The 42,699-nt window shown below is 55.9% G+C and carries 57 protein-coding genes and 1 tRNA gene; 32 read left to right on the forward strand and 26 right to left on the reverse strand.

Going from position 1 to position 42,699, the window contains the following annotated elements; translation table 11 throughout:
- The 4 genes from ptsP to HBO05_RS27885 form a co-directional block, all read left to right on the forward strand.
- The coding region (gene ptsP, locus HBO05_RS27870; protein WP_172314848.1) for a phosphoenolpyruvate--protein phosphotransferase at positions 1 to 1,910 on the forward strand (1,910 nt) is incomplete at its 5' end.
- 25 nt (positions 1,911 to 1,935) lie between these two features.
- On the forward strand, positions 1,936 to 3,642 hold the full coding sequence (gene nagE / locus HBO05_RS27875; RefSeq protein ID WP_172314850.1) for an N-acetylglucosamine-specific PTS transporter subunit IIBC: 1,707 nt from the start codon (positions 1,936 to 1,938) through the stop codon (positions 3,640 to 3,642).
- A gap of 261 nt (positions 3,643 to 3,903) precedes the next feature.
- The gene (chbG, locus tag HBO05_RS27880; RefSeq protein ID WP_169957346.1) at positions 3,904 to 4,665 is read left to right on the forward strand and encodes a chitin disaccharide deacetylase; all 762 of its coding nucleotides are present in this window, start codon (positions 3,904 to 3,906) and stop codon (positions 4,663 to 4,665) included.
- A 43-nt stretch (positions 4,666 to 4,708) separates the two neighbouring features.
- On the forward strand, positions 4,709 to 6,532 hold the full coding sequence (locus HBO05_RS27885; RefSeq protein WP_178123994.1) for a hybrid-cluster NAD(P)-dependent oxidoreductase: 1,824 nt from the start codon (positions 4,709 to 4,711) through the stop codon (positions 6,530 to 6,532).
- 595 nt (positions 6,533 to 7,127) lie between these two features.
- Here HBO05_RS27885 and HBO05_RS27890 read toward each other — a convergent pair.
- The 3 genes from HBO05_RS27890 to HBO05_RS27900 form a co-directional block, all read right to left on the reverse strand.
- Positions 7,128 to 7,691 (reverse strand): isochorismatase family protein, encoded by a 564-nt coding sequence (locus HBO05_RS27890; RefSeq protein WP_172314854.1) that lies wholly within the window; start codon positions 7,689 to 7,691, stop codon positions 7,128 to 7,130.
- A complete protein-coding gene (locus tag HBO05_RS27895; RefSeq protein WP_172314844.1) occupies positions 7,651 to 7,917 on the reverse strand; it encodes a hypothetical protein in 267 nt (88 codons plus the stop codon). Before HBO05_RS27895 ends, HBO05_RS27890 begins: the two co-directional genes overlap by 41 nt.
- Positions 7,918 to 8,452: 535 nt before the next feature.
- Complete coding sequence (locus HBO05_RS27900) at positions 8,453 to 9,328, reverse strand: helix-turn-helix transcriptional regulator (protein ID WP_172314856.1); 876 nt, start codon at positions 9,326 to 9,328, stop codon at positions 8,453 to 8,455.
- 460 nt (positions 9,329 to 9,788) lie between these two features.
- Here HBO05_RS27900 and HBO05_RS27905 point away from each other — a divergent pair, with 460 nt between their 5' ends.
- The 8 genes from HBO05_RS27905 to HBO05_RS27940 all read left to right on the forward strand — a co-directional run bounded on the left by HBO05_RS27905 (position 9,789) and on the right by HBO05_RS27940 (position 18,514).
- Entirely contained in the window at positions 9,789 to 10,649 is an 861-nt protein-coding gene (locus HBO05_RS27905; RefSeq protein ID WP_172314858.1) for a hypothetical protein, read from the forward strand.
- 190 nt (positions 10,650 to 10,839) lie between these two features.
- The gene (locus tag HBO05_RS27910) at positions 10,840 to 12,102 is read left to right on the forward strand and encodes an MFS transporter (protein WP_346343168.1); all 1,263 of its coding nucleotides are present in this window, start codon (positions 10,840 to 10,842) and stop codon (positions 12,100 to 12,102) included.
- 102 nt (positions 12,103 to 12,204) lie between these two features.
- On the forward strand, positions 12,205 to 13,146 hold the full coding sequence (locus HBO05_RS27915; protein WP_262381470.1) for a dihydroorotate dehydrogenase electron transfer subunit: 942 nt from the start codon (positions 12,205 to 12,207) through the stop codon (positions 13,144 to 13,146).
- Positions 13,143 to 14,078 (forward strand): dihydroorotate dehydrogenase, encoded by a 936-nt coding sequence (locus HBO05_RS27920; protein WP_172314862.1) that lies wholly within the window; start codon positions 13,143 to 13,145, stop codon positions 14,076 to 14,078. Before HBO05_RS27915 ends, HBO05_RS27920 begins: the two co-directional genes overlap by 4 nt.
- Positions 14,075 to 15,331, forward strand: a complete 1,257-nt coding sequence (locus HBO05_RS27925; protein WP_172314864.1) for an allantoate amidohydrolase — start codon at positions 14,075 to 14,077, stop codon at positions 15,329 to 15,331. Before HBO05_RS27920 ends, HBO05_RS27925 begins: the two co-directional genes overlap by 4 nt.
- On the forward strand, positions 15,328 to 16,674 hold the full coding sequence (locus tag HBO05_RS27930; RefSeq protein ID WP_172314866.1) for a dihydroorotase: 1,347 nt from the start codon (positions 15,328 to 15,330) through the stop codon (positions 16,672 to 16,674). Before HBO05_RS27925 ends, HBO05_RS27930 begins: the two co-directional genes overlap by 4 nt.
- A 36-nt stretch (positions 16,675 to 16,710) precedes the next feature.
- Positions 16,711 to 17,040 carry a hypothetical protein gene (locus HBO05_RS27935; protein ID WP_172314868.1) on the forward strand — a complete coding sequence of 110 codons (330 nt, stop codon included), beginning with the start codon at positions 16,711 to 16,713 and terminating at the stop codon, positions 17,038 to 17,040.
- A 517-nt stretch (positions 17,041 to 17,557) separates the two neighbouring features.
- Entirely contained in the window at positions 17,558 to 18,514 is a 957-nt protein-coding gene (locus HBO05_RS27940) for a hypothetical protein (protein WP_172314870.1), read from the forward strand.
- 825 nt (positions 18,515 to 19,339) lie between these two features.
- Here HBO05_RS27940 and HBO05_RS27945 read toward each other — a convergent pair.
- The 3 genes from HBO05_RS27945 to HBO05_RS27955 are packed head-to-tail and all read right to left on the reverse strand — an operon-like array spanning position 19,340 to position 20,814.
- On the reverse strand, positions 19,340 to 20,374 hold the full coding sequence (locus HBO05_RS27945; protein WP_128593487.1) for a tyrosine-type recombinase/integrase: 1,035 nt from the start codon (positions 20,372 to 20,374) through the stop codon (positions 19,340 to 19,342).
- Complete coding sequence (locus HBO05_RS27950; protein ID WP_128593488.1) at positions 20,375 to 20,590, reverse strand: DUF4224 domain-containing protein; 216 nt, start codon at positions 20,588 to 20,590, stop codon at positions 20,375 to 20,377.
- Positions 20,591 to 20,592: 2 nt separating this feature from the next.
- Positions 20,593 to 20,814, reverse strand: a complete 222-nt coding sequence (locus HBO05_RS27955; protein ID WP_172314872.1) for a hypothetical protein — start codon at positions 20,812 to 20,814, stop codon at positions 20,593 to 20,595.
- Between the two features lie 90 nt (positions 20,815 to 20,904).
- Between HBO05_RS27955 and HBO05_RS27960 the strand changes: the two genes are divergently transcribed.
- Complete coding sequence (locus HBO05_RS27960) at positions 20,905 to 21,555, forward strand: hypothetical protein (RefSeq protein WP_172314874.1); 651 nt, start codon at positions 20,905 to 20,907, stop codon at positions 21,553 to 21,555.
- On the opposite strand, the gene HBO05_RS27965 is transcribed toward HBO05_RS27960, so the two are convergent.
- Both HBO05_RS27965 and HBO05_RS27970 read right to left on the reverse strand, forming a co-directional pair.
- On the reverse strand, positions 21,552 to 21,869 hold the full coding sequence (locus HBO05_RS27965; RefSeq protein WP_172314876.1) for a DUF4406 domain-containing protein: 318 nt from the start codon (positions 21,867 to 21,869) through the stop codon (positions 21,552 to 21,554). The genes HBO05_RS27960 and HBO05_RS27965 overlap by 4 nt on opposite strands.
- Positions 21,866 to 22,303 carry a hypothetical protein gene (locus HBO05_RS27970; RefSeq protein WP_169872529.1) on the reverse strand — a complete coding sequence of 146 codons (438 nt, stop codon included), beginning with the start codon at positions 22,301 to 22,303 and terminating at the stop codon, positions 21,866 to 21,868. Before HBO05_RS27970 ends, HBO05_RS27965 begins: the two co-directional genes overlap by 4 nt.
- Before the next feature lie 72 nt (positions 22,304 to 22,375).
- Here HBO05_RS27970 and HBO05_RS27975 point away from each other — a divergent pair, with 72 nt between their 5' ends.
- On the forward strand, positions 22,376 to 22,603 hold the full coding sequence (locus HBO05_RS27975) for a hypothetical protein (protein WP_169872528.1): 228 nt from the start codon (positions 22,376 to 22,378) through the stop codon (positions 22,601 to 22,603).
- A 10-nt stretch (positions 22,604 to 22,613) separates the two neighbouring features.
- On the opposite strand, the gene HBO05_RS27980 is transcribed toward HBO05_RS27975, so the two are convergent.
- From HBO05_RS27980 to HBO05_RS28065, 18 genes are all read right to left on the reverse strand, one after another.
- On the reverse strand, positions 22,614 to 23,774 hold the full coding sequence (locus tag HBO05_RS27980; protein ID WP_234451212.1) for an RNA-directed DNA polymerase: 1,161 nt from the start codon (positions 23,772 to 23,774) through the stop codon (positions 22,614 to 22,616).
- A 211-nt stretch (positions 23,775 to 23,985) separates the two neighbouring features.
- On the reverse strand, positions 23,986 to 24,342 hold the full coding sequence (locus HBO05_RS27985) for a four helix bundle protein (protein WP_172314878.1): 357 nt from the start codon (positions 24,340 to 24,342) through the stop codon (positions 23,986 to 23,988).
- Between the two features lie 54 nt (positions 24,343 to 24,396).
- Positions 24,397 to 25,017 carry a DUF1566 domain-containing protein gene (locus tag HBO05_RS27990; protein ID WP_172314880.1) on the reverse strand — a complete coding sequence of 207 codons (621 nt, stop codon included), beginning with the start codon at positions 25,015 to 25,017 and terminating at the stop codon, positions 24,397 to 24,399.
- 79 nt (positions 25,018 to 25,096) lie between these two features.
- A complete protein-coding gene (locus tag HBO05_RS27995; protein ID WP_172314882.1) occupies positions 25,097 to 25,690 on the reverse strand; it encodes a DUF1566 domain-containing protein in 594 nt (197 codons plus the stop codon).
- A 51-nt stretch (positions 25,691 to 25,741) separates the two neighbouring features.
- Positions 25,742 to 26,053 carry a hypothetical protein gene (locus HBO05_RS28000; protein WP_169872525.1) on the reverse strand — a complete coding sequence of 104 codons (312 nt, stop codon included), beginning with the start codon at positions 26,051 to 26,053 and terminating at the stop codon, positions 25,742 to 25,744.
- Positions 26,054 to 26,122: 69 nt separating this feature from the next.
- A complete protein-coding gene (locus tag HBO05_RS28005; RefSeq protein ID WP_038440764.1) occupies positions 26,123 to 26,593 on the reverse strand; it encodes a hypothetical protein in 471 nt (156 codons plus the stop codon).
- Positions 26,590 to 26,832 (reverse strand): hypothetical protein, encoded by a 243-nt coding sequence (locus HBO05_RS28010; RefSeq protein WP_169872539.1) that lies wholly within the window; start codon positions 26,830 to 26,832, stop codon positions 26,590 to 26,592. The genes HBO05_RS28005 and HBO05_RS28010 overlap by 4 nt, the downstream gene beginning before the upstream one ends.
- Positions 26,829 to 28,457, reverse strand: coding sequence for a YqaJ viral recombinase family protein (locus HBO05_RS28015; protein ID WP_172314884.1), 1,629 nt, complete (start codon positions 28,455 to 28,457; stop codon positions 26,829 to 26,831). Before HBO05_RS28015 ends, HBO05_RS28010 begins: the two co-directional genes overlap by 4 nt.
- On the reverse strand, positions 28,454 to 29,260 hold the full coding sequence (bet, locus tag HBO05_RS28020; protein WP_172314907.1) for a phage recombination protein Bet: 807 nt from the start codon (positions 29,258 to 29,260) through the stop codon (positions 28,454 to 28,456). Before bet ends, HBO05_RS28015 begins: the two co-directional genes overlap by 4 nt.
- Before the next feature lie 168 nt (positions 29,261 to 29,428).
- Entirely contained in the window at positions 29,429 to 29,668 is a 240-nt protein-coding gene (locus HBO05_RS28025; RefSeq protein ID WP_172314886.1) for a hypothetical protein, read from the reverse strand.
- Entirely contained in the window at positions 29,665 to 29,802 is a 138-nt protein-coding gene (locus HBO05_RS28030) for a hypothetical protein (protein WP_172314888.1), read from the reverse strand. Before HBO05_RS28030 ends, HBO05_RS28025 begins: the two co-directional genes overlap by 4 nt.
- Positions 29,799 to 30,023 (reverse strand): hypothetical protein, encoded by a 225-nt coding sequence (locus HBO05_RS28035; protein WP_172314890.1) that lies wholly within the window; start codon positions 30,021 to 30,023, stop codon positions 29,799 to 29,801. The genes HBO05_RS28030 and HBO05_RS28035 overlap by 4 nt, the downstream gene beginning before the upstream one ends.
- Positions 30,020 to 30,295 carry a hypothetical protein gene (locus tag HBO05_RS28040; RefSeq protein WP_172314891.1) on the reverse strand — a complete coding sequence of 92 codons (276 nt, stop codon included), beginning with the start codon at positions 30,293 to 30,295 and terminating at the stop codon, positions 30,020 to 30,022. Before HBO05_RS28040 ends, HBO05_RS28035 begins: the two co-directional genes overlap by 4 nt.
- Before the next feature lie 19 nt (positions 30,296 to 30,314).
- Positions 30,315 to 30,497, reverse strand: coding sequence for a hypothetical protein (locus HBO05_RS28045; protein ID WP_172314892.1), 183 nt, complete (start codon positions 30,495 to 30,497; stop codon positions 30,315 to 30,317).
- Positions 30,498 to 30,518: 21 nt separating this feature from the next.
- Entirely contained in the window at positions 30,519 to 30,725 is a 207-nt protein-coding gene (locus tag HBO05_RS28050) for a hypothetical protein (RefSeq protein ID WP_172314893.1), read from the reverse strand.
- A 574-nt stretch (positions 30,726 to 31,299) separates the two neighbouring features.
- Complete coding sequence (locus tag HBO05_RS28055; RefSeq protein WP_172314894.1) at positions 31,300 to 31,560, reverse strand: hypothetical protein; 261 nt, start codon at positions 31,558 to 31,560, stop codon at positions 31,300 to 31,302.
- An 816-nt stretch (positions 31,561 to 32,376) separates the two neighbouring features.
- The gene (locus HBO05_RS28060) at positions 32,377 to 32,952 is read right to left on the reverse strand and encodes a hypothetical protein (protein WP_160049448.1); all 576 of its coding nucleotides are present in this window, start codon (positions 32,950 to 32,952) and stop codon (positions 32,377 to 32,379) included.
- 81 nt (positions 32,953 to 33,033) lie between these two features.
- Positions 33,034 to 33,783, reverse strand: a complete 750-nt coding sequence (locus tag HBO05_RS28065) for a helix-turn-helix transcriptional regulator (RefSeq protein ID WP_122736703.1) — start codon at positions 33,781 to 33,783, stop codon at positions 33,034 to 33,036.
- Positions 33,784 to 33,874: 91 nt separating this feature from the next.
- Between HBO05_RS28065 and HBO05_RS28070 the strand changes: the two genes are divergently transcribed.
- The 18 genes from HBO05_RS28070 to HBO05_RS28155 all read left to right on the forward strand — a co-directional run bounded on the left by HBO05_RS28070 (position 33,875) and on the right by HBO05_RS28155 (position 42,662).
- A complete protein-coding gene (locus HBO05_RS28070; RefSeq protein ID WP_160049450.1) occupies positions 33,875 to 34,084 on the forward strand; it encodes a Cro/CI family transcriptional regulator in 210 nt (69 codons plus the stop codon).
- 29 nt (positions 34,085 to 34,113) lie between these two features.
- Entirely contained in the window at positions 34,114 to 34,323 is a 210-nt protein-coding gene (locus HBO05_RS28075; protein ID WP_172314895.1) for a hypothetical protein, read from the forward strand.
- A gap of 18 nt (positions 34,324 to 34,341) precedes the next feature.
- Positions 34,342 to 34,587 carry a hypothetical protein gene (locus HBO05_RS28080; RefSeq protein WP_057978879.1) on the forward strand — a complete coding sequence of 82 codons (246 nt, stop codon included), beginning with the start codon at positions 34,342 to 34,344 and terminating at the stop codon, positions 34,585 to 34,587.
- An 81-nt stretch (positions 34,588 to 34,668) separates the two neighbouring features.
- Positions 34,669 to 35,472, forward strand: a complete 804-nt coding sequence (locus HBO05_RS28085; RefSeq protein ID WP_172314896.1) for a KilA-N domain-containing protein — start codon at positions 34,669 to 34,671, stop codon at positions 35,470 to 35,472.
- Positions 35,473 to 35,474: 2 nt separating this feature from the next.
- On the forward strand, positions 35,475 to 35,783 hold the full coding sequence (locus HBO05_RS28090; RefSeq protein WP_172314897.1) for a hypothetical protein: 309 nt from the start codon (positions 35,475 to 35,477) through the stop codon (positions 35,781 to 35,783).
- The gene (locus HBO05_RS28095) at positions 35,780 to 36,538 is read left to right on the forward strand and encodes a hypothetical protein (protein ID WP_172314898.1); all 759 of its coding nucleotides are present in this window, start codon (positions 35,780 to 35,782) and stop codon (positions 36,536 to 36,538) included. The genes HBO05_RS28090 and HBO05_RS28095 overlap by 4 nt, the downstream gene beginning before the upstream one ends.
- The gene (locus HBO05_RS28100) at positions 36,535 to 37,287 is read left to right on the forward strand and encodes a replication protein P (RefSeq protein WP_172314899.1); all 753 of its coding nucleotides are present in this window, start codon (positions 36,535 to 36,537) and stop codon (positions 37,285 to 37,287) included. Before HBO05_RS28095 ends, HBO05_RS28100 begins: the two co-directional genes overlap by 4 nt.
- Entirely contained in the window at positions 37,287 to 37,595 is a 309-nt protein-coding gene (locus HBO05_RS28105; RefSeq protein WP_172314900.1) for a hypothetical protein, read from the forward strand. Before HBO05_RS28100 ends, HBO05_RS28105 begins: the two co-directional genes overlap by 1 nt.
- Positions 37,592 to 38,065 carry a hypothetical protein gene (locus HBO05_RS28110; protein ID WP_172314901.1) on the forward strand — a complete coding sequence of 158 codons (474 nt, stop codon included), beginning with the start codon at positions 37,592 to 37,594 and terminating at the stop codon, positions 38,063 to 38,065. Before HBO05_RS28105 ends, HBO05_RS28110 begins: the two co-directional genes overlap by 4 nt.
- A 232-nt stretch (positions 38,066 to 38,297) precedes the next feature.
- Positions 38,298 to 38,681 carry a hypothetical protein gene (locus tag HBO05_RS28115; RefSeq protein ID WP_172314846.1) on the forward strand — a complete coding sequence of 128 codons (384 nt, stop codon included), beginning with the start codon at positions 38,298 to 38,300 and terminating at the stop codon, positions 38,679 to 38,681.
- Positions 38,678 to 39,094: a recombination protein NinB gene (locus tag HBO05_RS28120; RefSeq protein ID WP_172314902.1), complete on the forward strand. Its 417-nt coding sequence runs from the start codon at positions 38,678 to 38,680 to the stop codon at positions 39,092 to 39,094. The genes HBO05_RS28115 and HBO05_RS28120 overlap by 4 nt, the downstream gene beginning before the upstream one ends.
- A gap of 376 nt (positions 39,095 to 39,470) precedes the next feature.
- A complete protein-coding gene (locus tag HBO05_RS28125) occupies positions 39,471 to 40,058 on the forward strand; it encodes a recombination protein NinG (RefSeq protein ID WP_172314903.1) in 588 nt (195 codons plus the stop codon).
- Entirely contained in the window at positions 40,055 to 40,726 is a 672-nt protein-coding gene (locus tag HBO05_RS28130; protein WP_172314904.1) for a hypothetical protein, read from the forward strand. The genes HBO05_RS28125 and HBO05_RS28130 overlap by 4 nt, the downstream gene beginning before the upstream one ends.
- 141 nt (positions 40,727 to 40,867) lie before the next feature.
- Positions 40,868 to 41,032, forward strand: coding sequence for a hypothetical protein (locus HBO05_RS28135; protein ID WP_156796363.1), 165 nt, complete (start codon positions 40,868 to 40,870; stop codon positions 41,030 to 41,032).
- Between the two features lie 16 nt (positions 41,033 to 41,048).
- A tRNA-Met gene (locus HBO05_RS28140) sits at positions 41,049 to 41,124 on the forward strand.
- A gap of 170 nt (positions 41,125 to 41,294) precedes the next feature.
- On the forward strand, positions 41,295 to 41,627 hold the full coding sequence (locus HBO05_RS28145) for a phage holin, lambda family (RefSeq protein WP_154906951.1): 333 nt from the start codon (positions 41,295 to 41,297) through the stop codon (positions 41,625 to 41,627).
- A 49-nt stretch (positions 41,628 to 41,676) separates the two neighbouring features.
- Positions 41,677 to 41,886 carry a hypothetical protein gene (locus HBO05_RS28150; protein ID WP_005785637.1) on the forward strand — a complete coding sequence of 70 codons (210 nt, stop codon included), beginning with the start codon at positions 41,677 to 41,679 and terminating at the stop codon, positions 41,884 to 41,886.
- A gap of 308 nt (positions 41,887 to 42,194) precedes the next feature.
- Positions 42,195 to 42,662 carry an HGGxSTG domain-containing protein gene (locus HBO05_RS28155; protein ID WP_262381474.1) on the forward strand — a complete coding sequence of 156 codons (468 nt, stop codon included), beginning with the start codon at positions 42,195 to 42,197 and terminating at the stop codon, positions 42,660 to 42,662.
- The last annotated feature ends 37 nt before the right edge of the window (positions 42,663 to 42,699 follow it).

Here is a 42,699-nt window from a genome sequence, read left to right on the forward strand (position 1 = left end):
GCCAGTCGCAGCTGCATTTCGCCGGCAAGTCGGCGTCGTGCGCCAGCCTGATCGGCCTGATGGGGCTGGGCATTGGTGAGCAGGACGAGGTACAGGTCACCTGCCTGGGCAAGGATTGCGACGCGGCGTTACAGGCATTGGTCGCGGCCTTATCCGTCGTCATTAAAGAAGAACACCACGTCCCGGCCATCGTCGTTCCACGCCGGGCAAACAGTGAAGCCGGTGTGCTGCAAGGTGTGTGTGCTGCGCCGGGACTGGTCTACGGGCCGCTGTTTCGCCTGACTGGTATCGAACTGCCGGCCGACACCGGCAACCATTCTGCCGACGAACAACTGCAACGCCTGAACGCAGCGTTGGATCAAGTGCGCAGCGAAATCCGCACGACACTGAAGCATGCCCGCCAGCGTAAGAACGTCGAGGAAGAGGAGATCTTCGCGGCGCATCTCGCCTTGCTGGAGGACCCAACACTGCTGGAGGCGGCTACCGGCGCCATCGAAAACGGCAGCGCCGCTACCCACGCCTGGCGCGATGCGATCCAGGCGCAATGCGGGGTGTTGCTGGCCTTGGGTAAACCACTGTTCGCCGAGCGTTCAAACGATCTACGGGATCTGCAACAACGCGTATTGCGAGCTTTGCTCGGTGAAGCCTGGCAATTCGGATTGCCTGCCGGCGCGATCGTCAGCGCCCACGAGTTGACGCCGTCTGACCTGCTGCAATTGAGTGCCCAGAAGGCTGCCGGCCTCTGCATGGCCGAAGGCGGTGCGACTTCCCATGTGGCGATTCTGGCTCGTGGCAAAGGCTTGCCGTGTGTGGTAGCGCTGGGCGCCGAAGTACTCGATGTTTCCCAAGGCCAACGGGTGGTGCTCGACGCCGTCAACGGGCGCCTGGAACTGGAACCCACCGAAGCACGCCGCGCCGAAGTGCACCAGATTCGCGACGCACAGAAGCTGCGTCGCCAACAGCAACAGGCCCAGGCCCAACAGCCGGCGAACACCATTGATGGCACGACCATCGAAGTGGCCGCCAACGTTGCCTCCAGCGCCGAAGCCCAGGTTGCTTTTGAGAGCGGCGCCGATGGCGTCGGCCTGCTGCGCACCGAATTTCTCTTCGTCGACCGCCGCACCGCGCCGGATGAGCAGGAACAGCGCCAGGCCTACCAAGCTGTGCTGGATGCCATGGGCGACAAGTCCGTGATCATCCGCACCATCGATGTGGGCGGCGATAAGCAGCTTGATTATCTGCCGCTGCCGGTCGAAACCAACCCGGTGTTGGGCTTGCGCGGTATTCGCCTGGCTCAGGTCCGCCCTGAGGTGCTCGACCAGCAACTGCGTGCCCTGCTGCAAGTAAGCCCGCTGGCGCGTTGCCGCATCCTGCTGCCGATGGTCAGCGAAGTCGACGAGTTGCTGCACATCCGCCAGCGCTTCGATGAGCTGTGCAAAGAGCTGGAACTGACCCAGCGCCCCGAACTAGGAGTGATGATCGAAGTGCCCGCCGCTGCGTTGATGGCCGAGCAACTGGCCAAGCACGCGGACTTCCTGTCCATTGGCACCAATGACCTGTCCCAGTACACCCTGGCCATGGACCGCGACCACGCCGGCCTCGCCGCGCGGGTCGATGCGTTGCACCCGGCGCTGCTGCGGCTGATCGCCCAGACCTGTGCCGGTGCGGCCAAGCACGGGCGTTGGGTCGGCGTGTGCGGAGCCCTCGCCTCCGACCCGCTGGCCACCCCGGTGCTGGTCGGTCTGGGCGTCAGCGAGCTGTCGGTGAGCTCGCCGCAGATCGGTGAAATCAAGGACCGCGTCCGCCACCTGGACGCGGCGCAATGCCGGCAACTGAGCCAAGGCCTGCTCGACCTGAGCAGTGCCAAAGCCGTCCGCCAAGCCTGTCAACACCACTGGCCGCTGAGCTGATAACAACAACAAAAGGAGACATGCCATGTATCAACATTTCATCGAAGGCCTGCAACGCCTGGGCCGGGCACTCATGCTGCCGATCGCGATCCTGCCGATCGCCGGCCTGCTGCTACGCCTGGGCGACACCGACCTGCTGAACATCGCGGTGATGCACGACGCCGGGCAGGCAATTTTCGCCAACCTCGCGCTGATCTTCGCCATCGGCATCGCCGTGGGGTTCGCCCGTGACAACAACGGCACGGCGGGTTTGGCCGGTGCGATTGGTTACCTGGTGATGGTCTCCACCCTCAAGGGGATGGACACCTCCATCAACATGGGCATGCTTGCGGGTATCGCCAGTGGCTTGATGGCAGGCGGACTGTATAACCGCTTCAAGGACATCAAGTTGCCGGAGTACCTGGCGTTCTTTGGCGGGCGGCGTTTTGTGCCGATTATCACGGGGTTCAGTGCGGTTGGACTGGGGGTGATCTTTGGTTTGATCTGGGCGCCGATCCAGCACGGTATTGACAGCTTCGGCGTGCTGCTGATGGAAAGCGGCAGCCTCGGCGCGTTTGTGTTTGGGGTGGTCAACCGCCTGCTGATCGTCACTGGCCTGCACCACATCCTCAACAATATGGCGTGGTTTGTGTTCGGCACCTTTACCGATCCGGTGACCGGCGCCGTGGTCACTGGCGACCTCGCCCGCTACTTCGCGGGCGACCCCAAAGGCGGCCAGTTCATGACCGGCATGTTCCCGGTGATGCTGTTCGGCCTGCCCGCTGCCTGCTTGGCGATGTACCGCAACGCCCTGCCTGAACGCCGCAAAGTCATGGGCGGGATTTTCCTGTCGATGGCGCTGACCTCGTTCTTGACCGGAGTGACTGAGCCGGTTGAATTCGCGTTCATGTTCCTCGCGCCATTCCTGTATCTGGTCCATGCGGTGCTGACGGGCCTGTCGATGGCTGTCACCAATATGCTGGATATCCACCTGGGCTTTACCTTCGCCGCAGGGGTTATCGACATGGTGCTGGGTTGGGGCAAGTCCACCAATGGCTGGTTGGTGTTTCCTGTGGGGTTGGCTTACGCGGTGATCTACTACAGCGTGTTCAACTACTGCATTCGTCGGTTCAACCTGAAGACGCCGGGGCGTGAAGATATCCAGGTGGTACAGGCCGAAGCGATGAGTGATAACCAGCGGGCCAGTGCCTATATCCGCGCCCTGGGCGGCGCCGCCAACCTGCTCAGCGTCGGCGCCTGCACCACCCGTCTGCGCCTGGACATGGTCGACCGCAACAAGGCGGTGGACGCGGAGCTGAAGGCACTCGGCGCGATAGCTGTTGTGCGGCCAGGGAGCGGCGGGAGTTTGCAGGTGGTGGTCGGGCCGATGGCGGATTGCATTGCTGATGAAATTCGGTTGGCCATGCCTTCGTTTGTTGCCAGAGCACCTGTGTCGGTCGTGCCCTTGGATAAGCAGGTGGCGGTGACTGTGCAGGAGGCCGAGAAATGGCTGAGTGCTTTGGGTGGCAGGGGGAATGTGCGGCAGTTGGAAGCGGTGGCGATGACGCGGTTGCGGGTGGAGTTGGGGGATGAATCGGGGTTGTCCGAAGCTGATCTCACTGCGCTGGGTTGCCAAGGTGTCAGCCAACTGGAAAGCGGCGTTTGGCACCTGTTGATTGGTGACAAGGCCACAGGCTTGGGTGAGGCGCTTGAGTGCTTGGTCGGTGCTCAGCAGACCGGGGCGGGCGCTTAAAGGGGTGGTATGCCCAAACCGCCGAAATTTCCGTCGGGCCTATAAATGCGTGTTTTGAGATTGGATGGCGTTGCAGCGTTTTTTTGACCTCAATCAACGACGGCATCAAAAACGCGGACTACTTCAGATCTCCCTTAGGGAGACGTTGATTTATACAAAAAATCAGTTGTTGACCCCTGATAAGTCAAGGCCTCCCTAGGCTCCGCTTCTCTGCTTTAGCCCGCTATTCAGAGGAGTATTGAAAATGACGAGAGGAGCAAAATGAAAAAAATCTTAATTGTTAATGCCGATGACTTTGGCATGAGCAAAGGCCAGAACTACGGGATAGTTGAGTCCTATAATAACGGCATCGTCACTTCGACAACCGCCATGGTTACCTCTCCTTATGCGTTACACGCAGCTGAACTGAGTCAGAAAAACCCAGGTTTAGGCGTCGGGCTTCACGTTGTTTTGACCTATGGACGTCCGTTAACGGCTATGAAAAGTCTGGTTAATGAAGCCGGGGATCTAGGTAAATGGTTGTGGGAATATGCAGAAAAGGGAATGCTGAAACCCGCAGAGATAGCAGTTGAATTAAATGCGCAATTTGAGAAGTTCATAGAGGTTTTTGGGAAGGTCCCTACACATTTGGACAGCCATCATTTTGTGCATATGCTGCCAGAAATTTATCCCGTGGTTGAGAGCTTCGCAAGCAGCAAATCATTGCCTTTGCGGATAGATCGCACTGAAGCTAAAAAATTTAATATTCAAGTAAGTACTTCCCGCTCCACCAATTATTTCGATTCCAGTTTTTATGGAGAGGCCGTTTCAGAGGCGCTTATCCTGCAAATACTAGAGAATGCCGATAAGAGAGGTGATATGAGTCTTGAGATAATGTGTCACCCCGCATTTTTAGATGAAGTCATTCTAAAGAGTTCATATTGCTACCCCCGGATTAAAGAAGTTGATGTTTTGACCTCCCTAGCGCTCAGGAAAGAAATCATATCCTGCGGATATAGCTTGGAAAACTACTCTTCGATCTGAAGATTTCAAATCGGCCTAAAAATATCCGGAGGATCAGGTGATCTTGACGAATAAACCTTATTTAACTGAGATAACATTTTATCCTGTTAAATCGACTGGTGGAATTAGCCAATCACAAGTGTGGGTTGAGAAGCAGGGGATTGCGTTCGATCGCCGCTTTATGGTGGCGCGTGAAGATGGCGAGATGATAACGGCCCGTGAGTTCCCGCAGTTACTTAATATAACCGCTACGCTATTTGCGGAGGGGTTATATTTAACCTGTGCGCAATGTAAACGTCTCGTATTAAAGTATTCAGACTTTATGATGCTTGAGGCTGGCACCAATGTGTTCAAGGATAACTTTATTGCCTTTACTACTACCGATGAGGCGAATCAATGGTTTTCGGCTATTTTGAGTGCCCCGGTGCAACTGCTTTATACCGGTGAACAATCAAATAGAACGCGTGAGGCTATTCCATTTAACATCAGTTTCGCTGACGGTTACCCTTTGCTTATCATCAGTGAGGCCTCTTTGGCCGCGCTGAATGAGCGCAGCATTGAGAATGTCTCAATGACCCATTTTAGACCTAATCTAGTGGTCAGTGGAACGAATGCTTTCGATGAAGATAGCTGGAAGCGAATTCGTATTGGTGCCGTTATCTTTGAGGGAGTTAAACCCTGCACGCGATGTATTCTCACAACGATTGATCCGAAAAGCACAACCTTCGATGCAAAAAAAGAGCCGTTAAAAACACTGTCTGAATTCATAAGCGATGAACAAGGAAATATTAAATTCGGGCATAATCTTGTTGCCCTCAACGAAGGAGTGATTAGAGTAGGAGATTTTATTGAGGTTTTAGAAGAGAAGCCCCGGGAGGTATTTAACGCCAGTACCACTAAAAGCCTAAGTCTGATTTGTGTTAAGCGGGAGAACGTCTCTCACGATATTTGTACTTTCTGGTTTGAATCTGGAAACGGCAATTTACTCCCCTCATACCTTCCAGGGCAACATCTTCCTATAACACTTAAAATAGACGGTCAGTATTTCACGCGTCGCTATACGCTATCGTCAACACCTTCACGCGCGGGACTATATGCAATATCGGTAAAACGAGCACCCGATGGGCGTGTCTCGAACTGGTTACATGACCACTTGCAGGTGGGGCACAAGTTAGCTATCGAATCACCTGCCGGTGAATTCTATCTCGATATTACTGCTGATAAGCTTTTATTGCTTGCTGCGGGCAGCGGTATCACACCAATGATTTCTATGCTGCGTTACCTCTATGATAATAAAAGGCATATTGATATTTATCTCTACTATCAATGCCGTACTCGGGAGGACATAGCTTTTAAATCAGAGATTGATTATCTTCAGAGCGTTAACCCCAATCTAAAAATTATTATCGCATTAACCCGGCCTGATGAGTTATGGGGCGGGCCAAAGCGACGCCTAGATACTCAGTTGCTCAAGGGGATTCCTAAGGTAAACGAGCGGCAGGTATTTGCCTGTGGTCCTGATGAATTCATGAAATATGCTAAGCGTGAATTATTGATACTCGGTGTGCCTAAGTCACATTATCATCAAGAAACGTTCAATATTGCTATTGTTCCTCAAGCTGAGTTTAGGTCCGTTAACCTGATGGTCAATGGAGTCGCCTTCTTAGGCGATAATCAGCAGCCTTTATTGCTTCAAGCTGAGCAAGCGGGTGTGCAATTACCTTATGGATGTCGGGCAGGGTTTTGTAGGCAATGTAAAGTTAGAGTCGTTTCTGGATTCGTTGACCAACAAAGTGCATCAGCGTTATCTGCAGAAGAACAACTGAGCAATCATGTCTTGACCTGCTGTGCGGTTCCATTAACAGACTTGGTAGTGGAATCTGCGTGACTTGAGGTATAGAAATTTCAAACTTCCAGCTTATGGAGAAAATGCTGCTCTCTGCGCATATCGAGGATCGACTGCCGGGCAACACCCCGTACGGCTCAGCAGAAAGGACGCTGTTTTTGCTGGGCGTGATGAATACCCGTAGCTACACGCGAGTCGTCTTTGTTCAGTTTGAATGAGCAGCTTACTGGACATCCATGTGATTGGTAAAACACGACTAGGGGCTGAGCTTTTACGTAGTCCTAGAAGTGCTACAGTCCCGCCAAACCATAGAGGGAACGACATGCGGATTTTTATAGCGGCGGTAGCGGTGGTGTTGCTGGCGGGGTGCGCTTCGAGTTACGTTGATATTCCAAAGCCCCACGAAACTCAAGAGTGCATGACCTACAGGTCAATGATGACCGCGCCTATGGCGCCGGATGCGATGCAACGATTGAAGGCAGCGTGCGAGCATTCGAGATATCAGTAGCTTTCGAGTTGCGCTGTGGCAGCCAACCGCCCAACTAGCGCCGGGCTTTTTGCATCTGGCGCTATCGACTGTTATCGCATCAATGGGTGCCTCATACTGAGGCTGAGTGGTTAAGGAAGCCTCTTAGCCTTACGTGAACTGTGCGATCACTTCGTCCGATGACATAACATCGGCATATTCATCACCAAGTATTGCCAAGGTTAGGTCGTAAACAGTTTTGGCGTCCCAGGTCTTTCCATTCGCCCCGACGACGGGCACAGCAGTTGTGGCGTTTGAGGGAAGAATGATGCTGTATCCGAGTGCTTTGCCCGCACGGACCGTGGCATCCATGCTGTTATGAATGACGACCCCCGTTAGCACCAACTGCTTTGCTTTCATCCCTTTGAGAGTGGCGTCCAACTCGGTGCCAATGAAGGCGCAGTTTTCGTGTTTGATGATGACGACTTCTCCCTTTATCGGGGCAACGACTTCCTTGATGCCATTCCACGGGCCATGGACGTAATAACTAGATGTAGGAGTTTGTTCATCGTGCTTCACGTGCAGAACTGGCCAGTCGTTTGATCGCCATAGATCAAGAAGGCGTTGGATTACCGCCATGTACCCAGGATTATTTTTTCCGTCCCAATTCGGGCGGTCAATGGCGTCTTGAACGTCAAGGATAACCAGGGGGATAGGGCTGGGTTGATCCTTCATGTGATTTCAGTTCCTTCAGGTGGGGCGAGCGGATTGAGCTTGCTGTAACAATCTGTTCCCAGCAACTGGTCGAACATGAATCCAACGCGTCGCGAACGTTGTCGGCTATTTCTGTGCCACCTTGCTGCTCAACCCAGTTCGTAAGCTCCATGATGGCTGCCTCAAGGGCGAGTTGGTTTTCGTTAATTTTGGACAACAGGGAAGGGAGCAGATCTGAGTTCTGCATCGGTGTTCCTCGTTGGAGTGAACAGCGTAGCAGTTGGGGATTAGCAACCTGCTCAAAGGAACGTCCCCTCCCGACCCAGAGTGTGTAAAAAAGTTTAGTCAAAAATGAGGTACGCGCGTTTACGTTAAATCTGAAATTTTTTGGTACGTCAGCAGTTGTTTGTTTTGCGCAGATGCAAGATTTCCAGTCTGCCTCTTAGTACGTCTCGCGTTCAAAAACGGTTTTACACAGCCTCAGCCAATAGCGGACATTTAAAGGACGAGTTCAACTGCCGTTTTGCAGACGTGCAGAGAGCGCAATATGCCGGCTCGATTTACGCACTTGAGTTAGAGGTGGCGGCCTAGGTGGAAGGCGTTGTAACCATGTTGAATGTGCGGGCCAGTCCGCATAAAACGTATGTGTTTGATGACTTCAAGTTGAACGCTTCCTCGCTTGGAGTCGCATGACCGTAGGGCCAAATTCCAAGCAGCAAACGTTTGAACTGGCTTACATCATTGAATTTGACACTGGATAACGGTGTAAGGCCCGTTCCTGGCTATAGTTTAGCCAACAGTTTGCTCAGCTCACGCTTTGCAGCTTCACCCGAATGTGCGCGCTCAAGCAAACGGTAGGTCATTGACTTGTACATTTCAACGGCCTCGGGAGACGAGGTTACGCTGGCGATGCCGGTGTGAATATTGGGCAGTTCGCCGAGGCGATAGGGGCTGACAGCGACATAGCTGGTGTGCGCTTGCTCGAAAATCTGGAAGGTTGCACTGGGCAGGGTTTCGTCGATCAGGTAAATATTGAATCGCGAGCCTTCGCTACCGATCTTGTCAATCAGGTGCTCGACTTCGCGTCGCGCCAGCAGTGAGCGCTCCATCCTTACGCTGGGTGGCAGATCGAGCCGACCGACGAGACCGATGTGCAAGTAACGCTCAATCTGGCGCAGACTGATGATCGACTGCACTTCAAATTTCTGTTTTGAAAAGGTCGCCTTACGTTCGTTGAGAATCTCAAGAATTTGCGCCTGCATGGCTGCCTGAGAGATGTCGAAATTCTCCGGTCTGGCTTCGTCGAGCATGGTCTTGAACAGTTCAGTGTAAGCGGGTGAGGTCAGAAGGTAGGAAAACGGGTCGAAATATGACTGAATGCGCACCGAACGCGCTTCCAGTTGGCGCATACGTTCGAAGTAACCCAGCGCATTGTCGAAGTATTCGGTGTCGGACCCCAGCAGGCTGGTCAAGGACACCTTTAGTAACTGAGCCAGTCGATCCAGGGTTTCGAGTTTGACGATTTTCCCTAACTCCAGGCGATAGACCGCCGCACGGGAAATACCGAGTTTCTCGGCTACCTGATCGGCGTTCAATTGGCGACCGATGCGGTATGCCCGAAGACGCTCACCGATGGCTTGGTAGTCGATTTGGCTCACTGCTACTCCAAAATGCTGATGCCCAGTAAGTGAAAAGCGCTGCTCCAATCACTCCTGAACTGACAATACGAGCCGTTCACGCGACCCAAATAAGGAATCTGTTGACGTTGTCACGACTTCAAAGTATCAATATTTAGACGAAAAGTAATCGCTCGTCTAAAAAATACAAAAAAGGTGCGCCCATGTCCATGAATATCCCACCCTAAGTTCCCTTGTCGAACCTATCATCCGGGATGATTTTCGGTGGCAAAACGTTTTCACCCAGATTGAAAACCATGAATTCGGTGGCTCTTCTTGAAGCGCGGCGGGGTTCGTTACGCTCGAAAAAGCTCCCGGAGAATCTCATTCACCATAATCCCTGACCTTGCTGCACCTGAAAAAAGATGTGAGGCCGTCAACAGGTAACTCTGAATGCGCGACCTTTTACGCCTCCAAATCAATAAAAATACGGAGCACTTCCATGAGTTATTCAACCGCTACTCCTTCGTTGCTGTTGTTGTCACTCGCCTTACTGGGGCCTAGCGTGCTGGCGGCGCCTGGCTTCAGCGACACGTTGATCGGCTACCGCTACAGTGAGCACTACACCGATCCCGGCAAAAGCAAAGACGTGGCAAAGAACATTCTGCAAGTGACGCATGTCAGTAGCTATCGGCGGGGACAGAACTTCATCAACCTTGATGTATTCAAGTCCGACAGCACTGACCCTGCCAAAGGCGGTGGCACCGGTGCCACCGAGTTTTACCTGACATATCGTAACCAGTTGCAATACGGCAAGGTGTTTGACAAGTCGCTGGCGTTCGGCCCGGTCAAGGACGTGGCCCTGACCACTGGTTTCGATCTAAACACCAAGAACAACGAGTTTGCTTCCGAAAAGCGCCTGCTGGTGTTTGGCCCAACGCTCAAGTTCGCCTTGCCCGCCGGTTTTCTCGATGCCAGCGTGCTTTATGCTCGGGAATGGAACCACTGCGGCTTGAATGTGTGCGGCAAACCCGGCAATCACACCGACTTGTTGTTCGACCCGTTCCTCCAATTCAATCTCACCTGGGGTGTGCCGTTCATGGCAGGCCCACTACCCCTCAAGTTCCAGGGCTTTTACACCTATAGCAGTGAAAAAGGCGACGACTATCAGAACCGCCCAACGGCCGCCGAGCAGTTGATGCGCACTTCATTGATGCTGGATGTCGGGCAGTTGGGGTGGGGCGAGAAAAATGTGCTGTGGATCGGTCCGGGCTACGAGTACTGGCGCAACAAATTTGGCAACGAGAGTGGCCCGGGTACGGATGTCGATGCGTTATCGATCAACTTGGAATGGCACCTTTAGACCGGAGGTCTTAATTTTTCGCCTAGCCAGTATCAAAAATTAGACAATGTGTCTCATTTGTTCGTAGACTCAGCGCTTCGCTCCGGCGGAATGAAGGACGGCGCTGCTTCCTTCCAGGGATGAGTCAGGTGGATGATCCGAATCACGGTTCATCTGCATCAACAAGAAATAACAATAAGAGGTAATGACTGTGAAGACTCACAACGATTCAAGCCCCGCCAAGGCGGATGCGTCACCGCGCAAGGCGTTGATTGCCAGTGTCACCGGTTATGCCATGGACGGGTTTGATTTGCTGATCCTAGGCTTCATGTTACCGGCCATCACCCTTGGCCTGGGGCTGACCACCTCCGAGGCCGGTTCGCTGGTGACCTGGACCTTGCTCGGCGCCGTGGCCGGCGGCCTAATATTCGGCCAACTCAGTGACCGTTACGGCCGAGTCAAAATGCTCAGCGTGTGCATTCTGGTGTTCTCGATTTTCACCGGTCTGTGCTCGCTGGCCCAAGGGTATTGGGATTTGCTGATCTACCGCACACTCGCCGGGTTTGGCCTGGGCGGCGAGTTCGGCATCGGCATGGCGTTGATCGCCGAAACTTGGCCGGCCAACAAGCGTAACCGCGCATCGTCCTATGTCGGTATGGGCTGGCAGGCAGGTGTTTTGGCTGCGGCGCTGTTGACGCCATTGCTACTACCGCATATCGGCTGGCGCGGGATGTTCCTGGTCGGACTTATACCGGCGCTGCTGTCCTTCGTGATTCGCCACACGATGTGCGAGCCGGAAGAGTTCGTCAAAGCCACAGTAAACCCAATCTCCTTTACCCAGCGCTTTGGACAACTATTCAAGGATGTGCCAACCACCAAAGCCAGCATCGGCGTGATGGTACTAACCTCAGTGCAGAATTTCGGTTACTACGGGATCATGATCTGGATGCCCAGTTACCTTTCGCGCCAGTTCGGATTCTCGCTGACAGCATCCGGTACTTGGACCGCTGCTACGGTGGTGGGGATGGCCTTCGGCATCTGGTTATTCGGCCAACTGGCTGACCGCTTCGGGCGCTGGCGGATATTTTTGCTCTATCAGGCTAGCGCGGCGGGTATGGTGTTGGTTTATGCCAACCTGACTGACCCAATCAGCATGCTGTTTGCCGGCGTGGTGATGGGCATCTTCGTCAACGGCATGATCGGTGGCTATGGTGCTTTGATCTCGGATCTCTATCCAGCTCAAGTCCGGGCTACCGCGCAAAACGTATTGTTCAACGTCGGGCGCGGGGTCGGTGGATTCGGGCCGCTGGTAGTGGGAGCGATTGCTTTAGCTTATTCGTTTTCGGCAGCAATCATGCTACTTGCCTCTATCTACCTGTTGGCGATGGCCGCCACTCTGTTGCTGTTGCCACGCAGTCAGGGTGACAGCGGTGAAGCAGGGCTGGCGAACCCAATCACTGCGCAGCAAAAGTAGGTACATAAGACGGGCCGACAGGAGTTCTAAAATATTGCAAAAATCGTATCAAAAATTAGACGAGTGATTTTTAAAGGCGTAAATTTAGCTTAGAAACGAAGCTTGAAGCCGCGACGCTGCCCGCTTTACGGGCGGCGTTGCTTCTATTTTGGTTTTGATATATCAAAAATTAGACAAAACGCTAAAACAAGAACACAGAGGGCTTTCAAAATGACCGGGATTACCAGCTGCTGTCAGGCCGTCGCCATCACACCGCCGAACGATACGGTGGCGGTGGTGCTGTCCAACGAATGGGTCAACGACGAATACAAACGTCTGGTCCTGCAAGCCGATGGCGCGGCGTGCCATTCGCATCCAGGGCAATTCTTCAACTTGCTGTGCCCTAGCGAAGGCGAAAACAAACCTTTCTTCCGCCGGCCAATGAGCACTTACAAAGCCGACCCGGTCACTGGCCAAGTCGAGTTTCTGTACAAGGTCACCGGCAAAGGCACCTTCGGCCTGGAAACCCTTGTCGAACGGCAAACCCTGGAAATTCTCGGCCCATTGGGCAAAGGCTTCGACCTTGACCCGAACTGGCAGCACATGACCATTGTTGCCCGGGGCGTAGGCTTGGCGACACTGGCACCGTTGGCTGAAGCGGCCCATGCCTTGGGGATCAAGCTGACCGCGGTGCTAAGCGCCCGTAGCGAAAAAAGCCTGCTGTCGCGCGAACGCTTCGCCTCCTTGGGTGCGGAAGTTATCAGCGTATTGGATGAGGACGGCAGCAGTTCGATGGAAAACATTGAAACCCTGTTACGTAAGGTGATTGCCGACCAAGGCAGCAACGCCCTGTTCACTTGCGGCTCGAAACGTCTGACTCGCTTGCTCAAACGCTTGTCGAGCGAGTTGGATCTCGCAGGTCAAGTCGCTCTCGAGCAGCAAATGGTTTGCGGTCTTGGCATGTGCCAGTGCTGCGTGGACGTATTTGAAGTCGATGGTTTGAAAGTCGGTAAACGTGTGTGTTTGGAAGGCCCAGTGTTCGACCTGGCGGAGGTGTTGGAATGATCGATTTAAGCGTAAACATCAGCGGCTTGCGCCTGAAGAACCCGGTGATGCCCGCGTCAGGCACCTTCGCCGAAGAACTCGCTCATCTGCTGGATTTCAACAGCCTTGGCGCCTTGGTGACCAAGACCGTCACCAGCGAGAAACGCACAGGCAACCCAATGCCTAGGGTTTGCGAACTGGCCGATGGCATGATGAATGCCATCGGCATCCCGAGCAAAGGCGCCGACCTGTTTATCGAAAAAGTGGTGCCGTTCTATCGCGACTTCGATTCGCCGCTGATTGTCAGTATCTCGGCGCCGACCGCCCAAGGTTTTGCCGAACTGGCGGCACGATTGAGTGACGAGCCTGGCGTGGCTGGTATCGAAGCGAACATCTCCTGCCCCAACCTCGAAGCCCATGGTGCGTCGTTCGGCATGCACGCCGACACTACGCGACAAGTGGTCAAATTGATGCGCGCCAGCACCTCACTGCCGCTATGGGTCAAGCTGACACCCAACGCCGGCGACATCGTTGACATTGCGTTGTCCGCCCAGGACGAAGGTGCGGACGCGGTGGTGGTCGGCAATACCTTGCTCGGACTGTCGATCGACATCGAAAAAGGTAGGGCACGGCTGGGCAATTTCATGGGCGGGATCTCCGGCGCAATGATCAAGCCCTTGATGGTGAGATTGACCTATCAGTGCGCCCAGGCCTTGCGAATTCCAGTGATCGGCTGCGGCGGCATAAGCACCGCCGATGACGCGCTGGAGTTTATCTATGCCGGTGCCAGTGCCGTACAGGTCGGCACCGCGACCTTCATTCATCCCAAGACCATGAATCTGATGGTCAACGAACTTGAAGTGTTTTGCCGGCGCAAGAGTATTACCCGCTTGAGCTCGCTGATCGGCATCCTTGACGATTCGCCGGCTGCTGCCTTTGGAGCCTTGCCATGAGTACTCTTTGGAAACAACAAGCCCAGCGCATGTTCAACGAAATCGGTGAGCTGTCCAGCGCCCCGGAAATCGGCATCACTCGTGAGAGCTACGGCGCTGGCGAAAACGCAGCGATTGCCTACCTGTCGCAGTTTGCCCGCGACAACGGTTTGCAGGTTCACAGCGATCGTGCCGGCAACGTAATTTTTCAACGAGCCGATGATGACGGGCAGCCAGCCATCTGGATTGGCTCCCATCTGGACTCAGTGCCCCAGGGCGGTAATTACGATGGTCTGGCGGGTGTCGTCGCGGGACTGTTGTGTCTGTGCCGACTTGATCAGCAAGCAGTTCGAACCCAACGCCCGATTCGCGTGCTGGGCCTGCGTGGTGAAGAGAGCGCGTGGTTTGGCAAATCCTACATGGGTTCACGAGCGTTGATGGGTGGGCTCACATCCACCGATCTCGCGCTGGTCAACCGATTCAGTAAAAAAACCTTGGGCGAGGCCATGCAGGCGGTAGGCGCTGACCTCGATTCGATCCGCAGCGAGCAATGGTTGATTGATCGCCAGCAGTTCGCCGGCTATCTGGAAGTGCACATCGAGCAGGCCGAGTCCCTGGAGAAAATGGGCCAGGCCATTGGCATCGTGCCCGGTATCCGCGGCAATCTACGGCACAACCTGGTGCGCTGCCTTGGCGAGGACGGCCACTCCGGCGCGGTATCCCGAGAAGACCGACATGACTCGGTGTTTGCCGTCAGCGAACTAGTCACGCGCATCGATCGTTTGTGGGGCGAGTGGTTGGAAGACGGCCGCGACCTGGTGGTCACGGTTGGCACCCTCGGCACAAATGCTGCTCATCACGCAGTCTCGCGCATTCCTGGCGAAGTTAACTTCAGTTTGGAAATCCGCAGCCTGCATCAACCTACGCTGGAAGCCTTCCATGCCTTGATCCAGTCCGAAATCCGGCAGATCGAGGAACTCCGCCAGGTACGTTTCGAATTCGATAAACGCATCGATACGCGACCGGCAGCCATGCATGAACCCTGGGTCAACGCCTTTGTGCGCATGACCCGCGAGCATGGCTGGGAAGGCGTCCTGACACCGAGTGGTGCAGGGCATGACGCTGCGGTTTTCGCCAACGCCGGAATCCCCAGCGCCATGCTCTTCATCCGTAATCAGCATGGTTCGCACAATCCTTACGAGGCGATGGAACTCGATGACTTCATCGAGGCCACCGAGGTGCTTTACCACACCACACAGGAGCTGACGCTATGACACGCCCACCTCAATCCTGGCTGATCCGTCATGCCACACTGGTTAACGAAGGCCAGCGCTTTTGCAGTGACCTGCGCATCGAAGACGGCCTGATCGCACAGATCGCACCGTCCATCGAACCGTGTGCTGGGGATCAGGTGATCGATGCCGCCGGGCTGTGGTTGCTGCCGGGGATGATCGACGACCAGGTGCACTTCCGCGAACCGGGACTGACCCAAAAGGCTGACATCGCCAGCGAGTCTCGCGCTTGCGCGGCAGGCGGCATCACCAGCTTCATGGAGATGCCCAACACCCGGCCACCGGCACTGGATCGCGACTCCCTGGAAGCCAAGTACGCAATCGCGGCGAAATCATCGGTGGTTAACTACGCCTTTTACATGGGGGCGAGCAACGACAACCTGGAGGCGATTCGCGCTATCGACCCCAAAAGTACACCTGGGGTCAAGGTGTTCATGGGGGCATCCACCGGCAACATGCTGGTGGATGATCCAGCGGTATTGAACGGCATCTTTCGAGATTCGCCGGTAACGATCATCACCCACTGTGAAGACTCACCGATGATCGAGGACAATCTGAAAAAGGCTCTGCGCAGTTATGGCGAAAGCATACCCGCGCACTTACACCCGCTGATTCGCTCCCGCGAGGCGTGCATCAAATCGACCCGGTTGGCCATCGACCTGGCGCGTAAACACAATGCACGACTGCATGTGTTGCACATCTCCACCGCCGAGGAACTGGAACTGTTCGAGCCCGGACCGTTGGCGAATAAGCGCATTACTGCGGAAACCTGCGTGCATTTCGTGCACTTCAACGACCGCGATTACCAGCACCTTGGGATGAAGCTCAAGTGCAACCCGGCGGTCAAGACCGAGCACGATCGATTGGCGATCGTACGGGCGCTGGCCGAAGGGCGCATTGACGTGTTGGCAACCGACCATGCACCTCATTTGCTCGAAGAGAAAAATGCCCCTTACCAAAAAGCACCATCAGGTGTGCCGTTGGTGCAGTTCGCCCTGCAAGTTGCGCTGGAACGGGTGTTCGCTGATGAGTTGACGTTGGAGCGAGTGGTCGAAGCGGTCAGTCATGCCCCCGCCAGGTTGTTCGGGGTGAGCGGTCGTGGCTTCTTGCGTGAAGGTTATGCCGCCGACTTAGTACTGGTTGATCCCCGACGGCAGCACTGCGTCCAGCGCGCCGAAGTCTTGTCCAAATGCGGCTGGAGTCCGTTTGAGGGCAATACCTTTTCATCGAGCATCGTTAGCACTTTCGTTAATGGGCAACGGGTCTGGGACGGCACAGAAGTACTGTCGGGCCTTCATGGCCAGCGTCTTTCGTTCGATCGTTAACTGTATCCCATCAGCGCTTTTTACAAGGAGCCCTTCATGAGTTTTTCATCTGTGGTCCAAGAGTTTCGCAACGCTTTGCCGGGGACCGATGCTTTCAAACGCGTTCGCGTCCAATGCGAGCAAATTATTCGCACCGTGCCCGAGCAGGCAGCGATGTGTTTCGTGATCGGTGAGTTTTGCCGTGCATATGTATTGTTTTATGAGGATCAGGAAGTCAGTCCTGAATTCGCACAACAGGTTCAAATTCAACTGTTGGGGTACATGGATAGTCTCGAAGTAGCGCTGAGCAATGGTGACAACTGTACCCTTAGCGACGCTTTGAACGAGGTGGTAGTTGCTTATGCCGGCAGTCGCGGGCTGGTTTGAAATGCACTTTGTTTACTGGATTCTATGAAATGACTGATCTGAAAGCTGCTGTATTGCACTATCACGAATATCGTCTGCCCGACGAAACTAAGTGTCGAACTGATGAAGCCAACTATCATCGCTTGAGATTTTGCATTGACGTTCACCCCAGGCATTGTAGAGCCAGTAGACACTTTTGCGAGCGACAGCTAATGGCTGATAGCTGACAGTGACGAACGGCGACTAATGGCCGTTAGCTGCCTCTCGACAGGGGCAGCAATCGACCACAAGACAACCTTCGACCTCGATATAAGCCGAGACAACCACCCCCGTGTCCGACTCGAAGGATTCGAGCGCTCAGTTTGCGTCATGATCAGTTGTCGATGCTCGGAGGTACACACCTACGAACAATTCAGGCTCCATGTACGATTTTTGGTGTACCGTACTTGATAAATAGTGAGGTGCGCAGGCCATTCGCGTTGATAGCTCCGTGCTACTATCGCTCGACTGTTCATTTACCACTTAGGGATCAGATACGGTGCACTACCTCAATGACAGCGCAGCAATATTTAAGTCAATTGCCGATAAAATGCCGCCGGAAGGGATTTTTGACAAGGCAGATATACGAGCGTTTTTCGATGAATTGCTTAAACTAACTAAAGGGTTGGTTATTGTCGACTTTCTTGACACTGCTAATTGGGATGTCATTGAGAAGTACGAGCTTTCGGATGATGGGCTGCTGGATCTCACTTGGCATGATTACCGCGATAAAGAAGAACGGGCTGAAGAGAAGGAGGTCCGTGAGTTTGTCTTTCCTGGAGATAGACATGCGCTGGCGCTTTATGTCGATTCTATAAAACCTATCGCAGGCCCTAAGGCCGCTATATTTTTGATTAACTCCTATTCAAAGACAGAAAAGGAAATTAGAGCTCTGTATTCAAATGATGCTGATGAATTTCATTATGAAGATGGGAGCTTCTTTGAAAAAAGGGTTCTGCGGCGGAAGTCGGGGGTCTTGGAATTTATCGATTTCCACTGTACACCGATCTATTCACTTGCCTTAATCCCTAAGAAAACCGGAATTAGTTCTTATGATTCAAGGTTTATTTTATACAAGTTCAACTGTGAGCAGTGTTTGGCTAGACTGGAGAAAGTTTCAAGTGCTTTACATGATCTGAACTTGCGAGACAGGGACGAAATATCTGCGAGAGTCGTCACGGCGCGCCGGGTGTTCGAGTTCGTACTTAAGGTGGAATGCTGCTATGCCGGGCTTGAGGTTACTAAAGGCTATTCAGGGATGCTCTTGGGGGACTTGATTACTGTTGTGAAGCGCGGGAAGGATGAAAAAGCTCGAGCAGAGCTTGGGCGAATAGCAGAGCTAGCAAATAACTTTGCCCATGACACTGGAAAGCCCGTCAGTAAAGAGGCCGCCTTTGAGGTCGTTGATTTGATTACAAATTATGTGCGCAAGCTTCACACTACGATTAAAAAATAGGTGACCACTCGCATTCAGTTAAACCTAATAAGTTAACTGCTCGACCAGCAAGGCAATACCACGCATTCCTATTAACTGACTGCGTGGCACTGCCATTCAAGAGTCTGCGGTCGAAGTCTGCAATTTTTCGCGCCGAATCAAGCTTCATTTTATTCATTTCTTTAAAGCTCATCCATTTCATCGCTGAAAGCCTGGATGAGAAACACGACTATGCCCGTTCTCTACAACCGGCTAGCGTGCCATCTTCGTACTGGCTGCACTTATCTAAACATGGTTGCTGATCATCGTCGCGAGGCGTCTTCCCACTGCTCGGAGCCTGACCACGATCAGCGTTGCCGGCTTGGGCGTTCACAGGGCGCCCTTAAACGGCGCCATCTCGGTCAGTGCACTCGCTCCGTCTCAATTCCGAGCTACACGCAATGGCGCTGTCTCTGAGTCGGACATTTAGAGGTGTACTGCTCTTATACAATCGGCAGCAATTGGCCGAACGCGGCGATACGACAAGCGCCACGAATCGTGGGTAATTTGGTAGTTCGTGTTCGGGCGGCAGGACGCCGTGGGGAGTGGAGTTGCGGAGCAGAGTCTAAAATTGCGGAGCAGAAAAGATAAGGGCCTGCATGAAGTTCATCATGCAAGCCCTTGATATCTGTGGTGCCCGAACCCGGAATCGAACCGGGACGCCCTTACGAGCGGGGGATTTTAAGTCCGCATTCAAAGGTATATAAATCAATAAGTTATCGTCGTATCCGGCCCGCAATTGTTTTGAAAACGAGGCCTTGAAGGCCTTTGTTTTCAAGGGTGCCAAATTAATTGCGGAACGGATTTTCACTTGGTTGGAAGCACTTTCAGGCCCTTACGGCGCCGAATATATTGCTCTGTCATTCCGACAGTTGTATGCCCCAGTTGGTCTCGCGCATCACGGATGCTGCCTGTCGATTCCTCCTTGTCCGTTGCAGCTTTTGCGCGCAGGTCGCGCATCTGAAACGCAGACTTTTCAATCCCGGCCTTCAACCTGGCCGCGTCAAATCTTCCCCTGAGCATGCTCGCCGTCATCGCCTGGCCGTTGTCCATTACAACGAGCTTGGTTGATCGAATCTTGTGCCCCTTTTTCCTTTCAAGAATACGGTCAATGACCACCTTCAGCTCACCAACAACCTCTATCCTGCGCTTCGCACTGGTCTTTCCCTGTTTGATGAGCAGCTGACCATCGAGTAAGTCGCGCTCGTCCATCTTCAGCGTGTCACCAATGCGCTGGGCGGTGAGGTAGAACAGATCTAGTGCATCCTTGAGTGGCTGGTCCGCATGCAGGTACACCGCAGCGAGCATCTCGTCTTCGACGTAGGTGTCCCGGCCGGTCTCCTTGTTCCCTTTGATGCCAGCACAAGGGTTTGCGAGTGACGTATAGCCGCTCTGGCGCGCGAAGTTCCATATTGCGCTGAGTAGAGCCTTTTCCCGATTGGCTCGCACCTTTGCCGTTTTCGACCGATAGCGGAGGTACTGAACAACATGCTTCGGCTCGATTGCCTCTAACGGCCCGGGTGGGTCATTGAAGAAGACCAGCAGTTGCTTCAGCTCGCGAATGTTGTCTTTCTGGGTGGCCATGGACTTTGTAGGTACCACTTCATCCATGTATTTGTTCGCTACGTACTCAAATGTCAGCACCTGGGCGACGATTGCATTGGCGGCCCGGCTCTTTTCAAGCCGGGCATACTCAACAATTGCGGCACCGTAGTCAGATCCTAGAGCGATCTCCCGGCGCGGCTTATCACCTGCGTCGTAGTAGTAATAAACCCTTCCCCCGGGGCGCAGTCGCTTTCTCAACCGGGGAATGCTGCCGGGGTTAGTGGGTCGTCTTGCCATTTATTGAATTCCCATCCGAGGCTGCCATTCGACTTTCTCAGGCTGCCGGTCATGTTTTCCAACTAGTAGTGATGCGGAGAGCACGCATGGCCAGCCATTGCGTTTGATGGTGTGGCGAATGCCATTTCGGGACAGGACAAGTATCTGCCCGGCTTTTGTCTTGGCGCCTGTGAGCTCACAGACATCTTCATGCGACAGAAACTGAATGTCGTCCATGTCTACCTCCCGCCGCCCGCTGTAGGCCGCGCTGTCTTGATGATGTGGATGATGAAACCGAAGGTGAGCAGCATCCAGGCAACGGTGCCGGCGAATGCTGCGATCAGGTGTTGGTCGGTACCGGTGGAGAGCAGCTCCGGCACCTGCCAGAAAAACCAGAAGGTGGACCCCGCCACGTACAACACAATGGCCGTTATGAGCAGGGTGAGTTTCGTTGCGTACATGGGGTGTCCTTGCCGCTATAGCGGCTGACTTTGAAGGGGGAGGGGTTTGTAGGTTAAGCTCTCAGTCTTAAGTAACATGGCGGAAATAAAATGAGCAGAACGAACAGCTATGTAATTTTTTGCTACTGTTGTTTATTGTTTTGTGCTGGAGTTGTATTTGGTTTTATTTTTACGAAGTCGGGTGAGGTGAGCTTTATTGCATTCCTTGGAGCTCTTTCAAGCTTAGCTACAATTGGGGCTGCACTCACTGCTGTATATGCATTAAATTCATGGCGCACGCAGTTTAAGCATGCAGAAAAATATCGAATGATCAAAGAGCTAAGGGATATGACTAGTGACTCTGATTTCATCAGGCGCTTTGTGATATCTGTTCGAGATCAATTGATGAACTCCTTAAGCAGTGAGGCGCTTGAAGATGATCCAAGCGAGGTGATGAAGGATTTTGGAATGGAGCTGTGGTGGCAGCACTCGAAAAGCTTGAATTACGCATGGAGCAATATGTGTGAAATACTCAGTGATGAAGATATTTCTAGGTTTGCTACGCGCCCCTCTGATTTGGATGATTCTGTTACCGAATGGTTTGAAAAGATGATTTATATTGTTTTCGAGGACGAGAGCCCGAGGCTTAGGCGTTACTTGAACTTGGTAAAGGAAACAGCTAGAGGTGGGAAAGAGATTACGTCTCAATATAAAGAGTTAGAAACGGGCGCGCGCGCTCTTATTAAGAATTTATCCGCCTAGATATTTATCGGGTGAGATGTAACCAGATCATGGGCATTCACCACGGTCATGCCGAGGCGTTCGGCGATCAGGACTTCCAGGCGGGCACCCTTTGAATGCTCCCAGCCGGGCAGGGTGGCCACGGTGTCGCAGTCCATCAGGGCGACAATGTCGCGGCGCATGCAGTCGTTCCAGGTGCCGCCGTCTGGGTTGATCTCGGCGGGGTTGGTGACGGTGTGGCCGCCGGCGCGCAGGCTAGTGGTTATGGCGTGGAAGGCGGCGAAGTTGAGGCCGGGCAGGCCGGTCATGGGGCCGCTGAGGTAGATGCGCTTCATGCTGCCTCCTTTTGCTCTTCCGGCTTGCGGATCAAGCCAAGGCGCACGCCTTCATCGCGAACAATCAATATGTCGTCGCCATAGCCCCACGGATTCTCGAAACCGTTATCCATCACGGGTTGGAAATACCCGTATCGCATCGTCTTGCCAGTGAGTACGAACGCACCGATAGACCCAGCCAGGCTCTTCAGTGTGCCGCCGTGCGAGAAGCCATCCCACGGGCCTTCTCTCGTAACGTTGATGCGGGCCCCGGTGTAGTCATCGAACAGCCAGACGATGTTGCGGCGGCCATTGAGAGCGAGGTATGCATCGTGCCCAGCGCCCTGGTTACGAAAGAAGCACCGGCCGCAGTTGGCGATCACCCTGAGGAATTCATTCGCAGCGATGATCCGGTCCAGGCGCTGCTGGCCGATGGTTTTGTTTTCTGTAGGCATGGGGAGTCCTTGCCGGGCCATGCCCGGGCGGTGTGGTGCTACGATGGCGCCTTCCTCTAAATGGGCAGGACCATGACCAAGCACGATATTTACGATGAGATCGAAGGCTTTCAGGTTTGGAACTACATGGAGTGCGTCAAGGACGAGGAAGGCCGGGAGACCTGGCGTATCAACGTCGAGGTGAAACGCGGTAGTGAAGTGGTGGTGCCGGTTGTTGCGGGTGACCGAACCTATGTTGACCGCGGCCTGGCGCAGGTCGCCGGCCGAGAACTTGGAGCCAAGCTGATTGCTGGGCGATGAGTGACCAAAATCAACCCTTCTGGTAAGTCTTGGTCAGTGCTGAGTTGACCGTGTTGCCGCGCTTTAGCACGACATTCGCCAGGGCGGCGCGATCCTTCTGGCTGTGGCTGGCTTGGCTGAGCAGGCCGAAGTAACTGTTGGCGGTCTCGCGCAGATCCTCGGCGGGCGCTGCGGCGGTGCGCTTCAGTGCCTGGGCTAGGGATCGCTTGCGGGTTGTTCGTCGCCAGGGCTTGATGACGTGACCAACGAAGTCGACGCCGCGATCCACGGGCTGCAGGATCGTCTTCGTGGGGTTCAGCTTAGCGCCGAGCCTGGGCAGGAACGCTTCAACCTCGACCAGCCACTGGTTGAGTTGCTGCGGTGACTCATGCAGGAACACGAAGTCATCGACGTACCGGATGTAGTGCTTGGCCCGCAGCTGGTGCTTGGCGAACTGGTCCAGGGCGTCGAGGTAGACGTTCGCGAAGAACTGCGACGACAGGTTGCCGATCGGCAGGCCGAGGTGAGCGGGCTGCGCAACCAGGCGCTTGTGCTGCGGCACCCGATTGAACAGGTGGGCCGGGCTGCGGGTCTCGTAGTCTTCACGCGGGTCGTGCATGAGGATCTGTGTGGCCAGGGCCAGCCACCAGGGGTCGGTGATTCTGGCCTCCAGTTGCTTGCGCAGAACTGCCTTGTCGATGGCCACGAAGAAGTTTGCCAGGTCGCACTTGAGGTAGAAGATCGGTTTCGACCAGTTCTGCGAGGCGCTGCGGATCTTCGACTCAAGCCGTGTGGCGGCGTACAGTGTGCCGCGCCCTGGGATGCATGCACAACTGTCCGCTATGAAGCTGGCGTAGAAGCGCGGTGCCACATGGTTGTACAGCAGGTGGTGGACGACGCGGTCCCGAAAGGCTGCTGCCCAGACTTCCCGGGCTTTCGGTCGGGTGACCACGAAACAGATAGATCGGCCTGGCCGGTATGTGCCGGCAATCAGGTCGTCGTGCAGCTGGATCAGGTTCCGCTCCAGGTCGATCTCGAAAGCCAGCGCGCTGTCGCTGCTGCGCTTGGTGCGCCGGCAGTCGTAATAGGCCTGGACCAAATCCTGAAACGGGTAGGGGCCCAAAGTCGAATCTGCGGACGGGGCGGACACGGAGCTCGTTGTTCTTGTCGTTGTTGTTCTGATTGCCATCATCGAAGTTCATGTTGAATGCGTTGTTGGCTGAGCGCTGCGACCTATCGTGCTATCTACGTCGCCGAGCCGAAGGCATAGCCGATCAGCAAGGAAACTGCGCAAGACCTGCCCGGACGCTTTAGACCGGCGGTATCTCTTGTGCGCATGGCGGTGACCCAAAGGTCAGCGGCACGACCAGATTCAATTCGCACAGACCAGAAAGCCGTAACCTTCAGGTAGCGGGCGCGGTGGTGGTGGAGCGTTTCCAGGCGTTTGCTTGCTTGCCTATTGAGGCCGTTACCTCAATTGCCTGGGCGTGTTGCGGGATGCTGATAAAGCGGTTGTCTTTGAAGAGCCGCATCAGGAACTCGACTACCTGCACCTTCTCGACCAGCAGGGTGAGGTGTGGCCGCTTGTCCTGGGTGGCATTGGCGCGGGCAATCAGCATCAGCACTTCGATGCATTCGTCGATCACTCGCTTGCCGAGTGACTGCTTCAGGTCGCGGGGGATGTTCCGGGTCATCGTTGTGGCCATGTGCAGCAGCCCCATTGAAGCCTTGTAGATCGCAAGTTCCGTATGCATTGCCATTTGGCTCGCTCTCCAAGAGCAACCGGCCGCAAGCGGCCGGATTAAATAAGCGAATTAATCAATAAGCTCGCTGCGGACGGGGCGGACACGGAGCTCGTTGAACTTGGCGCTGAAGTACTGATAGCCATCACCGAAGTACATGAGGAATGCGCCGTAGGCTGAGCGCTGCGAGCTTGACCAGTACCAGGTGTCGCGGAAGGCTTCGGGGCCTCCCTCCTGGAATGCGACATGGACGGTTTGCAGCGGGTCTTCAGCGCTGTACAGCTGACCTACCGGCTCGCTGTGCGGGTTGTCACCGTTGCGCGAGCTCTCCCAGTTCTCTTCGGTGGTCGGCTTGAAGTGGCGGTATTGCAGCTCCTGCACATCGCGCGCCGGGATCGCCCAGTCGTTGTGACCACCAATGCTCAGGGCCAGCGCCTTCGCTGCAAGCTCGCTGCCCGCCGCCGCCATGGCCTGGGTGTTGGCCAGGCTGTCGGTGAAGCTGTCGGCACCTTCGATCTTGACGCCGTACTCGCCCCACTTGCCGACCAGTTCATGCTCGGCGCCGGCGGTGATGTTCAGGAAACGCTTGCCGGTGGCTGGTTCGCGGGTAATGCCGGTGACGAAGCCGCCGCCGTAGGCCTGGCCGATTGCCGGGATGGTTACTGCTGGTGCTGCTTTCTCAACTGCGGACATGGTGCTTCCTCTTTTCGAAGGCAACAAAAAAGGCGCTGTGCGCCTTGGTGTGCCGGATCAAGAACGAATGGATGAAGGATTAAATAAAGAATCTGCGGACGGGGCGGACACGGAGCTCGCCGTACTTGACGTTGACGTACTGACCGCCATCATCGAAGTACACGTAGAATGCGAGGTAGGCTGAGCGCTGCGAGCTCGACCAGTAGGCACCCTTGGCGATCAAGTCGTGCGCCCAAGCCTGATGCAGCTGGGTGGCTGCTGGCAGGTCGAAGTCAGAATGGCCGTCAGCGGTGTGCGCCCGCGCCGCTTCGGCTGCTGGGTGACCACCTGCAGCGATCAGTGCCTCAGTGTTGGCCTTGCCGTCCCACTTGCTGGTGGCTGCAGACTCTTCTTGATAGCGACCCCACTTGAACTCGCCCAGGTCTTTGGCGCCTAAGATCAGGTAGTGGGCAGGAACATCGCCACGGGCAGCGACGTAGCCAGCGTTGATGCCGCCTTGGCCGGGCCAGTACTCGCCGACGGCAGGTGCGACGGTCGATACTAGAGGCTGAACATTCGCTGCCGGCGGCAGCACCTGAGCGAACACGCTGGCCATGGCCAGTTTTGCCAGGGACGACGCGGGCATCTTGATAGACGCGTCGCCGTGCATCAGGGTGATCATTTCGGGCTTCATGGGTATTCCTCAGGATGGAGCCAAGCCCGGCGCGGGGATCGGCTTTTTTGGTTATTCGTCATGACAGATGCGTATCGATTCGCGGTTGTAGGCGAGTTGAAGTTTCGCCGACACGTTTTCGCTGATGGTTATTGTGTGTCGCGGCGTCGCGAGAAACTGAGCTGATCCCGCCGGGCCCAGGCCGTGCAGGTGGTGAATCATCAGCGTCATAGCCTCGCCTTGTTCCTCGATGCCGTGCCAGGCCATCAGGTCAGCTAAGGCCTGGCGGGTGCCGGCCATGGTGTGGAGTCGCAATTCTTCCTCGCCGCGAGTCTTTCGCCTCGCCGCAGTCTTTGCCGATCGTTCTTTCTGCGCGGCAGCCATGGCCTACCTCTTCTATTCCGCTGGCCGGCAGTGCGAGCCAGGTTTGACGTTTGCGTTGCTGGGTGCGGGCTATGCGGCGCATGAATCGACCTTTACCTGATGCCAGGCGCCGACGGCTTCAAAGATCCGCGCGGCGTGCGCCTCATCCAGCGAAATCGATTCGGGTATGGCGATCCAGCCCGAAGCCACCATCTGGCTTTTATTGGCCTCAGCGCGCAGCTTCATGTAGCAATGCTCAATCACGTCTTCCAGGTGGTCGGAGAGGTAGACGCCATCGGGCGCAACCTCCACTGACTTGCTGTAGCGGTCGCCGCGGGTGTCGATGCAGAGCGCGCTGAGGTAGATCGTCCATCGGTGGGGGATACCGCAGACGGCCTGGCCAATCTTTCCCGGCGCGATGTTCTTCAGCGATTTGTAGTTGATCATGCCCTGGCGCCCGCTGGGGTCGATGTTGACCACTGCGACGTGGTTAGCGGCCAGCAGCGAGCGGCACGACCGCGCGATTCGCGCCTGCAGGTTATGCGCCTTGCGCTTGCTCATAATGCCTCCGCGAGTTTGCGCAGCGCCTCACGCTCGGCCCGAGTGATGGGCGGCTTGCGGCGCTTGAGGATGGTGTCGGGGTCGATCTTTTCCGACCGCTTAGCTGGGTCTGGATTGATCGACGGGCTTTTACCGATGGTGTATTTACCACCCGCTGCCAAGTGCTGATGGACCTGGCTGGAAAGCTCCAGCGCCTTCTCGCGCCGGAACTCGATATCTGATCTGAGATTGCTGATCATGCTGCCGCCTTGCTGAGTGTCACCCCGGCCATGCTGAAGGCTGATCCCTGCGCTGCGACCATCGCGTCGAGCGCTTCCCAGTTGACCAGAAGGACGGTGATCGGCGCCTGACCATAAACCACGGCTTTCACCATGGCCTCGAAGTCAGTCACGTTGGCCTGCAGCGTTCCCTGCTCGACGGTATGGCTCGCCACAGTCTTTGTGGTCTGTCCAACGGGTGCCGCTGCCTGTACCGGAGCGGTGCGGACAGGCTCAGGTGTCGCCACTTTCTCCACAACTGGCTCTGGCTTGATGGCAGCTAGGCGCTGGGCTTCTTGCTCTTCGGCGATGCGTTTCGCGTCGGCCTTTTCCTTCTCCGCCGTCTGGTGTTCCGAGATACGGAATTTGATCAGCGTCACTAGGTCATCGTTGGCCTTGGTCACCAGTTGTTGCACTTCGCTGAACAGGAACGCGTGATCAACTGCGAGCTCCGCCAGACTGGTCAGGTTTAAGCGAATACTGTCCGCTGCCTGGCTTGCATCGATCTTTGCCCGGGCCAGTTCGGTATCAACAGCATCCTGGAGGCTCGCGATGGTGCGCTTGTTCTTCATGGCGCCGGCGAAGTCCGAAACAACATGAGGCAGCGTGACTTTGCCGAGGGTCTTGTTGATTGCGGCGATGTGGTCCGCCAGGGCGAGTTCCGCCTTTTGCTTGATGGCGGTCTTCACCAGCAGCTCTTGAGCTTTCACCAGCTTGTCGACCTTCAGGCGGGTCTCGCGGGCATGAGCGCTGATGCGATCCAGCGACGAAAACAGTTCGTCGATGCTCTGGGTCTGCGACAAGGCCTGCTTCTTGGCGGCCGCGACCGCCTCTTCAACATCACCGCACCACTTGACCGCCTTCTTGGCGTCGGCGAAGTCCTGGTCGGTGGAGAGGGTGGTTTTCACCGAGTCGATGACGGCCAGCGCCGAATCTTCAAACACCTTCAGGTTGCTGGCGGTAACCATGCCGGTCAGCTCGATGCGCAGGGCTGGCAGCTCATCAGGTGCCTTGCCGACGACGATTGAAGGAGCCCCGGCCATCTCGAAGTTGGCCAGGTCTGCCTCGAACTGTTTCCAGCCTTCGACCAACTGGGTCGCGCGACCGGCGACGGGCCGGTATTCCATGTGCACGAAGTTCTCCGGGGTGCCATCCGAACAAACAAAGATTACCCGCTCGGCGCCGCTCACCAGCAGTTGCTGCTCAAGCTGCCAGTAGTAATGCGGAGCCAGTTCGCCGGCTTTCACCTGGGCCACGACCGACTCATTCCACAGTTTGTGCTCGAACAGGGTCTCGCCGAGCATCGTGGCGCCGTCCATGGAGGCCAGCAGGTTGCCCTCGGTCGCAACGATCGGATACAGCTCTTCGCCGATCAACGCCTCAGTCAGTGGGCGGGCCAGGGCTTCAGTAGCGTGGCCTTTGTCGAAGATAAACTGCTGAGATGGCGTGACATCGGGCGTGATGCCGGTTTTCTTGGCAACTAGCAGATCGGTCCGGGTTTGGTACTTCGAGGCTCCCATCATTACTGGGGCTTCGGAGGCGGTGCGGAACTGGGCGCGAAGGGCAAGCCACTCGGCGGAGCCTTGAGCTACGTTGTGAATTTTCATGCTGCATCTCCATCGAGGGCTTTGAGGTTGGTGATTTTTTCAATCTGCGCCGGGCTCAGCGTGTACTTGCTGCTGATTGTCGCAATGAGGTGTTCGGGGCTGGTGCGATTCGAGTCGATTAAGGGCTGCCACTTCGCGATGTTCTCGGTCAACAGGTCGTCGGAGTAGGTGGGCAGCGCTTCCGGTTCAGGCTGGACTTGCTGTCGTGTGCTGACATCGCGCGCCGGCTCCTCGAACGCCTTGCCTTCCATCTCGTCTGCCGTTGGCGCCGATCCAACTTCAGGGAAAGCTTTGCGCAAAGCCTGGGCCTCGGCGCATTTGGCGAGCTGGGCAAATGCCCGGCGCTTCCACATGGCGTTAGGCGCCGCAGTGTCCTTGCTCGATGTCGCGTAGTTTTCGAGCCAGCGTTCATTGGCCGTGTATTCGGCAACCAGGCCGTTGCTCATCTGCCGCTTGACCGTCACGCGGCACCATTCGGGATACGTGACTTCTACACCGCTCAGCTTCGCCGTTACTGGAGGGCCATATTCAGGCTCGCTGATTCCGGCGTACTGGCCGGTGCGTGCCGCTTGAATGCGGTAAAGGCCGATGCCAGGCATCACCGTGTCCTGCATCTTTTTCGTCTTCGAGTTCCAGATCGGGACGATGTGCACCGGCTTCAGCATTGGGTCCAGGTGGGCGGCCTGGCAGTAAGCCAACACCATCACGACTGAGTTTTTTTCTGCGCCGGGGTAGAGGCTGCTGCTCAGCACTTCAACGAGCGCGGCCTCCGACATCGCAGGCGTGTTGTCGTCCTGCTTCATTACTGCGGCCATGGGGATTCCTTGCCGCGATGCTCGCAGCGATTGAAGGTGTTGGTTATTGAGTGATTCGATCCGCGAGCGCGCCGAGCAACATCACGAAAGTAAAGAATGCGAGCGCTATGGCAGACCCGCGCCAGAAACAGTAGCGCTTGGCTCTTTGGTAGGAGGTCATGGCGTTTCGTCCTCGATATAGAAGATGTCCCGGTCATGGAGCACATGGGCATCGTCACGCAGATAATTCCAGTCCGAGAAGTGACACGCTTGTAGCTGACCGCATACGTCGATCCGCATCAGACCGGTCTCTACATCGATATCGTGCACAGGCCACCACCAGTCTTTGCCGTTCTCGCTAACCCAAAATGGATGAGGTAGGGAGTTGATCAGCTCTATGTTGAGCAGGTCGGTCATATCATCACCCGGCAAGTCCAGCGGCCCGCACACTTGCAAGGCTGCTCGATCCATTTCACGTCTACCAGAAACAAGAAACCCTGATTTCTCAGGGCCTCGGCGATACCTTTGAATGATCCGGCGATGATGGTCATAGTGACTCTCCTTGCCGGCGCTCGTAGATACGGTGCAGGCGCTCGGTGTAGTGGATGTCCTCGGCGGCGTCGATCACGCCCAGCGTGCGGAAGATCAGGATTGCGGTGTTGGCCGAAGCCTTGACGGCTACCGGGCTGCATTCCGGGTCGATCACCCTGGCGATGTAGCTCTCAAGCATGCCGACGGCCAGATCGTGCTGGGATGGTGGTGAATAGCTCATGCTGCTAGCCTCCCCAGGCGGCGCTTGCGGGCTTCAATCTCTACCCACAATGCCTTCTCGATCATCGGGACGTATTCCTTGCTCTCGGCAATCACGGCCAATTCCATCTGGCACACGTCCATCGGAATGCGGTCGGCGTCGTACATGGTCCCGGACAACACGTTGAACGTCAGTTCACGGCTGCCATTCGCTATCCCGGACGGCGGAACATCATCGCAAGACGTCACCTCCACCTGGAGGACGTACCCTTCAACAATTACTTCGTAAGTCATGGTCGCCTCCAGGGTGGCGTTAGTCGTGGTAGCTGATCACGCTGTCTACTGACCGAAGCTCAATGTCTACGCACTCAATCTCGTCGAGCGTTTCAATGAACTCGTCGATATTGCCGTGACGGTCGAGCGTGACGATTGCCAGCTCGGTTACGGTTCGTGTCACCCGCGCCCTGACGCGGCGTGGTTTGGCGTTATCGCTCATGGCGACCTCCAGTGTTTGGGGTTAGGCGGAACGGGCGGCGAGCATGGCGTCGGCGTAGATGTATGCGTCTTTCGCCATACCTTTGGTGCAGACTGGGCAGTCGCGGGTCAGCATTGCTTGCATGGCCTTGGCCGCGAAGTAATCGCGAAGGGTCAGGCCACACTCTGGCGCCCATTGGCCAAAGCCGGACTGCGGAAAAGCAGCGCCGCCTGTTTCTTCTCGTTCCATGACTCTCTCCATTCGTTGGTTCACCCGGTTAAAGGCGAGGCGTAAAAAAGCCCAGTCGAAACCGGGCTTTTTCCTCTTTACGTACAAGCCTGCCGGGCGCATGTGGCGTCGGGCAGATATTGGCTAGTCCATGATGAAACCCTCCGTTGTTCGCTCACTGGGAAGGCAGTGGCCACCTATTGAATTAATCCGCATGTGCGGGCTGCTGCTACCTTTCGGCTCCCTCCCGGCGGGATGTGCAGTGGGCCCCGGGTGTGATGCAGATGCCCGGTGCTGATCTCCGGGTTGGTGGACCGAGTCGCTGTTATTAAGTAGGCCCGCGTTACTCCACCGCTTGGGCATTTCGTTCGCCCATCAGCCTGGGCATTCATCTGCATCGGGTTGTCATCTGGGGCCGGTCTCGAAGCGGCGACCTTCACAAATTCCAACCTATGGGCATCCAGCCCTATTCCGGTCGGGGGTGCTCTACCAACTGAGCTACCCAAATGACAACCCGATGCAGCCTCTCCCTATACGAGTCTCCCCAAGGAAAGGATCGGGCCAATTTTCGTCTGGCTGACGTGCAAGGAGAGGGTTAATCGAAGTACTCCAAGTCGGCCAAATACTCGGAATGCTCATTGACGAGCCATTCCTCCATTGAGGCGATTTCGGACTCGGTCATGAAGCTGGTGTCGTCCTTCGACTCCCAATTGATTTCGCAATGTCCGAAGTACTCATCGGGATCGGCGGCTTGTGAGCTGAAGTTTCCTTTTCGAGCCGAGTAATATGCGACGGTCAGATTGATGGAAATGTCCTCACCATCCTTGACCGTCCAGTATTCATAATTGCGGGCCATTTTTTTCTCCGATCTGGTAGGGCTTCCAAATACCTCCAGGGGGACTAGAGGCATTTGTGAAACCAGATGGCAGGCCTGAAACAGCAGGTCGCCATCTGCGCACAATCCAGCTACTGGCTACGGATCGTGGTGGGTCGTCAAAGGTGATTGATGCAGGGGGCGGCCTTGCGCCGTGTGTAGTGGTCGTCCGCATCCGTCTGCACACTCGGCGGAATGGACAGAGGTGATGCGGTCAAAAGAAAACGATGCAGCAAGGACCGTCGTAGCCTTCCTCGCATACAAAGGCCTGGGACTGACCGGTAGATACCGTCCAGCCTTGAACGTAAACGGTGCCAGCGAAACGGCTTTTGATCATGATTTGCATTTTTTTTGTCCTCGTTTGATTTTCCGGATGACCCTGTCGCCAAGGTCATCGAGGAAATCTGTTTTCTCCACCACGCAACACTTCCGAGTCGTCTCTCACCGGCGTCGCACATTTCGTGTTCGATGCTGTTCCGGTTTGGAAGCGTGGTTTCGCGTACTCACATGAGGGAGTACGGCAGCTACCAGAGGCTGCATGGACGACGGTTTAGCTTTCTCACCACCGGGGTTGCCGGTACGTCGTTGGGTCACGTCAAGTTGTTAAAGAGCGTTCGGCGTCTGCCTGGCATCGCTGCCTGTGTTGCGGCGGGTCTTGGTAGGCCCTGGCGAGTCCCTGTTGGGTGACTCGATGGAGTCAAATATAGGGTAGCCTTTATTTCGAGTCAACAGGTTTGCCTTTATTTTTTGTTCAGGCGAAAAAAAAGCCCGCGAGAGGCGGGCCGGTTGCATGATGCTTTAAAGTTTGTTGGCGTTGCTGCTGGCTTTCGACTCTCGCTCAGCCGCCTTTTTGGCGGCAGCATCGATGTCGCTTATGGTCGCGGCAGAGGTGTTGATATCGCCCGAGAACTTCTGCAGCGTAATGCTGACCTTTTTTCCACGCCAGGACAGGGTCTCGTTGGTGAAAGAGGCCCCTGCCTTTGTTTTCACGGTCTCGCTTGAGGAATCCATCGGCGCGCCGTACTTGCTGGTGAAAAGATCTGCGAGTTTTGAGAAGTTGTCGCTGTTGGTGGTCAGGTAGAAAGACTCAACTCCAGGCCCGCCAGAAAAAACTGATAGCGTGTATCCAAACCCAATCTCTGGCCCTCCACGTACCGAGTAGAGATTCGTATAGGGTGCGTCGTGGCAAATCTGCTTGCTGATAACCGTGCCCCGAGGGCATAGCGGGAGCGCATCTTCAACCTTTTGATCGAAGCGTAAACCCATGAAACTATCAGGCTCCTTGGTCCAGGTTTGTGCCGCCGGCTTCTTAGCGGCAAAAGCAGGCGAGATCGCCAGAGCAGAAAATAGAATAAGTAAGAATTTTGATTTCATTGGTTCCCTCCATTGGTTAGGAAGGAACGTTATCATCATGACAAAGGGCCGGCCACTCTTACGATGGCGCTATGCCATAGATCAGTAGAGAACTGAAGACCAGAAGACCTTACCCAGCACCACGATGCCTTTTTCGGCGAGTTCTTGCGCTGTGTACTCTTCGTCCTTGTGCTCGTCGATATTGAAGCTGCGCATCCTTATTCCGCCACCAGGTATGCGGTAAAGGGTTTTTACGCGTAGCTCACCATCATGATTTACGGCATACATCTTGCCGTCCTTCACTGTTGTCGAGGACAAATCAACGCCGACAGTGCTTCCATCTGGCAGCACGGGCTCCATGCTATTGCCATGAACAGTCACGCACACCGCCTGGTCAGGCTGCACACCCTGGTTGCGCAGGGTCACCTTGCCAAAGCGAAGCTTTCTAGTACTGGACTTTTGAACGGCGGTGCGACCAGATCCGGCCGAAAGCTCCACTTCCTTGAGAAAAGGTAGTTCCACCTCGTCATCGTCCAGAGGGGTGTCGTCATCCCAGACGTCAATAGGCCCAATCATCGTCGCGTTGGAGAGCAGCTCTGGCGGCTCCAGCATCGGCTGAGGCTCCGACATCACGGCGCCCCATTGGCTGCCAGGAAACCGGGTTCCCTCGGATAGCCAAACAGGGTCTACGCCACAAATCTGAGCAAGCTTCACAAGATGCCCGCTAGACCTAGTAAGCCCTCGCTCAATCTCTGAAACAGATGCCTGTTTAATCCCGGCGCGCTCGGCCAATTCGACCTGAGTAAGGCCAGCTTTCTTGCGTGCGTATTTGAGTCGTTCTTTGAGTTCCATAGCGGGTGAATTTAAAGGTTGTCCTTTGAAGTTGCAAAAAGGTATACCTTTGCCATATGATAAAGGCATCCCTTTATATGGGCGGAGAATCATGAACAATTCCTTTAACAAGCTGGTCGAGCATTTCGGCTCGCAAAACGCCACGGCAGCAGCTCTCGGTGTGAAACAGGGGACCGTGAGCGGATGGGTTCGGGGTCTCCACGGATGCGCCGCCGAAGTGGCCATGCGTGCGGAAATCGTAACCAACGGCGCCATCAAGGCGCGCGATCTCCGTCCGAGCATCCCTCAACAAGCCGCTTAACCCTTTCGAACAACCAAGGAGCCTCACCAATGGCATACGACGACCCATCCCACAAACGCAGCGCCGTTATCAAGGCGCGATTCACCCCCGAAGACTTGCGCTACCTGCGCATGGAAGCAAAGCAGGCGGGCATGCAGCTCGCTACTTATATCCATGAGCTTTCAATGGTTGCACGCCGCTTAGGTGCCGCCCAGCTGATACGAGAGATGAATGCCTGTGCACAGGATAAATCAGCTTAAGAGCCCTATGGAGGACCTATGCCTGAAAGAACCTTCGACCTCCTGGAAGAAGGGGCTCAGGACGAGGTTAGACAGTTAAGTGTCGAGCTCGGATGGAGCCTTGAACACGCGACGAAAGAGTACCTGCGTGCAGGTAGATCACTCGCGATCCAGGCCCAGATGGAGCAGATGAAGCGCAAAGCGCCTCTGCTTTCTCTGGTTGAACACAAAAAGGGCCTCGAAAGGGCCGAAAAAGGAGGGGCTGATGAACCAATTGACCCTTAGCAGTAAATCGGACGCACAAAAAAGCCACCGGGCAATGGTGGCTTTTCGTGCAGCAATTTCAAATCAGTTCTGGAGCGAATAATGCGCACTCAGCAGATTAATGTCAACACCGCCTCTATCCATTCCGCGCCACGATTCGTTATCTCTGAAAACGTGGCGCGCATTAATGAGGTAAATATCGGGGCCGTGATAATCCGTCGTGACGAGGAAGGTCGTTACTCCTTGAACGATCTTCACCGGTCGGCAATGGAAAGCGGTAAGGCTACAGAAAGCCAGCGCCCTGGTAACTTCCTAAAATCTGAGTCGGTATCCGCTTTTATTGGGGCTCTCGAAACTGCTACGAAAATAGCAGTTTGTGTGAAGCGGCCAGGGCGCGCTGGCGGAACCTTCGCCGATGAGCTGATCGCTATCCGCTATGCGGCCTGGATCGAGCCAGCTTTTGAGGTTGACGTATATCGCACTTTTCAGTCGGTTAAGCGATCTGCGGCCAACAACATCCGTGAAGGGGTTGATCGGGCCATGTCTCGCGAGCGAGCCCGCCTCGAAGCTCCAGCTCTGACCGACGCCATCAAGCACGGGCGCCTCGCCGCCGGCAAAGAAATCAAGCACTACCACTTCAGCAATGAGTTCGACCTGATCAACCGTATCGCCCTGGGCATGCCTTCCAAGGTGTACCGGGCGGCGCATTGCATCAGCCCTACAGATTCGATCCGTGACCACCTAACGCCTTGCGAGATTCGGTGCATTGAACACTTGCAGCGCGTCAACGCGTCTCTGATCGATGTAGGCATGGACTTCGAATCCCGCAAGCAGAAGCTCAGCCAGATCTACATCCAGCGCCATAGCCGGGATCTTCTCTCCGAAATCAAGCGCCTGGAGTTCTGACCATGAAAGACGAACCAAAAATCCAGGCGACGATGATTGACGACGCCTACATGGAACAGTTCACCAATGACCAGCTCGCCTATATGGCCTGGGACAAAAGCGAATTCTCCCTGAGCGTCTATCTGGACCCTGAAGAGTCGAAGTGCGAAGGCTGCACTGGCGATGCTCTATTCGAGCTGATAACAGCCGTGCTGGCATCCAAGGTGCTTATCCGCCGACTTGCCGGTGTGGACCCTCAGTCTATCCGCGAGTCCGCTATCAACAAGATCCTCCAGGGTAGCCGCTTCCCGCAATGGGAGACCCTGCAATGACCAAGCCCGTCAACGTGCAAAAGGCCACGCCTACCATCCTGTACGCCAAACAGGCGCCATACAGCTCAGTCAGCAACGACGTTGTGGCGATGATCGTCAATCCCGACGCTCTCGCCATCTGGATCTACCTGCAGACCCGCTCAAGCGATTGGAAGGTGATCGCCTCATACCTGCAAGATCGGTTCTCCATTGGCCGTGACCGCTATTGGAAGGCGATGAGCGCACTCAAGGTTTTGGGCTTGCTGAGTCACGAGATAACCCGCGAGGAAAACACCGGCAAGATGCTGGGCAAGCGGATCATCGTCCATTACGAACCGAACCTACAGGTTTCCGAACATTCGGTGGACCGTATAGACGGTGGACCGTCTAGTCGGGAAACCGACCACTACTTAATAAAGGATTCTCCTACTGGATTAAAGGATAAGAAACCTTCGGGCGCTAAAGCACCCTCGCGCAGCAAGGCTGCGAAGTTTGATCCTCTGATTGCACGGCCTTTCAATGTCAGCGAATCAACCTGGGCTGAATGGTGCCAGCACCGTCGCGAGATCAAGAAACCACTGACCGCCACCACCTGCGCCAAGCAAGCCAAGACCCTGGCAGGCCACCACGACGCTGACGCCGTGATCAACCAGTCCATCAGCAATGGCTGGACCGGGCTGTTCCCGGAGAAGGTTACGGCCGGCGGCCGGACCGTCGGCAACGGTCCGGACTTCTACGATCAGTCGTGGCGCACCGATACGAGTGATGACCTATGAAGAACGTCACTCAGATGATCCCAGGTGCAGCGCGAGCCCTGGCCACCGCCGCCCCTTATCAGGCCCCGGTGCAGCCAGGAACCCAACTGGGCGTAGTGGATGACGCCACAGGCGAAGTGGTCGAGCGCCTGTTTCGGCAGTTGCAGGCCATCTTTCCGGCGCACAAGCAAGCTTGGCCGGACGACAAGGCCAAGGCCGCAGCGATGCGCAACTGGACAATGGGCTTCATGGCCGCCGGCATCCGCTCGCTGGAGCAGATCCGCTATGGAATAGAGCAATGCCGGAAAAGCGGCTCACCGTTCGCCCCAAGCGTCGGCCAGTTCATAGGCTGGTGCACGCCTGGCCCTGAGGCGTTCGGTCTGCCAGCAAGCGCTGACGCATGGGTGGAGGCATTGATGGGCGTCTACAGCCATGAAGGTGTGCGCGTTGCTGCCAACGAGACCGGAATCTTCGACCTGCGCTCAGCCAAGCAGGAAGACAAGGGCCTTCGCCAGCGCTTCGATCACAACTACGCCGTGGTGATCCGCCGCGCCCAGGAAGGCCAGCCGCTCGACGGCAAGATCCTGACAGGCATCGGCCACGACAGCCAGAAGACGGCCTTTGAGATGGCCAACGACCTGGCCGACCAACAAACCCAGGCACGAATCCTTCAGCAAGGCATCCCGGCAGACGGCAAGTCAGCCCGTGAACTGCTGCTGGCAAAAATGAATATCAAGCGCGAAGCACAGCGCGTAGAGGGGAAATTCTGATGAAGGATCACATCGACAAAGCGGGTATTCGATGCGCTGTTGCAGGGCTCGCAATGCTGGTTTTCTGTTTCGTGATTTGGGGGCCGCTGAACACTATCTGGATTGGCCCATGGATCTACGAGGGAACAACCATTGGCACCTTCGAGTGGCGCAAGGCCTGGATTTACAACGGCTGGATTCTGTTCGCGCCCATCGCCATCTGCCTCGGCTACTGCATCTTCACGATGGTTCGGGCCGTCCGCAAAGACGAATCGGAGCGCGTGGAGCGCATGGCATTGATCGCGGAAGCAGGGGAGAAGCGGACATGAGCGAATTCGTAGAAGAGAAGACGCAGGACCTGTCGGGCGCGGCGCTGCTGGTTCTGAACGCTCACGCAAACTCCTTGGATGTTCCATTCCCTCACTGGATTGGTGGTGCTGACGCTGACCAGGGTCCGTCCTACTGCCGGTCATGCGCGGAAGCAGAGGTCGCAGCAGGGCGTGCTGAATACGTCGATGGCGGATGGCAGCAAGAAAATGACGGCTGCTGTCACTGCGAAACCTGCGGGCGCCTGCTCGATTACACGCTGACCGAATACGGCGCCAGCGAAGAGATTGATCACTACATGGGCACCGAACTTGCGGGGCCGATCTCCCCGGAGGATGCATTCCACATCGCGAAGATGCTTGAGCAGGATGAAAAAAATCCTCAGGCACTCTCGATTGGTATTCAGGCTGCGGAACTGATCAAGGCTCAACAATCGGCCATCGAAGCCGCAGGCCTGAAGGTGAAGTCATGAACATTCATTCGATGCCACACGACGCAACGGTCAAGCACAAGGCCCTGCCGAAGTCTTGCCTTCTGAAGGTCACCTTCCTGCCATGGCGCTATCAGGCATGCAGGAGCTTTATGCGTAGCCGAGGGGCGAATCACTTATCGATTTGGGCGTGGAGATTCCACGTAGTCATTCGGCGCCCCTGGATGGCAGGTCCAGCACGCCAACTACATCCTGAGCTGTTTGAGGTGAAGCCATGACCTACGTCAGAGAGCAATCATCTACCGAGCTCGCTGTGCACATGCGCAGCTTGCAGAAGATGCCAGGCTGGCATGACCCACTTGCAGACCGCTTGTGGCAGGAGGTTGAAGCGCTCAAGGCCGAAGTCGCCGGCCTACGCACCGGCTACGAAGCCTACGAGCGGGTGAAGGCTGAGCTGAAGGCTGAGAACGAACGTCTTGAGCGTAACCGCGACATGTGGAAGGGCCAGGTAGATCGGCAGTGCGAAACGATTGAGGGCCTGCGCAAGGCATTGAAAGCTGCAGAAGATGCCATGTGGCACGCAGACGGGAACATGGATGGCGAGGCCGCAGATGCGCGCGATGCTCTTGCCGACCTGGGCCAGGGAGAGCAGTCATGACTAGCCTCCAGATCCGCAACGAATCAGACCGCAACAAGGCAATGGGCTACATCGCCGGCCTGGATCTCGCAAAACCCAAGAAGCTGGCCATCACCGAAGTGGATCGCAGCGGGGAGCAGAACAAGGCGCTCCATGCGGCCCTCGCCGATATCGCCGCCCAGGTCGTGCATGCCGGGAAGAAGTGGGATGTCCTGATCTGGAAGCGCCTGCTGACCGCCGCCTGGCTGCGCGAGTCGGGCGACCAGCCGCAGATGATACCTGCGGTAGACGGTAACGGCTTCGACGTCATCTACGAGCGCACAAGCAAGCTCACTGTGAAGCAGTGCGGCGAGCTGATCGAATGGGTTTTTGCTTTCGGCGCCGAGCACCAGGTGCGGTGGACGCAGAAGGATAATTGGGGAGGGCGCTACTGATGAAGCAGGGTCACGAAGCACCAATAAACGCTGTGGCAGCCCGTGTTGTAGGTCGAGGTGAGTCATTTGAGTATCGCGGGCTGGAAACCGAGGTCTGCTCGTTTCTGCCAATCGATATAAAACCGCTCCCGGAGGGCATGGAGAATCTGGCGGGCAGAAAATTCGGCCGATTGGTTGTCGCTGGATGGATAGGCGAGGGGAAAGGGCGCTGGTCCTGCCGTTGTCAGTGCGGCAATTACGTCGTTCGTCGCGCCAAGGCAATTCGGCAAGCGGCACCTGACGCCTCCTGCCAACAGTGCTATCTGATGGCCGTTTCGAAGCGCAAGGAATACATCCGCAGGACCGGAAAGCAGTGTGAGACTCGGGAGTTCCTTGTATGACCATCGAACGGAAGCCGGCCAAGCCGAAAAAATGCCGCGTTGCTACGTGCAGGACCTTATTCGTCCCCTCGCGCATGGGCCAGGCGGTGTGCAGTCCAGCCTGCGCGCTCATCGACGGGCCGAGGCATGCGCCAAAGGCACGCAAGGCCCTGGCCGACATCGAGCGCAAGGACATCAAGGTCCGCAAGGAGAAGCTGAAGAGTAGGGCGGACCACCTCAAGGACACTCAGCAAGCGTTCAACGCCTGGATCAGGGCGCGTGATGCCGGGCATCCCTGCATCAGTTGTGGCACCACTGCCGATGTTCAGTACTGCGCGGGCCACTACAGAACAACCGCCGCAAGCCCAGAGCTCCGCTTCGAACCGCTTAACGTACACCTTCAGTGCAATCGCAACTGCAACATGGGCAAGTCAGGAAACCTCCTTGGGTATCGGCCTGGCCTGATCCAGAAGATTGGCATCGAGGCCGTTGAGTGGCTGGAAGGGCCTCATGAGCCAAAGAAGTACACCGTCGAGCAACTGAAGGCCATCACCGCCGAATACCGGGCAAAGACCAGAGAACTCAAGAGGGGGCAGGCAGCATGATCTATCGAGACGTTATTTCCGCAGTGATCCGTGCGTTGGCGTCCGAGACGATCAACAGCGCCGGCGGTTGCGACTACACGCCAAAGGTCCAGGCCAACAAGCTGAAGGGCGAGATCGTGGGTAAGGAGGCGGCCTTCCTCACTGATTGCTGGGTGTTTGGTCGGCTTCACTCTTGCCTCGCGCCGAAACACTGGATGGCCCTGAATGCCTGCTACTCGACGCACATGGCCTCGAAGGTGGATGCCATTGGCCGGATCGTTTCGCACGTCTCGTCGCCAGCGCCGCGCCTGTTCCTGACCAAGGCAGTCACGGCTTGGGCCTATCCGCAGTTGGGCGGAGCCGAGCGTGCGCCCGCCGGGAAGGTGTTGCTAGAGATTGATGATGATGCTCCCGCCTGGAGGAAGGCAGCGGTAGCCAAGGCGCAGAAGGCGATCAACACCAAGCTGAAGCAGCGCCAGGAGGCTCCGTGCGAAGGGGTGATCATCTTGCCGGCCCATAACTACGACATGAACACCTGGGATCTGGACGGCACACCGGAGCGCACCCGGCGAGACTGGCGCCGGAAGATCTTCAAGGGCCTGGATAAGCTGGTCAATGAGGCGCTTCTCGAAGCTGGCGAGATCCTGACCAAGGAGGGCGTCTTCTTCGATGACCAGGATGCAGCTTAGAGGGCCTTGACAGGGCCTGCCGGTTCGCCGATTATATGCCCATCCTGTCGTACTTGCGCATGTAGGTGATGCAAGCGACAAACAAACCCGGCCACTGCGCCGGGTTTTTTATTGCCTGAATTCTACTGCCGGTAGGTGCGCATGAAGCTGAAGACCAGAATCAACACGCTGGAGCGCGCCCGTACGGCCTGGGAAGCAGTTGCGCGACAGGTTGGCGAGACAAACTTTTCGCGCCATCCGCAGACCGGCGAATACCTGCATCCTGGTGTCGCCATGGGCTGGCGCATCCACAAAAAGAACCTGTAGTCGTCCCCCTGATTTTTGCGTGGTAGAGCAGCGGTCAGCTCGTCGGGCTCATATCCCGAAGGTCGATGGTTCGAATCCATCCCTCGCAACCAATTCAAAGGTTCTCATTGAGGGCCTATTGAGGCCTCGGCATTGATCGGGGCCTTCTCGTTTTCGGCTCCACCACACCCATTGCTCCGAGCTGGGAGTGCCGTGTGAGCCGATTCAATTCCGCAGGTCATGGCCTGTCGTATCCCTAACTCCCTGACGGGGAGGAACCGAGATGTCCAACATGCCAGACAAACCAGACACCTGGGCGATAGCGCTTGCGTGGTTGAGCCAGCATTCGCCAATCCTCTATGCGGCTGCGTTGTCCTGTGCGATGGCTGTTCTGCGAATCACCTACGGTGGGGGTACCCGGCGTCAGATGATCGTGGAGGGCGCTATCTGTGGTGGATTGGCCCTTACCATCATTAGCGGGCTTGAGTTCTTCCAGCTTCCCCAGAGCATGGCAACCTTCGTCGGTGGATGGGTTGGCTTCTTAGGTGTGGAGAAGATCAGGTCCATTGCTGACCGAGTTACCGACTTCAAGCTGCCAGGCCGTAAGGCTGAGTAATCCGCGCCACGTTTTCGAATGCGCCAAATCGTGGCGCGAGACAGGTCACATGAAAGTAATCGTAACCAAGCTCTTGGGATCGGCTGAGGTCGAGTTCCTGCGTAAGGGAGTGGTCGTTCATCGTGAGCGGTTTACCGGCAAGACCAACTCCCGGTATGAGCGCACCATTGCGACGCGGGAAGAGTTCGACGCTCACCGGTGCCGGTTTGTGACGGCCATGCCTGCTGATCGGGCATTCCAGTATGAGGTTGCGCCATGACTCCCATCAGGTGCGCCGCGTGCACTGGGTGCGGAGTGTCGTTGATCACGGACCAGCGCATTCCAGTGTGTGGTGGATGCCAGTCGGTCAGGCCTCCAGAGCCGCCACCCATGCGCCAACCAGTGGCATCGATGGCACCGAGCCGTGGTTCGCTGATGGTCGTACTGGTGTTCATCGCCGGTATGGCGGTAGGGGCCAAGATGGTCGGCGGCTGGTGAGGTAAAACAGAATCGAATGATCATTGAATGACGTTCGAATGCATTGAATGAATCGTTCTGCGAAAACCAACCCCATGAATGAGGCTGACTATGGCCCTATGCGGCGCATCCAAGCGCGGCAACGGGGAACCATGCAAGCGTCACGCGATACCGGGTTCCTCTCGCTGCAAGCTACATGGCGGCAAGAGTACCGGGCCAAAGGATCAGCGAGGTAACAAGAACGCTGCTAGGCCTGGATCGATTTATAGCCAATTCCTGACAGAGGAAGAGCAGGCTGACTTCAATGGCGCACAACTCGATCAGATCGACGACGAACTCAGGCTGACAAAGGTCCTGCTGGGGCGCGTGTTACTCGCCTCTGGTGAGGGTCATGACCTGTTGGCCGATAGATACCTTGGTCGCATCGAGTCACTGACCAAGACCAAGGAGGAATTGATCAGCAAGCGCCTCACCAACGAGAAGCTGCGCCGCGAACTGGAAGACCCGAACAAGGGCCTGCCCGAGCCCAAGCAAGTAATCATCGGGGTAGAAGATGCAAGCGACCCTGAAGCTGAATAGGCCCCAGTTCGAGTTCATCAGCCACCCCAAGAAGTTT

Origin of the sequence: Pseudomonas sp. WS 5079, from assembly GCF_012985465.1 — a bacterium.
GTDB lineage: Bacteria > Pseudomonadota > Gammaproteobacteria > Pseudomonadales > Pseudomonadaceae > Aquipseudomonas.

What these genes read in the sequence shown, in the direction of transcription:
- HBO05_RS28120 (WP_172314902.1), top strand. Translation starts at nt 38,678, where the DNA reads ATGACTAGCCTCCAGATCCGCAACGAATCAGACCGCAACAAGGCAATG.
- HBO05_RS28055 (WP_172314894.1), bottom strand. Translation starts at nt 31,560, where the DNA reads ATGGCCCGCAATTATGAATACTGGACGGTCAAGGATGGTGAGGACATT.
- HBO05_RS27965 (WP_172314876.1), bottom strand. Translation starts at nt 21,869, where the DNA reads ATGAAGCGCATCTACCTCAGCGGCCCCATGACCGGCCTGCCCGGCCTC.
- HBO05_RS28050 (WP_172314893.1), bottom strand. Translation starts at nt 30,725, where the DNA reads ATGGAACGAGAAGAAACAGGCGGCGCTGCTTTTCCGCAGTCCGGCTTT.
- HBO05_RS27930 (WP_172314866.1), top strand. Translation starts at nt 15,328, where the DNA reads ATGACACGCCCACCTCAATCCTGGCTGATCCGTCATGCCACACTGGTT.
- HBO05_RS28145 (WP_154906951.1), top strand. Translation starts at nt 41,295, where the DNA reads ATGTCCAACATGCCAGACAAACCAGACACCTGGGCGATAGCGCTTGCG.
- HBO05_RS28070 (WP_160049450.1), top strand. Translation starts at nt 33,875, where the DNA reads ATGAACAATTCCTTTAACAAGCTGGTCGAGCATTTCGGCTCGCAAAAC.
- HBO05_RS28065 (WP_122736703.1), bottom strand. Translation starts at nt 33,783, where the DNA reads ATGGAACTCAAAGAACGACTCAAATACGCACGCAAGAAAGCTGGCCTT.
- HBO05_RS27890 (WP_172314854.1), bottom strand. Translation starts at nt 7,691, where the DNA reads ATGAAGGATCAACCCAGCCCTATCCCCCTGGTTATCCTTGACGTTCAA.
- HBO05_RS28010 (WP_169872539.1), bottom strand. Translation starts at nt 26,832, where the DNA reads ATGATCAGCAATCTCAGATCAGATATCGAGTTCCGGCGCGAGAAGGCG.
- HBO05_RS27905 (WP_172314858.1), top strand. Translation starts at nt 9,789, where the DNA reads ATGAGTTATTCAACCGCTACTCCTTCGTTGCTGTTGTTGTCACTCGCC.
- HBO05_RS28090 (WP_172314897.1), top strand. Translation starts at nt 35,475, where the DNA reads ATGAAAGACGAACCAAAAATCCAGGCGACGATGATTGACGACGCCTAC.
- HBO05_RS28000 (WP_169872525.1), bottom strand. Translation starts at nt 26,053, where the DNA reads ATGGCTGCCGCGCAGAAAGAACGATCGGCAAAGACTGCGGCGAGGCGA.
- HBO05_RS28030 (WP_172314888.1), bottom strand. Translation starts at nt 29,802, where the DNA reads ATGACCATCATCGCCGGATCATTCAAAGGTATCGCCGAGGCCCTGAGA.
- HBO05_RS28125 (WP_172314903.1), top strand. Translation starts at nt 39,471, where the DNA reads ATGACCATCGAACGGAAGCCGGCCAAGCCGAAAAAATGCCGCGTTGCT.
- HBO05_RS28060 (WP_160049448.1), bottom strand. Translation starts at nt 32,952, where the DNA reads ATGAAATCAAAATTCTTACTTATTCTATTTTCTGCTCTGGCGATCTCG.
- HBO05_RS27945 (WP_128593487.1), bottom strand. Translation starts at nt 20,374, where the DNA reads ATGGCAAGACGACCCACTAACCCCGGCAGCATTCCCCGGTTGAGAAAG.
- bet (WP_172314907.1), bottom strand. Translation starts at nt 29,260, where the DNA reads ATGAAGCAGGACGACAACACGCCTGCGATGTCGGAGGCCGCGCTCGTT.
- HBO05_RS28035 (WP_172314890.1), bottom strand. Translation starts at nt 30,023, where the DNA reads ATGAGCTATTCACCACCATCCCAGCACGATCTGGCCGTCGGCATGCTT.
- HBO05_RS27985 (WP_172314878.1), bottom strand. Translation starts at nt 24,342, where the DNA reads ATGGCAATGCATACGGAACTTGCGATCTACAAGGCTTCAATGGGGCTG.
- HBO05_RS28105 (WP_172314900.1), top strand. Translation starts at nt 37,287, where the DNA reads ATGAAGGATCACATCGACAAAGCGGGTATTCGATGCGCTGTTGCAGGG.
- HBO05_RS27975 (WP_169872528.1), top strand. Translation starts at nt 22,376, where the DNA reads ATGACCAAGCACGATATTTACGATGAGATCGAAGGCTTTCAGGTTTGG.
- HBO05_RS28100 (WP_172314899.1), top strand. Translation starts at nt 36,535, where the DNA reads ATGAAGAACGTCACTCAGATGATCCCAGGTGCAGCGCGAGCCCTGGCC.
- HBO05_RS28045 (WP_172314892.1), bottom strand. Translation starts at nt 30,497, where the DNA reads ATGAGCGATAACGCCAAACCACGCCGCGTCAGGGCGCGGGTGACACGA.
- HBO05_RS27990 (WP_172314880.1), bottom strand. Translation starts at nt 25,017, where the DNA reads ATGTCCGCAGTTGAGAAAGCAGCACCAGCAGTAACCATCCCGGCAATC.
- HBO05_RS28135 (WP_156796363.1), top strand. Translation starts at nt 40,868, where the DNA reads ATGAAGCTGAAGACCAGAATCAACACGCTGGAGCGCGCCCGTACGGCC.
- HBO05_RS28025 (WP_172314886.1), bottom strand. Translation starts at nt 29,668, where the DNA reads ATGACCGACCTGCTCAACATAGAGCTGATCAACTCCCTACCTCATCCA.
- HBO05_RS27955 (WP_172314872.1), bottom strand. Translation starts at nt 20,814, where the DNA reads ATGTACGCAACGAAACTCACCCTGCTCATAACGGCCATTGTGTTGTAC.
- HBO05_RS27935 (WP_172314868.1), top strand. Translation starts at nt 16,711, where the DNA reads ATGAGTTTTTCATCTGTGGTCCAAGAGTTTCGCAACGCTTTGCCGGGG.
- HBO05_RS27995 (WP_172314882.1), bottom strand. Translation starts at nt 25,690, where the DNA reads ATGAAGCCCGAAATGATCACCCTGATGCACGGCGACGCGTCTATCAAG.
- HBO05_RS28155 (WP_262381474.1), top strand. Translation starts at nt 42,195, where the DNA reads ATGGCCCTATGCGGCGCATCCAAGCGCGGCAACGGGGAACCATGCAAG.
- HBO05_RS27950 (WP_128593488.1), bottom strand. Translation starts at nt 20,590, where the DNA reads ATGGACGACATTCAGTTTCTGTCGCATGAAGATGTCTGTGAGCTCACA.
- HBO05_RS28115 (WP_172314846.1), top strand. Translation starts at nt 38,298, where the DNA reads ATGACCTACGTCAGAGAGCAATCATCTACCGAGCTCGCTGTGCACATG.
- HBO05_RS27970 (WP_169872529.1), bottom strand. Translation starts at nt 22,303, where the DNA reads ATGCCTACAGAAAACAAAACCATCGGCCAGCAGCGCCTGGACCGGATC.
- HBO05_RS28080 (WP_057978879.1), top strand. Translation starts at nt 34,342, where the DNA reads ATGCCTGAAAGAACCTTCGACCTCCTGGAAGAAGGGGCTCAGGACGAG.
- HBO05_RS28150 (WP_005785637.1), top strand. Translation starts at nt 41,677, where the DNA reads ATGAAAGTAATCGTAACCAAGCTCTTGGGATCGGCTGAGGTCGAGTTC.
- HBO05_RS27925 (WP_172314864.1), top strand. Translation starts at nt 14,075, where the DNA reads ATGAGTACTCTTTGGAAACAACAAGCCCAGCGCATGTTCAACGAAATC.
- HBO05_RS28075 (WP_172314895.1), top strand. Translation starts at nt 34,114, where the DNA reads ATGGCATACGACGACCCATCCCACAAACGCAGCGCCGTTATCAAGGCG.
- HBO05_RS28040 (WP_172314891.1), bottom strand. Translation starts at nt 30,295, where the DNA reads ATGACTTACGAAGTAATTGTTGAAGGGTACGTCCTCCAGGTGGAGGTG.
- HBO05_RS28015 (WP_172314884.1), bottom strand. Translation starts at nt 28,457, where the DNA reads ATGAAAATTCACAACGTAGCTCAAGGCTCCGCCGAGTGGCTTGCCCTT.
- HBO05_RS27980 (WP_234451212.1), bottom strand. Translation starts at nt 23,774, where the DNA reads ATGATGGCAATCAGAACAACAACGACAAGAACAACGAGCTCCGTGTCC.
- HBO05_RS27895 (WP_172314844.1), bottom strand. Translation starts at nt 7,917, where the DNA reads ATGCAGAACTCAGATCTGCTCCCTTCCCTGTTGTCCAAAATTAACGAA.
- chbG (WP_169957346.1), top strand. Translation starts at nt 3,904, where the DNA reads ATGAAAAAAATCTTAATTGTTAATGCCGATGACTTTGGCATGAGCAAA.
- HBO05_RS28085 (WP_172314896.1), top strand. Translation starts at nt 34,669, where the DNA reads ATGCGCACTCAGCAGATTAATGTCAACACCGCCTCTATCCATTCCGCG.
- HBO05_RS27920 (WP_172314862.1), top strand. Translation starts at nt 13,143, where the DNA reads ATGATCGATTTAAGCGTAAACATCAGCGGCTTGCGCCTGAAGAACCCG.
- nagE (WP_172314850.1), top strand. Translation starts at nt 1,936, where the DNA reads ATGTATCAACATTTCATCGAAGGCCTGCAACGCCTGGGCCGGGCACTC.
- HBO05_RS28005 (WP_038440764.1), bottom strand. Translation starts at nt 26,593, where the DNA reads ATGAGCAAGCGCAAGGCGCATAACCTGCAGGCGCGAATCGCGCGGTCG.
- HBO05_RS28110 (WP_172314901.1), top strand. Translation starts at nt 37,592, where the DNA reads ATGAGCGAATTCGTAGAAGAGAAGACGCAGGACCTGTCGGGCGCGGCG.
- HBO05_RS27960 (WP_172314874.1), top strand. Translation starts at nt 20,905, where the DNA reads ATGAGCAGAACGAACAGCTATGTAATTTTTTGCTACTGTTGTTTATTG.
- HBO05_RS28095 (WP_172314898.1), top strand. Translation starts at nt 35,780, where the DNA reads ATGACCAAGCCCGTCAACGTGCAAAAGGCCACGCCTACCATCCTGTAC.
- HBO05_RS28130 (WP_172314904.1), top strand. Translation starts at nt 40,055, where the DNA reads ATGATCTATCGAGACGTTATTTCCGCAGTGATCCGTGCGTTGGCGTCC.